Annotated in this window: 46 protein-coding genes and 3 tRNA genes (1 of these 49 running past the window's edge); 18 read left to right on the forward strand and 31 right to left on the reverse strand. The window is 38.5% G+C overall.

What is annotated here, in order from left to right; translation table 11 throughout:
- Positions 1-73 precede the first annotated feature (73 nt).
- Both HCG69_RS16730 and HCG69_RS16735 read right to left on the reverse strand, forming a co-directional pair.
- On the reverse strand, positions 74-526 hold the full coding sequence (locus HCG69_RS16730) for a hypothetical protein (RefSeq protein WP_221650988.1): 453 nt from the start codon (positions 524-526) through the stop codon (positions 74-76).
- A gap of 29 nt (positions 527-555) precedes the next feature.
- The gene (locus HCG69_RS16735; RefSeq protein WP_221650989.1) at positions 556-987 is read right to left on the reverse strand and encodes an N-acetyltransferase; all 432 of its coding nucleotides are present in this window, start codon (positions 985-987) and stop codon (positions 556-558) included.
- Positions 988-1101: 114 nt separating this feature from the next.
- Here HCG69_RS16735 and HCG69_RS16740 point away from each other — a divergent pair, with 114 nt between their 5' ends.
- Positions 1102-1488 (forward strand): VOC family protein, encoded by a 387-nt coding sequence (locus HCG69_RS16740; RefSeq protein ID WP_221650990.1) that lies wholly within the window; start codon positions 1102-1104, stop codon positions 1486-1488.
- Positions 1489-1961: 473 nt separating this feature from the next.
- Here HCG69_RS16740 and HCG69_RS16745 read toward each other — a convergent pair whose 3' ends face one another.
- Entirely contained in the window at positions 1962-3596 is a 1635-nt protein-coding gene (locus tag HCG69_RS16745) for a DUF4153 domain-containing protein (protein WP_221650991.1), read from the reverse strand.
- A gap of 100 nt (positions 3597-3696) precedes the next feature.
- On the opposite strand from HCG69_RS16745, the gene HCG69_RS16750 reads away from it, so the two are divergent.
- The 5 genes from HCG69_RS16750 to HCG69_RS16770 all read left to right on the forward strand — a co-directional run bounded on the left by HCG69_RS16750 (position 3697) and on the right by HCG69_RS16770 (position 11504).
- The gene (locus HCG69_RS16750) at positions 3697-4791 is read left to right on the forward strand and encodes a Nif3-like dinuclear metal center hexameric protein (protein WP_221650992.1); all 1095 of its coding nucleotides are present in this window, start codon (positions 3697-3699) and stop codon (positions 4789-4791) included.
- A gap of 5 nt (positions 4792-4796) precedes the next feature.
- The gene (locus HCG69_RS16755) at positions 4797-5627 is read left to right on the forward strand and encodes a zinc ribbon domain-containing protein (RefSeq protein WP_007485657.1); all 831 of its coding nucleotides are present in this window, start codon (positions 4797-4799) and stop codon (positions 5625-5627) included.
- A gap of 183 nt (positions 5628-5810) precedes the next feature.
- Complete coding sequence (locus tag HCG69_RS16760; protein WP_221650993.1) at positions 5811-7205, forward strand: efflux transporter outer membrane subunit; 1395 nt, start codon at positions 5811-5813, stop codon at positions 7203-7205.
- Positions 7206-7227: 22 nt separating this feature from the next.
- Positions 7228-8349: an efflux RND transporter periplasmic adaptor subunit gene (locus tag HCG69_RS16765; RefSeq protein WP_221650994.1), complete on the forward strand. Its 1122-nt coding sequence runs from the start codon at positions 7228-7230 to the stop codon at positions 8347-8349.
- A gap of 53 nt (positions 8350-8402) precedes the next feature.
- Positions 8403-11504 carry an efflux RND transporter permease subunit gene (locus tag HCG69_RS16770; protein WP_221650995.1) on the forward strand — a complete coding sequence of 1034 codons (3102 nt, stop codon included), beginning with the start codon at positions 8403-8405 and terminating at the stop codon, positions 11502-11504.
- Between the two features lie 85 nt (positions 11505-11589).
- Here HCG69_RS16770 and HCG69_RS16775 read toward each other — a convergent pair whose 3' ends face one another.
- Positions 11590-12045: a type I restriction enzyme HsdR N-terminal domain-containing protein gene (locus HCG69_RS16775; RefSeq protein ID WP_002560185.1), complete on the reverse strand. Its 456-nt coding sequence runs from the start codon at positions 12043-12045 to the stop codon at positions 11590-11592.
- A gap of 62 nt (positions 12046-12107) precedes the next feature.
- On the opposite strand from HCG69_RS16775, the gene HCG69_RS16780 reads away from it, so the two are divergent.
- The 5 genes from HCG69_RS16780 to HCG69_RS16800 all read left to right on the forward strand — a co-directional run bounded on the left by HCG69_RS16780 (position 12108) and on the right by HCG69_RS16800 (position 17508).
- Entirely contained in the window at positions 12108-12884 is a 777-nt protein-coding gene (locus HCG69_RS16780; RefSeq protein WP_044166459.1) for an AMP nucleosidase, read from the forward strand.
- A gap of 12 nt (positions 12885-12896) precedes the next feature.
- Positions 12897-13916: a DNA polymerase III subunit delta gene (gene holA / locus HCG69_RS16785; RefSeq protein WP_221650996.1), complete on the forward strand. Its 1020-nt coding sequence runs from the start codon at positions 12897-12899 to the stop codon at positions 13914-13916.
- A 1381-nt stretch (positions 13917-15297) separates the two neighbouring features.
- Positions 15298-15762: a helix-turn-helix domain-containing protein gene (locus tag HCG69_RS16790; RefSeq protein WP_007485663.1), complete on the forward strand. Its 465-nt coding sequence runs from the start codon at positions 15298-15300 to the stop codon at positions 15760-15762.
- Between the two features lie 70 nt (positions 15763-15832).
- Positions 15833-16609: a dihydroorotate dehydrogenase electron transfer subunit gene (locus HCG69_RS16795; protein WP_195659937.1), complete on the forward strand. Its 777-nt coding sequence runs from the start codon at positions 15833-15835 to the stop codon at positions 16607-16609.
- The gene (locus tag HCG69_RS16800; RefSeq protein WP_221650997.1) at positions 16597-17508 is read left to right on the forward strand and encodes a dihydroorotate dehydrogenase; all 912 of its coding nucleotides are present in this window, start codon (positions 16597-16599) and stop codon (positions 17506-17508) included. The genes HCG69_RS16795 and HCG69_RS16800 overlap by 13 nt, the downstream gene beginning before the upstream one ends.
- Before the next feature lie 219 nt (positions 17509-17727).
- On the opposite strand, the gene trmD is transcribed toward HCG69_RS16800, so the two are convergent.
- Complete coding sequence (gene trmD, locus HCG69_RS16805) at positions 17728-18405, reverse strand: tRNA (guanosine(37)-N1)-methyltransferase TrmD (protein ID WP_221650998.1); 678 nt, start codon at positions 18403-18405, stop codon at positions 17728-17730.
- 75 nt (positions 18406-18480) lie between these two features.
- Here trmD and ligA point away from each other — a divergent pair, with 75 nt between their 5' ends.
- Both ligA and dapA read left to right on the forward strand, forming a co-directional pair.
- On the forward strand, positions 18481-20481 hold the full coding sequence (ligA, locus tag HCG69_RS16810) for an NAD-dependent DNA ligase LigA (protein WP_221650999.1): 2001 nt from the start codon (positions 18481-18483) through the stop codon (positions 20479-20481).
- A 103-nt stretch (positions 20482-20584) separates the two neighbouring features.
- Complete coding sequence (dapA, locus tag HCG69_RS16815) at positions 20585-21478, forward strand: 4-hydroxy-tetrahydrodipicolinate synthase (RefSeq protein WP_221651000.1); 894 nt, start codon at positions 20585-20587, stop codon at positions 21476-21478.
- A gap of 92 nt (positions 21479-21570) precedes the next feature.
- Here the strand turns inward: dapA and HCG69_RS16820 are convergent, their stop codons facing one another.
- The 7 genes from HCG69_RS16820 to HCG69_RS16850 form a co-directional block, all read right to left on the reverse strand.
- Entirely contained in the window at positions 21571-21984 is a 414-nt protein-coding gene (locus tag HCG69_RS16820) for a hypothetical protein (RefSeq protein WP_221651001.1), read from the reverse strand.
- Between the two features lie 93 nt (positions 21985-22077).
- A tRNA-Arg gene (locus tag HCG69_RS16825) sits at positions 22078-22151 on the reverse strand.
- Positions 22152-22178: 27 nt separating this feature from the next.
- Positions 22179-22252 (reverse strand) — tRNA-Arg (locus tag HCG69_RS16830).
- A gap of 19 nt (positions 22253-22271) precedes the next feature.
- Positions 22272-22345, reverse strand: a tRNA-Arg gene (locus tag HCG69_RS16835).
- Between the two features lie 80 nt (positions 22346-22425).
- Positions 22426-24723: a patatin-like phospholipase family protein gene (locus tag HCG69_RS16840; protein ID WP_255586190.1), complete on the reverse strand. Its 2298-nt coding sequence runs from the start codon at positions 24721-24723 to the stop codon at positions 22426-22428.
- 166 nt (positions 24724-24889) lie between these two features.
- Positions 24890-26935 (reverse strand): molecular chaperone HtpG, encoded by a 2046-nt coding sequence (htpG, locus tag HCG69_RS16845; RefSeq protein WP_221651002.1) that lies wholly within the window; start codon positions 26933-26935, stop codon positions 24890-24892.
- A 105-nt stretch (positions 26936-27040) separates the two neighbouring features.
- On the reverse strand, positions 27041-29578 hold the full coding sequence (locus tag HCG69_RS16850) for an ATP-dependent Clp protease ATP-binding subunit (protein ID WP_221651003.1): 2538 nt from the start codon (positions 29576-29578) through the stop codon (positions 27041-27043).
- A gap of 571 nt (positions 29579-30149) precedes the next feature.
- On the opposite strand from HCG69_RS16850, the gene gyrA reads away from it, so the two are divergent.
- Both gyrA and HCG69_RS16860 read left to right on the forward strand, forming a co-directional pair.
- Positions 30150-32723, forward strand: a complete 2574-nt coding sequence (gene gyrA, locus HCG69_RS16855; RefSeq protein WP_221651004.1) for a DNA gyrase subunit A — start codon at positions 30150-30152, stop codon at positions 32721-32723.
- A gap of 32 nt (positions 32724-32755) precedes the next feature.
- Positions 32756-33973, forward strand: a complete 1218-nt coding sequence (locus tag HCG69_RS16860) for a M48 family metallopeptidase (RefSeq protein ID WP_221651005.1) — start codon at positions 32756-32758, stop codon at positions 33971-33973.
- A gap of 213 nt (positions 33974-34186) precedes the next feature.
- On the opposite strand, the gene HCG69_RS16865 is transcribed toward HCG69_RS16860, so the two are convergent.
- The 19 genes from HCG69_RS16865 to tsaD all read right to left on the reverse strand — a co-directional run bounded on the left by HCG69_RS16865 (position 34187) and on the right by tsaD (position 52035).
- Complete coding sequence (locus tag HCG69_RS16865) at positions 34187-35323, reverse strand: universal stress protein (protein WP_221651006.1); 1137 nt, start codon at positions 35321-35323, stop codon at positions 34187-34189.
- An 84-nt stretch (positions 35324-35407) separates the two neighbouring features.
- Positions 35408-35698, reverse strand: a complete 291-nt coding sequence (locus HCG69_RS16870) for a DNA-binding protein (RefSeq protein ID WP_221651007.1) — start codon at positions 35696-35698, stop codon at positions 35408-35410.
- 199 nt (positions 35699-35897) lie between these two features.
- Entirely contained in the window at positions 35898-36731 is an 834-nt protein-coding gene (locus HCG69_RS16875) for a tetratricopeptide repeat protein (protein WP_221651008.1), read from the reverse strand.
- A gap of 19 nt (positions 36732-36750) precedes the next feature.
- Positions 36751-38592: a BatD family protein gene (locus tag HCG69_RS16880; RefSeq protein ID WP_221651009.1), complete on the reverse strand. Its 1842-nt coding sequence runs from the start codon at positions 38590-38592 to the stop codon at positions 36751-36753.
- Positions 38593-38625: 33 nt separating this feature from the next.
- Positions 38626-39342 (reverse strand): tetratricopeptide repeat protein, encoded by a 717-nt coding sequence (locus HCG69_RS16885; RefSeq protein ID WP_221651010.1) that lies wholly within the window; start codon positions 39340-39342, stop codon positions 38626-38628.
- A gap of 8 nt (positions 39343-39350) precedes the next feature.
- Positions 39351-40379: a VWA domain-containing protein gene (locus HCG69_RS16890; protein WP_221651011.1), complete on the reverse strand. Its 1029-nt coding sequence runs from the start codon at positions 40377-40379 to the stop codon at positions 39351-39353.
- 52 nt (positions 40380-40431) lie between these two features.
- On the reverse strand, positions 40432-41415 hold the full coding sequence (locus tag HCG69_RS16895) for a VWA domain-containing protein (RefSeq protein WP_221651012.1): 984 nt from the start codon (positions 41413-41415) through the stop codon (positions 40432-40434).
- A 48-nt stretch (positions 41416-41463) separates the two neighbouring features.
- Positions 41464-42537 carry a BatD family protein gene (locus HCG69_RS16900; RefSeq protein ID WP_221651013.1) on the reverse strand — a complete coding sequence of 358 codons (1074 nt, stop codon included), beginning with the start codon at positions 42535-42537 and terminating at the stop codon, positions 41464-41466.
- 10 nt (positions 42538-42547) lie between these two features.
- Positions 42548-43417, reverse strand: a complete 870-nt coding sequence (locus HCG69_RS16905; RefSeq protein WP_007485679.1) for a DUF58 domain-containing protein — start codon at positions 43415-43417, stop codon at positions 42548-42550.
- Between the two features lie 57 nt (positions 43418-43474).
- A complete protein-coding gene (locus tag HCG69_RS16910; protein WP_221651014.1) occupies positions 43475-44470 on the reverse strand; it encodes a MoxR family ATPase in 996 nt (331 codons plus the stop codon).
- 261 nt (positions 44471-44731) lie between these two features.
- Positions 44732-46078 (reverse strand): HU family DNA-binding protein, encoded by a 1347-nt coding sequence (locus tag HCG69_RS16915; RefSeq protein WP_221651015.1) that lies wholly within the window; start codon positions 46076-46078, stop codon positions 44732-44734.
- A gap of 12 nt (positions 46079-46090) precedes the next feature.
- On the reverse strand, positions 46091-46363 hold the full coding sequence (locus tag HCG69_RS16920) for an HU family DNA-binding protein (protein ID WP_002560159.1): 273 nt from the start codon (positions 46361-46363) through the stop codon (positions 46091-46093).
- 74 nt (positions 46364-46437) lie between these two features.
- Positions 46438-47736: a 30S ribosomal protein S12 methylthiotransferase RimO gene (gene rimO / locus HCG69_RS16925; protein ID WP_221651016.1), complete on the reverse strand. Its 1299-nt coding sequence runs from the start codon at positions 47734-47736 to the stop codon at positions 46438-46440.
- The gene (gene ftsY / locus HCG69_RS16930) at positions 47733-48692 is read right to left on the reverse strand and encodes a signal recognition particle-docking protein FtsY (RefSeq protein WP_221651017.1); all 960 of its coding nucleotides are present in this window, start codon (positions 48690-48692) and stop codon (positions 47733-47735) included. The genes rimO and ftsY overlap by 4 nt, the downstream gene beginning before the upstream one ends.
- Positions 48693-48954: 262 nt before the next feature.
- Entirely contained in the window at positions 48955-49113 is a 159-nt protein-coding gene (locus HCG69_RS16935) for a DUF4295 domain-containing protein (protein ID WP_002560156.1), read from the reverse strand.
- A gap of 20 nt (positions 49114-49133) precedes the next feature.
- Positions 49134-49322, reverse strand: coding sequence for a 50S ribosomal protein L33 (gene rpmG, locus HCG69_RS16940; protein ID WP_002560155.1), 189 nt, complete (start codon positions 49320-49322; stop codon positions 49134-49136).
- A gap of 21 nt (positions 49323-49343) precedes the next feature.
- Positions 49344-49604 (reverse strand): 50S ribosomal protein L28, encoded by a 261-nt coding sequence (rpmB, locus tag HCG69_RS16945; protein ID WP_002560154.1) that lies wholly within the window; start codon positions 49602-49604, stop codon positions 49344-49346.
- A gap of 120 nt (positions 49605-49724) precedes the next feature.
- Positions 49725-50957, reverse strand: coding sequence for a competence/damage-inducible protein A (locus HCG69_RS16950; protein WP_221651018.1), 1233 nt, complete (start codon positions 50955-50957; stop codon positions 49725-49727).
- A gap of 58 nt (positions 50958-51015) precedes the next feature.
- Positions 51016-52035, reverse strand: a complete 1020-nt coding sequence (gene tsaD, locus HCG69_RS16955; RefSeq protein ID WP_221651019.1) for a tRNA (adenosine(37)-N6)-threonylcarbamoyltransferase complex transferase subunit TsaD — start codon at positions 52033-52035, stop codon at positions 51016-51018.
- A gap of 236 nt (positions 52036-52271) precedes the next feature.
- On the opposite strand from tsaD, the gene HCG69_RS16960 reads away from it, so the two are divergent.
- The 3 genes from HCG69_RS16960 to HCG69_RS16970 all read left to right on the forward strand — a co-directional run.
- A complete protein-coding gene (locus tag HCG69_RS16960; protein ID WP_221651026.1) occupies positions 52272-56678 on the forward strand; it encodes a translocation/assembly module TamB in 4407 nt (1468 codons plus the stop codon).
- 78 nt (positions 56679-56756) lie between these two features.
- Complete coding sequence (locus HCG69_RS16965; protein WP_221651020.1) at positions 56757-57515, forward strand: helix-turn-helix domain-containing protein; 759 nt, start codon at positions 56757-56759, stop codon at positions 57513-57515.
- Positions 57516-57582: 67 nt separating this feature from the next.
- Positions 57583-57671: the start of a VOC family protein gene (locus tag HCG69_RS16970; RefSeq protein ID WP_255586191.1), read on the forward strand. Its footprint extends 271 nt past the window's final position; only the first 89 of its 360 coding nucleotides appear in the window; its start codon is at positions 57583-57585; the stop codon falls past the right edge of the window.

Here is a 57671-nt window from a genome sequence, read left to right on the forward strand (position 1 = left end):
CAACGAGGAAATACTTTACTTGCCATATGAATTTTTATAATGTTAAAACGGTGTAAAGTAAATCTGTATTAAGTCACCAATGCATTACTATCTTAAACTGACATTCTCCAGGATTATTTTCTGTTAGAAAGTCACTATAAGTCACATAGAAAGCAAACGAACCTACGGAATAATCATAGGAGAACGTTTCTGCCCAATTCTTATTTCCCTCAGCATAATACATTACATAAGGAAGAGGAGTCTGGACCGGCGTATTACCATCATATTGAATCAGATATACCATGACACTTCCTTTATCAAAGATATACTGATCTAAATACTTATCTTCAACGATACAACGAAAATAAGAATTATTTTCATTCACACCTCCTATACGCTCCCAGTTTTTAACAGTAATTGTATACGAATCCCAATTCTGAGCTTCATCTGAACCTCCACCCGGCCGATTATTCCAATTTGAATCAGTATCACTCTCACAAGCTCCAAGAGTAATAGCCAGTAACAATAAAAACAAAATCTTCTTCATCTTCTTTATATTAAATATATTAGTAACACTTATCCGTTCCACTTCATTACAAGTTCTTGCTCACTTGTCTCTTCTTCTACATGCTTCTCTACAAACCTGAACCCCTGCTTCTCATAAAAAGCCACTGATGATTCATTTTTAGCATATACCCTTAATGTTATTGCAGGGTGTATCTTTTTTACGTATTCTATCAATGCCTTTCCAATACCTGTACCCTGTGCTTCAGGTATTACAAATATAGCAGCCAAATAGTTGTCTACCATCGAAATAAAACCTTGCACAGACTTTGTTTTTTCATCTTCAAATACATATGTATCACTTCCCGGAAGATAAATATTCCGCATATCTTCTTGTTTTCCAATCCAATACATGGCAGGAATAAAATGATGTGCCAGAATAGAGGCTTCTAACCAAATGCGTATCACTCTGTCTGTATCTTGAATATTATAGCTTCTTATCATATTTTGATTCAAATCAAATGGTTCGTATTCAACTTTATTTATCTTTGCAAAGATACTTGATTTACATTATTATACACTCATAAAAGAAGAGAAATAACCATTTATAAAATAACCATGTATATTCATCACATTGCACTTTGGACCACTCAATTAGAAGAGTTAAGACAGTTTTACATTACTTATTTCAATGGAACAAGTAATGAAAAGTACATAAATCCTGCAAAAGGTTTCGAATCCTACCTTATCAGCTTTGATGGAGGAGGCGCTTTAATCGAAATGATGCGTAAAACGGATGTTACTTCTCCGGCAGACAAGATTCCGCACATTGGTTTGGCACACTTCTCTGTTTCAGCAGGTAGTAAAGAAGCTGTTCTCGAACTTACAGAACGTTTGCGCCACAATGGGTTTGTAGTAGCCAGTGAACCCCGTACCACAGGCGATGGATTCTTTGAAAGCGCTATCCTCGATCCGGATGGAAACCTGGTAGAGATTACTATTTAGCATATAGTTCACCACAGAGCCACACAGAGTTTCACCGAGTTTTAATTGTTATAAATCAGATAAATAGTACTCTGTGTAACTTCAGTGAAACTCTGCAGTAAAACTTTAATACAATAAGAACAGGTCGATTGCTCTTGATTAATAAGTCTTGTAAAACATCAGAAACACTCCATGCGTTGCTCTACGAGAATCGACCCGTTCCTCGTAGAGTTTCACCTCGATCTCCGTAGAGTTTCGACCCGTTTCTCGTAGAGAAAAAAACGTCCATATATATTGCTAATAATCAAGTACTTACAAATATTAAAATTGTAATATTTTTCTACCATGTAACACCAGCTCTTTTTCTGTTGCGTGCAGCCCACGCGTCTCTGAATTAATTACAACACTAAGTACTTCCCCATGCGGGAAGCACTCAAAACGGAGAAGAAATAAACAAAATCCCACTAAACATGGTTTTCAACTACTGATTCGCATTATTTAATAAAGATAGCATCAACCAATACATTGGTGCAATGAAGAGTAACTCCGCTTTCATAACTTATATTACTAAGTACAAGCATACAGGAATCATTACAGGTGATAAATAACTCCGAACTTACCGAATCGGATACTTCATTCTGCATCCACGCACGGTGAGAATTCATATATGCATTTATATCACGGCTTATTATCACCTTGTCATCAGCTACACGCCGAATCTTAATGACTCCATCTTCCACCTTACCAACATATTCTTTCCTATCATAAATATTCATTGGATAATAACGAGTATATCCTTCTGTATTGATTCCTGACGGAAAAACAGGACTCATGTAATGCCAGTTACGCTTAGTTGAAATGTCGCATTCCCCATATTCCTTTTTCATATAATCAGAACCTGTTTCATCCTCTAAATAAGAATAACATGCTTCCAGTTCCCGGGCATCTTTCCATCTCAAAGAATCAGTTTCATTAAATACGACTCCTTGTTTTAACTTATGAGTAACAGAATCCAGCATATCAAGCCTGGAAATATATCTTTCTAACCTCTGTTTCTGTGAATGAATGCCTATACTTCGGGCACTAATGCCAGGGATAAAAGTCAAAATCACAATACAGATACTACTCACTACAGCCATCAACTGATAATTTCCTATCTTCCGGGAAAACAAGAAAAAGATATAGAGTGTCATCAAAATACCGGATATGAAGAGGTAAACTCTTGATGCCGTAAAGCTATAAGTCGTTATGCGCTCAATAGTTCCCACCCAGAAAAGAATAAGTGGCGGTATCGCAATCCAACTAAAATGGTTGTAAAACCACCCATAAATATTTTTGGAAACAAGAAGCTGAAACATATGTCCTGCCATTGCAAAAATAGCCAACGCAAGTACCATATATCCAATCCCTCCCTTAGGCAACTCCCAATGAATGGCAATCGTTATGAAATAGATGTAAAGTATTGCCGTATAAACAATCACTGCCGGTGAAAGAATATAGTTTATAATAATTTCCATAAACCGGGGAGTCGTATTCTCTTCACTCTCTTTCTCCTGCAAATGGCAATAAAGCAACGGAATCACAACAAACAGGCAGAACATATAAATATATTCAGGGAAATCATACCTCTCTATATTAAAGATGTATACCACAGAAGAATAAAGCCCCCATACAGCAAGAGCCAAGAGATGTCCGATAAAGAAAGCAAAAATCAGACTTACAAACGTTTGCATACAATTTCGGGCAAAGGAAAGATTCTCCCACTTACATTTACATGCCAGCAGAATGAAAAATGCCAATATCAGTGTAAATGTATAAGAAATAGTAAATACAAAGTGACTCAAATCAGCCCAAAGAAAGGGGAGAGGCAGTAATACCGACAAATAATACAATATTCTGCCCTTAGTAGGATACAAAAGCTGATGCAAGCTGTACACCAGTACCATAAAGGCCGGAAAGAGGGACATTACATCCCGTATATGCTTAATCAGCTCCGAAGAGGATTCCCAACTTAACTGATCTTCAATACAAAAGAATACAAAAAATAGCAAGCCCAATAATGCTTCCATCGGATACTTTTTCAAAGCTAAAATGATATCCGCACCAACCTTTGATAGATTTATTTTCATAAGTACTCCTCCAAATTTCCCCAAATGTACTAAAAAACGATAAAAGGCATACTTATTCCCTGCTTTTTTCTTATATTTGCAACCAAATTTTCTACAAAGAATGAAAATTAAAGAGATTGTAAGCGCCCTTGAACGGTTCGCGCCTCTGCCATTGCAAGACGGATTTGATAATGCCGGCCTGCAAATCGGATTGACAGATGCGGAAGCAACAGGGGCTTTGTTGTGTCTGGACGTTACCGAAGCCGTTCTCGATGAAGCCATCGCAATGGGGTATAACCTTGTTATATCACATCATCCCCTTATTTTTAAAGGCTACAAGTCTATCACGGGGAAAGACTACGTGGAACGTTGCATACTGAAAGCTATCAAAAATGATATTGTCATTTATTCAGCTCATACCAACCTGGATAACGCTCCCGGAGGAGTGAACTTTAAGATAGCCGAGAAGATAGGACTTAAGAACGTACGCGTACTTGATCCGAAAGAGAATAGCCTGGTTAAGCTTGTTACATTTGTACCATTCGCACAGGCGGATGAAGTACGTAACGCCTTGTTTTCCGCAGGATGTGGATATATAGGTAATTATGACTCATGCAGTTATAATCTTGAAGGAGAAGGAACATTCCGTGCACAGGAAGGAAGCAGTCCTTTCTGTGGAAATATCGGAGAGCTTCATCATGAAAGAGAAACGAGAATTGAAACCATTCTTCCTATATATAAGAAAGGAGAAGCGATTCGTGCTTTGCTTACTGCACATCCGTATGAAGAGCCGGCATTCGACATTTATCCACTCCAGAATTCCTGGCAACAGGCAGGAGCAGGGATAATAGGAGAGTTGGAGACTCCGGAAACTGAACTGAAATTCCTGAAACGTATCAAGAAAACGTTTGAAGTAGGTTGCCTGAAGCACAATAAACTATCCGGACGTGAAATACAAACCGTAGCACTTTGTGGTGGAGCTGGGGCTTTCTTGCTGCCATTGGCTATTCGAAACAGAGCAGATGTATTTATTACCGGTGAAATTAAATATCATGATTATTTCGGGCATGAAGCAGAAATTCTAATGGCCGAAATAGGACATTATGAAAGTGAACAGTATACAAAAGAAATTTTTTATTCCATAATCCGGGATTTATTTCCTAATGTTACACTCCAATTTAGTAAAGTGAACACAAATCCCATAAAATATTTATAAGTAAAATGGCTAAAGAAGCAAAAAAAGATCCGAATGAGTTGACCGTGGAACAGAAGCTGAAAACACTGTTCCAACTACAAACTATGCTGTCTGAGATTGACAAGATTAAAACTTTGAGAGGTGAACTTCCATTGGAAGTACAGGATCTTGAAGACGAAATTGCCGGTTTGAGTACACGTATTGATAAAATCAAAGCGGAAGTAAGCGAACTTAAAGCAGCAATCGCAGGCAAAAGAGTAGAGATTGAAGCGGCAAAGGCTTCTGTAGAGAAATATAAATCACAGCAAGACAACGTACGCAACAATCGCGAATACGACTTCTTAACGAAAGAAATCGAATTCCAGACACTCGAAATAGAGCTCTGTGAGAAGAGAATCAAAGAATTTACTGCCGAAGAACAGGAGAAATCTGAAGAAGTAGCTAAAAGTACAGCTGCTCTGGAAGAAAGACAAAAAGACCTGGATCAGAAAAAGAGCGAACTGGACGAAATCATTTCTGAAACAAAACAGGAAGAAGAAAAGTTGAGAGATAAAGCAAAAGATCTGGAGACCAAAATAGAGCCACGTCTGTTGCAGTCATTCAAACGTATCCGTAAAAACTCTCGTAATGGTTTAGGCGTTGTATACGTTCAACGTGATGCTTGTGGTGGTTGTTTTAACAAAATCCCGCCTCAGAGACAACTTGATATCCGTTCACGTAAAAAAGTAATTGTTTGTGAATACTGCGGACGTATTATGATTGACCCGGAACTGGCAGGTGTAGAGATTAGCCACAAGGTAGAAGAAGCTCCGGCACCAACAGCAAAAAGAGCTATCAGAAGAAAAACTGCTGAATAAAAAACAACTCTCGATAGTTAATATCCTATTAAAAGGTGGATGGATTGTATAATTACAATTTATCCACCTTTTTCTTTTATCCCATCCTACATACTTCTCTGTATGTGAGGAACAATCTTCCCGGCATTCTAAACAAACTGAAACTTTAGTTGTTTTCTTTTCATTTCTTAAAAACCTGAACTTATGAATATGCGAGCGTGGAGCATATCGCTCCTTTTGTTTCTTTCGTCCGTAGCCTCGGCGCAGACTGCGAACCATTATCTGGATACTCCCTTGCCACAAACCTGGGAAGAGGGAGGAAAAGTATTTCAACAGATATTACCTGTAGACGATCAGTGGTGGAAATCTTTCGGAGATCAGACTCTTGACTCATTGATAACCATTGCTGTAGACCGTAACTATTCGGTGTTGACTGCGATAGACCGTATGAATGCAGCAAAGGCAAACCTACGTATGGAGCGTAGCAGTTTCTTTCCAAGCCTTGGAATAAATGCCGGATGGACACGTCAGCAAACCAGTGGCAACACCAGTGAGATACCACAGACAACCCAGCATTATTATGATGCTTCTATCAATATGAGCTGGGAATTAGATATATTCGGAAGTATCCGACAACGGGTAAAAGCACAGAAAGAGACTTTTGCCGCCAGTAAAGAAGAATATACAGCAGTAATGGTTTCTTTATCAGCACAAGTAGCCTCAGCATATATCAATTTGAGGGAACTACAACAAGAGTTACGAGTGGTAGAGAAAAATTGTACTTCACAAGCTGCCGTACTGAAAATCACTGAAGTAAGATATAATACAGGGTTGGTATCCAAACTTGATGTAGCTCAGGCTAAATCAGTATACTACAGTACCAAAGCTTCCATACCACAATTAGAATCGGGTATCAATCAATATATTACCACATTGTCCGTATTGCTCGGAACCTATCCGCAGGAAGTACGTCCCGTATTGGACCGGGTAGGGGAATTGCCGGATTATATGGAACCCATCGGAGTTGGTCTACCTGCCGATTTACTAATGAGAAGGCCGGATATCCGCAGTGCTGAACGTCAGGTAAACGCGCAAGCCGCTTTGTTGGGTGCCTCTAAATCAGACTGGTTACCACAAGTATTTCTGAAAGGTTCCGTTGGTTTTGCATCTAAAGACCTCAGAGACTTTGGCAATCATAAAAGTTTCACCTACGAAATAGCCCCTGCTCTAAGCTGGACTATCTTCAACGGTGGCAAACTGATAAATACCACCAAACTGGCCCGTGCACAATTGGACGAATCAATAAATCAGTTCAACCAGACTGTATTGACAGCCATACAGGAAACAGATAATGCCATGAACGCTTACCGCAATTCTATCAAACAAATAGTGGCCTTGCGGGAAGTACGTAACCAGGGACAAGAAACATTGACCCTCTCTCTCGACTTATATAAACAAGGACTCACTCCCTTTCAGAATGTACTGGACGCACAGCGTTCTCTGTTGACTTACGAAAATCAGTTAGTACAGGCACGAGGCAATTCGCTACTACAACTGATTGCCCTCTACCAGGCATTAGGAGGGGGCTGGAATAACTAAAATTACTAAAACCTATATAACAATGAAAAGATTACTGTATATCCTTCTCGCCCTACCATTATTAATAGGATGTCAGGGGAAGAAAAAAGCCACCGGAGATGCTATGCCTGTACCCGAAGTCAGCGTAGCCCATCCGCTTGTGAAAGATATTACGCTTACCAAAGATTACCCGGGCTATTTAACCACCGAACAGACGGTAAACCTCGTAGCACGAGTCAACGGCACTTTACAATCAGCTTCCTATACACCAGGAAGCCGGGTCAAAAAGGGACAATTACTATTCGTCATAGAACCCACTATTTATAAAGACAATGTGACGAAAGCCGAAGCTGCCCTTAAAACAGCTCAAGCACAGCTGACATACGCCCGCAATAATTATTCCCGTATGCGTGAAGCACTGAAAAGCGATGCAGTAAGCCGGATACAAGTATTACAGGCAGAATCTTCCGTAGCCGAAGAAACAGCTGCTGTCAGTAATGCCGAAGCTGCACTGAATACAGCACGCACCAATCTGGGATACTGCTATATTCATGCACCATTTGATGGAACCGTCAGTCGAAGTACAGTAGATGTAAGTAGCTATATCAGTGGTGCCGTACAACCTACCACATTGGCTACTCTCTACAAGGACAATCGCATGTACACCTACTTTAACGTAGCCGATAACCAATGGCTTTCAATGCTGATGAGTGCCCCTTCTAAAGACGGTAAAGAAATACCGGAACTTCCTCGCGAGGTTATTGTAAAATTAGGGGAAGATGGTAAACAGACTTATCCTGCCACTCTTGATTATCTGTCTCCAAACGTGGATTTAAGTACTGGAACACTCACAGTCCGAGCCAATCTGGACAATCCGAAAGGCCTGCTGAAAAGCGGATTATATGTCAGTATTACACTGCCATACGGAGAACAGAAAGAAGCTGTTCTAATCAATTCAGCTTCTATCGGTACAGATCAGCTTGGTAAATATGTGTACATTGTAAATGATTCAAATATAGTACGTTATCGTCATATCAGTGTAGGGCAACTAATAGGAGACAGCCTGCGCCAGGTTACAACTGGACTCTCTCCACAGGAACGTTATGTCACCAAAGCCCTGATGAAAGTAAGGGATGGAATGAAAGTAAAGGCAGTTGGCAATTGACAGTTGACAGTTTATCATTAATCATTCATCATTAACCATTAATCATTAACATCATGTTTTCAAAATTCTTCATCAACCGCCCCATATTCGCCACCGTTCTGGCGCTTATCATTGTGGTGGCAGGATTGGTGACACTCAATATATTGCCCGTGGCGCAATTCCCGGACATTACACCGCCTACGGTACAAGTTTCCGCCGTATATCCCGGAGCTAATGCCGAAACAGTAGCGCAAACTGTAGGTATCCCTATCGAACAGCAAGTGAACGGGGTAGATGGCATGCTCTATATGTCGTCTACTTCCTCTTCATCAGGAGCCTATTCGTTAACTATCACTTTTGCTGTGGGTACGGATGTGGATATGGCTACCGTACAAGTGCAAAACAGGGTAAGTGTAGCACAATCATCACTACCGGAACCTGTTGTTGTACAAGGTGTAACCGTACAAAAGCAATCATCAAACATCGTCATGTTCCTCACCATGAGTGCCAAAGACTCAGTATATGATGGACTTTATCTGACCAATTACGCCAAGCTGAACCTCGTAGATCAACTCACACGTGTTCCGGGCGTAGGGGCTGTCAATGTAATGGGAGCAGGGGACTACTCCATGCGCGTCTGGCTCGATCCGGAGGCTATGCGCATCCGTAGTATCTCTCCGGCAGAGATCTATCAGGCTATTCAGTCACAGAATATGGAAGTAAGTGCCGGGACGGTCGGTCAACCTATTGGAAAAGATAATGCCAATGCTTTCCAATACAGTTTGACGGTGAAAGGGCGCCTCTCATCACCGGACGAGTTCGGTAATATTGTTCTTCGCAGTGATGCAGGGGGTAAGATGCTCCGCCTGAAAGATGTGGCACGTATCGATCTGGGATCCGCTTCCTATAATGTTGTTTCTCAGTTACGCGGAAAACCGACAGCTGCCATTGCTATTTATCAACAACCCGGATCTAACTCCCTCGACGTATCCAAGGGAGTGAAAGCCAAAATGCAGGAACTGGCTCAGACCTTTCCTTCAGGGGTAGAGTATAACGTGACATTGGATACAACAGACGTAATCAATGAATCTATCGACGAAGTACTCGTTACCTTCCTCGAAACCACTCTATTGGTAGTACTTGTTATTTTCCTTTTCCTTCAGAACTGGAGAGCGGTTATCATTCCATGTATTACCATCCCGGTATCTCTTATTGGTACGCTGGCAGTGATGGCTGCACTTGGATTCTCTATCAATACGCTAACGCTGTTTGGATTAATATTGGCTGTTGCCATTGTAGTAGATGATGCCATAGTGGTGGTAGAGAATTCTTCGCGACTTCTTGAAACAGGACAATACTCTCCACGTGAAGCCGTCACAAAAGCAATGGGAGAGATTACTGGTCCCATTGTCGGTGTAGTACTTGTATTGCTGGCTGTATTTATACCGACAACACTCATCAGTGGTATCTCCGGACAATTATACAAACAGTTCGCTCTTACCATTGCTGCATCTACTGTATTAAGTGGTTTTAACTCCCTGACATTGACTCCGGCACTTTGTGCTCTCTTTTTGGAGAAGAGCAAGCCTTCTACCTTCTTTATCTATAAAGGATTCAATAAAGCGTATGACAAAACCCAGGGAGCCTATGACCGCATTGTTAAATGGCTGCTCGAACGTCCCGGAACAGCATTGATCTCTTATGGTATTTTCACCGCTATCGCCATACTGTTATTTGTGAAATGGCCGTCTACATTTGTTCCTGACGAAGATGACGGATATTTTATCGCTGTAGTACAACTCCCTCCTGCAGCTAGCCTGGAACGTACACAATCTGTTGGAAAACAGATAAATGACATACTCAATACATATCCCGAAGTGAAAGATTATATTGGTATTTCCGGTTTCTCTATAATGGGAGGAGAGCAAAGTAATGGCGGTACGTATTTCGTCGTTCTAAAACCATGGAGCGAACGGAAAGGTAAAGAACATACCGCTGCTGCCGTAGTAGAGCGTTTCAACGAAATGGCATACAGTATACAGGAAGGACAGATATTTGCCATGGTTCCACCTGCTATTCCTGGTCTTGGAGCTACTGGGGGATTGCAGCTACAATTGGAAGACACCCGTAATCTAGGACCGACAGAAATGCAACAGGCCATTGCAACTTTAATGGCAAACTACCGTAGCAAACCGGCCCTGGCTTCCGTCAGTAGCCAATACCAAGCCAATGTTCCGCAATATTTTCTGAATATCGACCGCGATAAAGTACAATTTATGGGTGTTCAGCTTAATCAGGTATTCGCTACATTGGGTTATTATATGGGTGCTGCTTACGTGAACGACTATGTACAATTCGGGCACATCTATCAAGTGAAAATAGAAGCTAATGATCAAGCTCAGAAGGTGATTGACAATGTGTTACAGCTAAGTGTACCAAATGGGAAAGGGGAGATGGTGCCTTTTTCTTCCTTCACCAAAGTAGAAGAGCAATTGGGACAAGATCAGATAAACCGCTACAATATGTATCAAACGGCGGCTATAACTTGTAATGTAGCTCCCGGCTTTTCTTCCGGCGAAGGCATTCAACAGATGGAGGCACTTATCAGCGAACAGTTAGGAGGGGAATATGGTTACGAATGGACCTCTGTTGCCTATCAGGAAACGCAGGCAGGAAATACTACTACAATTGTTTTTCTCATGGCGTTGCTAGTGGCCTTCCTCGTACTTGCCGCACAATATGAAAGCTGGACAAGCCCCGTAGCAGCTATTATGGGATTGCCTGTAGCACTCCTTGGAGCGATGATTGGCTGCTTTGTCATGGGTACACCGGTAAGTATCTATACCCAGATTGGTATTATCCTGCTTATTGCACTCTCAGCCAAAAATGGTATTCTAATTGTAGAATTCGCCCGCGACTTCCGGGCAGAAGGAAACTCCATCAGAGATGCTGCCTATGAAGCTGGTCACGTCCGTCTAAGACCAATTCTCATGACGTCATTTGCATTTGTATTAGGGGTTATGCCATTGCTGTTTGCTTCCGGTGCAGGAGCTGAAAGTCGCATCGCCTTGGGAGCTGCAGTAGTATTTGGTATGGCAATGAATACTTTACTTGCTACCGTCTATATACCAAACTTCTATGAACTGATGCAAAAATTGCAGGAACGATTTAAATAATGTGCCAATGTAATAATATGCCAATGTGCCAATTGCTGCGCTATATTAACACCACGCAGCTAATTGGCACATTGGCATATTTATATTACATTGGCATATTATTATAATCCGGAATATCCTTAAGAAACACATAACATTGCTTCTCATAATCCATCTTGCAACAATAATGCTGCATTCCATTACTCACTATCAGATAATCGACTTTTAACACCATGTTATAACGTGTAATCTGGTCAAATACAGCTTGCGTAATTTCTATGTGCGGTGCTTTATACTCTACAATCATTCGCGCTGTAAGATCTCTCCGATATAGTACAGTATCGCACCTTTTCTTCGTTCCATTCAGGTTAAGAAGCACCTCATTAGCCATCAATGCCATCGGATATCCTTTATGTGCAATAAGAAAGTGAACGAAGTGCTGCCGTACCCATTCTTCGGGTGTAAGGGCAACATATCGTTTACGAATTACGTCAAAAATAACATTTTTTCCATTTCGTGACGCAATTTTAGTATCAAATACTGGCAAGTTTAACGATAACATTTCGTATTTTTGTAAGTTAAATAATGGCTCTCTGTAAAGAGAGCACAAATTTAATGAATCTTATGAAAACAAAGGAAGAAATCGTAGCTAATTGGCTACCCCGTTACACAAAACGTAACCTGGAAGATTTTGGAGAGTATATTCTGTTGACCAACTTCAACAAGTACGTAGAAATATTTGCAGAGAAATTCAATGTTCCCATTCTGGGACGTGATGCCAACATGATATCTGCAAGTGCAGAGGGCATCACTATCATTAACTTCGGTATGGGAAGTCCCAATGCCGCCATCATCATGGATCTTTTAAGTGCTATTCAGCCTAAAGCCTGCCTTTTTTTAGGTAAGTGTGGAGGGATCGATAAAAAAAATAAAATAGGTGATCTTATTCTCCCTATCGCTGCCATCCGTGGTGAAGGAACCTCCAATGACTATTTTCCACCCGAAGTACCTGCGCTGCCGGCATTTATGCTGCAACGCGCCGTATCTTCCTCTATCCGCGACTATGCCCGTGATTACTGGACTGGTACTGTCTATACCACCAACCGCCGTATTTGGGAACATGATGAAGAATTCAAGAAATACCTGACTAAAACCCGTGCTATGGCAGTAGATATGGAAACTGCCACTCTTTTCAGTTGTGGTTTTGCCAATCATATCCCAACAGGAGCTTTACTATTGGTTTCTGACCAACCCATGATTCCGGAAGGTGTAAAAACTGATAAAAGTGACAACATTGTTACCCAAAACTATGTCGAGGAACATGTGAAGATAGGTATTGCCTCATTACGCATGATTATTGATGAGAAAAAGACCGTAAAACACTTGAAATTCGACTGGTAAGGCTTTTGATATATGGCAAAACAAGAACTTAGTTGCGATGACATCCTCAAGGAATTGAGGGCTAAGCAATACCGCCCGATCTATTACTTGATGGGAGAAGAATCATATTATATCGATCTCATAGCCGATTATATAACAGACAATGTATTGAGCGAAACCGAGAAGGAATTCAATCTGACTGTAGTATATGGTGCTGATGTAGATATAGCAACAGTTATTAATGCTGCTAAACGATATCCTATGATGTCCGAATATCAGGTAGTAATTGTAAAGGAAGCACAAGCAATCCGTAATATGGAAGAGCTTTCTTTTTATCTTCAGAAACCATTGAACTCTACCATCCTTGTAATATGCCACAAACATGGCACATTGGATAAACGAAAGAAACTGGCGGCAGAAGTAGAAAAGGTCGGCATTCTATTTGAATCCAAAAAGATCAAAGACTCACAACTTCCTGCATTTATAAACTCATACATGAAACGTAAAGGCATCGACATGGAGCCTAAAGCGTCGGCTATGCTTGCGGATTTTGTAGGTACAGATCTAAGCCGCCTCACAGGAGAACTGGAGAAGTTAATCATCACCTTACCCGCAGGCCAGAAGAGAGTGACGCCTGAACAAATAGAGAAGAATATAGGTATCAGCAAAGATTATAATAACTTTGAATTACGTAGTGCATTAGTAGAGAAGGATATTCTTAAAGCAAATAAAATAATAAAATACTTTGAGGAAAATCCGAAAACTAATCCGATACAAATGACTCTTTCATTGCTATTCAATTTTTATTCAAATCTAATGTTATCCTACTATTCTCCCGAAAAAACAGAACAGGGGATCGCCTCTTGGTTAGGTCTGAAATCGCCTTGGGCCGCCCGCGATTATCTAACTGCCATGCGTCGTTACAACGGTGTAAAGACCATGCAAATCATTGGAGAAATACGATATGCAGATGCAAAATCCAAAGGAATAAGCAATGCATCTATGAGCGATGGCGATATTCTTCGTGAATTGGTGTTTAAAATTCTTCATTGAAAATATAACAGAAGAAAAACTCTATTTAGATAGATTCAACCGCTTCTTGAAATTTAAAATATAAAATACCTTTCATATCTTATTTTTGAGATATCAAAAGGATAAAAAATAGATATACAGTATAATGAGAGATAATGTTTCTATACATTATCTCTCATTATTTTAAGTCCGGGAACCTGCATTTATCATCATTTTCACCGTATTTTTCCACTCTTTCTTTACTTATACTTCTGCCATTTATTAGCCTGCAAAACGCTTTATATTAATAGTAAGTTCTTTGTTTATTCAACTAATTATCTTTACTTCTTTAGCTTTACTCTCTACCTTTTTAATCCTATTTCATGATGTAGACTGTGAACCCCATACATGTTAATTATCCGATTAACAGGAAAAGCATGTGCCTAAATCACAAACCAGACCAAAGAAACCTATATAACAGGCTAATATCTATATATTTGATGATTTAATATACTGAGCAAATACAGAAAAAAGACTTTATCTCACCTCCATCTTCCCATATTTCCGGTATTTTATCTATCTTGAAGAATCTAAATCTTGCGTATTGACTTTTTGATCATAAATATCCCTGTTTCTATTATTTTATGCTCTATTTTCTATTTAAGAATATATTAGAAGAAGAGAAATAAGACATAAAACATTATTATACAGTATATTATATCTAAAATAGTCCTTGTAGAATTGAAAAAAACAATTTAATCAGGCATTTATACGGAAATATTGCAAAGATTTGCCATTAGGAGGTAGTATAAAAATTACGTAAGAAAATATTATTATAAAAAAGAGAAGTTAGAAAGAGAATATATCACATTTCTCATACTATTTGTTTACTTCTGTAAAATGTTTGGTTTACATTCTTAATAATAACACTTGTAATACGATACCATATGTAAATAACAAACACAAATCATTATTGTAATATTGTAATATCACACAAATAAACAAGAAATAACGTTTGTAATAGGAGAGTAGTTAACATTTCATTCAATTCATTATAAAATACAGTATTCCAACTAAATAATATACTTTTCTTAATTACTACTCTAAATGATAGTCAGAATAGGGTTGAACATTCGTAAATAGAAAAGAAATAGCACACAACATACAATTATATATCGCTAATAATCAATACTATATACAGTATAAACAAAGTATCACTTTAATATTCAATATGCTTATAATATACACATTTACAAACATAAATCACAAAAGTAAATACAATATTCATTTTCGTAATAATTCATTGATTTCATTTGTAATTTGCTTATGTTATTTTATTTATTTACTTTTGTAAACCACAAAAATGGAGTATACATTTGTAAATAGAGTCAATAAATACACAGTTGTAAATATAAAAAACGTCATGGATATCAAGGATAGAATTAAAATGATTATGGATCATGAGCAAATGACCGCTGCGGCATTTGCCGAAAGTATCGGTGTAGCCCAGGCTACCATTTCTCATACACTGGGCGATCGAAATAAATATCCGAGTACTGACTTCATCATGCGTCTACATGAAAAGTACAATCACATTAGTTTAGATTGGCTGCTTACCGGAAAAGGTAATATGATGGAAGGAGAAGAAAATATAATTAAAGAAGAGCAAAACTACCCTCTATTTGCTTCTGAGAATCCAAAAAATCCGGCCAATGGAACGAGTGCTCCAGAAAATCGCAAGGAAATCGCATTAGAAAGTACTCAATACACCCCTAAAGAAGTTGTAAGACAGGAGATTATATACAAAGAAAGACCTCCACGCAAAATCACTGAAATAAGAATTTTCTTTGATGACAATACTTATGAAACATTCCGACCGGAAAAATAAGAGGTAAAAACGGTGTTTTGCACAAATTCCTGTATCTTTGTACTCTGAAATACGAATTTAGTTTCAATACATGAAAAAATTTATTTTAGACCTGACAGTAACTGAGAACCTCAAACTACACATAAACTATGTGCTGTTAAAGTTAACATCTCAGTCACCACTTCCCGAAATGCTACCGGGACAATTTGCTGAAATACGGGTAGATGGTTCGCCAAGTACTTTTCTTCGCCGCCCCATTTCTATTAATTATGTAGACAGATCACGAAACGAAGTATGGTTCCTGATACAGCTTGTAGGTGACGGAACACGTCGCCTGGCAGAAGCTACGAAGGGAGATATCATTAATATTGTACTTCCGTTAGGTAACGGCTTTACAATGCCGCAAATACCTTCTGATAAGCTCTTATTAGTAGGCGGAGGTGTAGGAACAGCCCCAATGCTTTATCTGGGTGAACAATTGGCTAAAAACGGTAGTAAACCTACTTTCCTTTTAGGTGCTCGTACGGACAAAGATCTTTTGCAGTTAGATGATTTTGCATCTTACGGCGAAGTATACACAACTACTGAAGATGGAAGCTATGGCGAAAAAGGATATGTCACTCAACACTCTATATTAAATAAGGTAAAGTTTGAGCAAATTTATACTTGCGGTCCAAAGCCTATGATGATGGCAGTAGCAAAATATGCCAAAAGTAATAATATCAATTGTGAAGTCTCATTAGAAAACATGATGGCATGTGGTGTAGGTGCTTGCCTTTGTTGTGTAGAAAATACTGATGAAGGCCACTTATGTGTTTGTAAAGAAGGTCCTGTATTTAATATAAATAAACTACTATGGCAGATTTAAGTGTAAACATTGGTGAATTACAAATGAAAAATCCGGTAATGACTGCTTCCGGTACATTCGGATACGGTGAAGAGTTTGCCGATTTTATGGATATTACGCGAATAGGTGGTATTATTGTAAAAGGAACCACTCTTCACAAACGTGAAGGGAATCCATATCCGCGTATGGCAGAGACACCCTCAGGCATGTTAAATGCTGTGGGACTGCAAAATAAGGGTGTGCATTACTTTGTTGAACACATATATCCACGTATTAAAGACATTCAAACCAATATGATTGTGAATGTTTCGGGTTCAGCAATTGAAGACTATGTAAAAACAGCAGAAATCATTAATGAACTTGACAAAATTCCTGCCATAGAATTAAATATTTCATGCCCTAATGTAAAGCAAGGAGGTATGGCTTTTGGTGTCACCGCCAAAGGAGCAGCAGAAGTTGTGAAAGCCGTGCGTTCAGCTTACAAAAAGACACTTATCGTTAAGCTTTCCCCAAACGTTACCGACATAACAGAAATTGCCCGTGCAGCAGAAGAAAGCGGCGCAGACAGTGTATCATTAATTAATACATTGCTTGGTATGGCTGTTGATGCGGAACGTAGGCGACCGATATTATCCACAGTAACAGGAGGTATGTCCGGTGCAGCTGTAAAACCGATAGCATTACGTATGGTATGGCAAGTAGCTAAATCGGTAAATATTCCTGTCATCGGATTAGGTGGTATTATGGATTGGAAAGATGCAGTCGAATTCATGCTTGCAGGTGCATCGGCCATACAAATAGGTACGGCAAACTTTATAGATCCCACTGTTACAGTGAAAGTATCCGATGGTATAAATAATTACTTAGATAGACACGGATACAAGTCTGTTACTGACATTATTGGTGCGCTTGAGATATAATTCAAATCATACAATAACCCTTCGCATCATTTAATATAGAAAAAAGTCATAATGATATTCAGAAAAAGAGGAAGCTACATAACTAAGTAAGAGAGAAAACATGTAATATCTCTATACATTCTAAAACAACTGAATACCGACAAGAAAATCATAAAACAAAAAAGCGAAGGCATCGTATGACAGATACGATGCCTTCGCTTTTTTTTAACAAGTTAATTACTACTCATCCAATAGATCAGGACGCAAACGTCGAGTACGTTCCACAGACTGTTGCAACTCCCACTCCTTGATTTTCGCTTCATGTCCGGACAAAAGAATATCAGGTACCTTCCAACCATTATATTCTGCAGGACGAGTATATACCGGAGCGGCCAATAAATTATCCTGGAATGAATCAGAAAGTGCAGACTGTTCATCAGAAATTACGCCGGGAATAATTCGCACAATAGCATCCGCCATCACCGCAGCTGCCAACTCTCCACCAGTCAACACGTAATCTCCAATACTAATTTCTTTCGTTATGAAATGCTCACGAATTCGATAATCAATCCCTTTGAAATGCCCACAAAGAATAATAAGATTTCCGGCAAGCGAAAGAGCGTTTGCCATCTTTTGATCAAATTGTTCCCCATCAGGAGTAGTAAATATCACTTCATCATAATCCCGTTCCGCCTTCAAAGCATTTATGCAACGTTCAATCGGCTCAATCTTCATCACCATCCCGGCAAAACCACCAAAAGGATAATCATCCACACGTCGGTACTTATCCTCGGTGTAATCACGAAGATTATGAATATGAATTTCAGCAAGCCCCTTATTCTGAGCACGTTTCATTATTGAACAATTGAAGAAACCTTCAATCATCTCGGGAAGAACGGTTATTATATCAATACGCATAGTCTTTTAATTTTTTGCAAAATTACAAATATTCAAAGATAAACCCGTATTTTTGTCTCAAACAATCCAAGAAATATGACTGTAAAGGAAAAAATAGAAGAACTGCGTGCCGAACTTCACCGGCACAATTATAACTATTACGTATTGAATACCCCTGAAATATCAGATAAGGAATTCGACGACAAGATGCGTGAGTTACAAGACCTGGAACAGGCACACCCTGAGTACAAGGATGATAACTCTCCGACAATGCGTGTAGGAAGTGACCTCAATAAGAATTTTACGCAAGTAGCACATAAATACCCAATGTTATCTTTGGGAAACACATACTCGGAAACTGAAGTAGCAGACTTCTACGAACGAGTAAAAAAAGCCCTGAATGATGATTTTGAGATATGTTGTGAAATGAAATATGATGGAACTTCAATTTCATTAACATACGAAGACGGGAAGCTGATACGAGCTGTAACTCGCGGTGACGGAGAAAAAGGAGATGATGTAACGGATAATGTAAAAACAATCCGTAGCATTCCGCTTGTACTCCATGGCGACAATTATCCCCAGTCTTTTGAGATACGTGGAGAAATTCTTATGCCATGGGATGTATTCGAAGAGTTAAACCGTGAAAGAGAAGCACGTGAAGAACCTCTATTCGCTAATCCGAGAAATGCAGCTTCGGGAACACTAAAATCGCAAAACTCCTCAGTCGTAGCTTCCCGCAAACTAGACGCCTATTTATACTATCTGCTTGGAGAAAATCTGCCTTGTGGCGGACATTATGAAAATCTGCAAGAAGCAGCCAAATGGGGCTTCAAAATTTCGAATGCCATGCAAAAGTGTCACACCTTAGAGGAAATTTTTGATTATATCAAACATTGGGATACAGAACGGAAAAATCTGACAGTTGCCACAGATGGTATTGTGCTGAAAGTAAACAGCTTGAAACAACAAAAAAACTTAGGATTTACGGCCAAATCTCCTCGCTGGGCTATTGCATACAAATTTCAGGCAGAACGTGCACTTACCCGGTTAAACATGGTAACATATCAGGTAGGAAGAACGGGGACCGTCACTCCGGTAGCCAATTTGGACCCCGTACAGCTGTCCGGCACCATTGTAAAACGCGCTTCTTTGCATAATGCGGATATCATTGAAGGACTTGATCTCCACATTGGCGATATGGTATACGTGGAGAAGGGTGGAGAAATTATTCCTAAAATTACAGGGGTAGATACTTCTGCACGTTCATTCATGATAGGTGAAAAAGTGAACTTTATCACAAATTGTCCCGAATGCGGAAGTAAATTAATACGTTATGAAGGCGAAGCAGCTCATTATTGCCCCAACGAAACGGCTTGTCCACCACAGATCAAAGGCAAGATTGAACACTTTATCAGTCGGCGGGCTATGAACATCGACGGACTTGGTCCTGAGACAGTAGACATGTTTTATCGCCTGGGACTAATTCAGAATACAGCTGATTTGTACAAACTGACTGCAGAAGACATCAAAGGATTGGACCGGATGGGGGAAAAGTCTGCCGAAAATATTATCAATGGAATTGCCCAAAGCAAAGAAATTCCTTTTGAACGTGTCATCTTCGCATTAGGTATTCGTTTTGTAGGTGAAACTGTAGCAAAGAAAATAGCCAAAGCCTTCAAAAATATAGAAGAATTGGAAGATGCGGATCTCGAAACCCTGGTAAGCATTGATGAAATCGGTGAAAAAATTGCGCAAAGCATTTTAAACTATTTCGCAAACGAATCAAACCGCGAACTTGTGAATCGCCTGAAGGAAGTTGGTCTTCAGCTCTATCGTACAGCAGAAGATCTGAGCGGACACACCGACAAACTGGCAGGTCAGTCTATTGTTATCAGTGGTGTTTTCACCCACTATTCGCGAGATGAATACAAAGATCTTATAGAAAAACATGGCGGTAAGAATGTAGGAAGTATTTCAGCTAAGACCAGCTTTATTCTGGCAGGTGAAAATATGGGACCTGCCAAACTTGAAAAAGCAAGTAAACTGGGCATCAGGATAATGAACGAAGAGGAATTTTTAGAGCTCATATCGTAACATTTTTCTGTCAGAATCTTATTTTATATATTATTTTTGCCGGTAAAATAGAAAATATTAGTACTTTTGCGTCCAAATTATTTAGAGATTATTATTAATACTCATGATACAAACGAAATTGAAAGGAATGGGGGTAGCACTGATTACTCCTTTCAAAGAAGATGAGAGCGTTGATTACGATGCATTAATGCGAATGGTAGATTATCTATTGCAGAATAATGCAGATTTTCTATGTGTGCTGGGTACCACAGCCGAAACTCCGACACTAACCGAAGAGGAGAAAAAGAAAATCAAAAAAAGGGTTATCGACCGCGTCAATGGAAGAATCCCTATTCTGCTTGGAGTAGGTGGAAATAATACCCGCGCTATAGTCGAAACGTTGAAAAACGACGATTTCACCGGCGTAGATGCCATCTTATCTGTAGTTCCTTATTACAATAAACCATCACAAGAAGGTATTTATCAGCATTATAAAGCAATTGCCGAAGCAACGGAATTGCCCATTGTATTATATAACGTCCCGGGGCGCACAGGAGTCAACATGACTGCTGCAACAACATTGCGTATTGCCCGTGATTTTAAAAATGTAATAGCTATCAAAGAAGCATCTGGTAACATCACCCAAATGGATGATATTATCAAAAATAAACCGGCCAATTTTGACGTTATTTCGGGAGATGATGGTATTACCTTCCCACTGATCACTTTAGGAGCCGTTGGCGTTATATCAGTCATAGGAAACGCATTTCCACGCGAATTTAGTCGCATGACCCGTCTGGCTCTACAGGGAGATTTTGCAAATGCCCTCACCATTCACCATAAATTCACTGAATTATTTGATCTTTTGTTTGTAGATGGAAATCCAGCAGGAGTGAAATCAATGCTGAATGCAATGGGAATGATTGAAAATAAATTGCGCTTACCACTTGTTCCAACAAGAATAACCACATTTGAAGCAATCCGTAAGGTATTGAATGAACTAAACATCAAATGCTAAGACAAACCCGTCCTGATTTGATTCCCCAAATATAAATTCCGCAAATCATACGAATAAAAATATAAATTCGTAAGGTTTGCGGAATTTACGTATTATTTATCGGCACTTGAAACTTGTTCTTCTACTAAATGCTGGAAACGATCCCATTCTTTTATGTTTATTATTATATAAAATCCCTTCTTCCCATCAGGCTTTTCATAATCTATACGAAAACCTTTATGGACAGAAGAAATATTAGTAATTGAATCCCAGGGAACTATATTCGTTTGCCATGTATACTGATAAAACTCTCCCTTCTTTATTATCAAAGCATCGTCTGTGAAAATATATTTCTCACAACAACCAAGGTAAACAATAATCATAACAGGTACCCAACCTATCAGAAATACATAGTTGGCTTTCTCTGAAAAAATCCACAGAAGAATCGAAGCAAATAATATAATAGCATATAAAACCAAGACTCTTACTTTTACTGCGTTGGAAGTTTTAAAAACAATATCTCCCATAATTATTAATTTTGTGTTTCAGTTTCGTAATATAGTAAAGTTTGGGGTTATATACAAAAAAAATCTCCCCAATTTCTTGAGAAGATATTCTTGTGATCGCGACAGGATTCAAACCTGTAACCGGCTGATCCGTAGTCAGCTACTCTATTCAGTTGAGCTACGCGACCCTTTGTTTCGAATTATGAATATATTTGTGACCGCGACAGGATTCAAACCTGTAACCGGCTGATCCGTAGTCAGCTACTCTATTCAGTTGAGCTACGCGGCCATTCTATTAAACTTAAAAGTGATCGCGACAGGATTCAAACCTGTAACCGGCTGATCCGTAGTCAGCTACTCTATTCAGTTGAGCTACGCGACCCTTTGTTTTTGTTTAACGGGTGCAAAGATACGGACTTTTTTGAAAGTAGCAAGCGTTTACTACTATTTTTTCCTGAAATATTATTCAAAGAAACGATAATTGAAGAGCTGCCAACCCAGCGTTAATCCGACATTCCACTCTTTTTTCGGTGAGCTATAATGATTTACATAAGCAGAGATAGCACCAAATGAAAATTGACATACAATTGATATTTCTCCTAAATATTCAAAACGAGAAAAGGCTTTTCCATAATATGCCTTGTTTATCGAATTTCTCTCTATTGGAAAAATCGGCATAAAACCATAGAATTCACCTCGCACATGAAACATTTGATTCAAGCGATACACAGGACGTACACCAGCTCCCACAAATTGATTGGCACGAAAAGCTTCATTATACATCAATTGCCCATGTGCTGTAGGCGCAAACTCTCCGGCCTGCATCATAGTAGCCGTATAGTTCTCGGAGAAATTTCTTGAAGAGTATAATGCTTTTAGATACCACCCAAGCGTCCAATGCTCTGCCATTCTATGGTATTTCTCCTTCATATATGACAGTTGCAGCCAGGAATGTCGCTCCTCACTTGTCCTCTTTGTATCCGAGCTTTCTCCCGGATAGAATCGTTCTTTCCCGGTAAATATCTGGGCCACAAGTTCCTCACGACTACCTTGTGTAGAAAATTGTCTGGCATTCAAGGTACTCCCATTAAAACTGATTGAACCACCCAACAAGCTATATTCGCTTTTATCATATTTATCTTTATCAAAATCAATCACATTCTTTTGAAAGTAACGATCCTGTATCTTCGCAAGCCCCACTCCAAACTCGGCTCTTTTACTGGAAAGGAAAGGAAGCCCTACTTTCAGTTTCACAAAACGCTCATCTTTTTGGTTGAATGCCGGCTTATCATTCCGCGAAAAAAGTTTCTCTTTCTTGAAATAATCAAATGTGCTGATAGAAGCTATCAACCGATATGATGTAGGAATATTGGTAGCAAAATCAATCCTCCCCATCAACTGTACATTATTATAAATTTTACCCAATTGTCCGTCAAATGTCAGTTCCTTTGCATTATAATTCAAGTTTTGATAGCTAAGCCCCAGATAAATCTGATTGGAACTTGTGGTAGAAACATTACCCCCGATACGGACAGAGAAATTATCCTCCAACTTGACTTTCAAATGCAAATCATATGTATCATCTTCCGGATTAAAAACAGCATGCGGGATGATCTCAGATATCATATTACCTGAAAGCAAACGGAAATAACCACGCTTCACATCTTCAAACGTAAACTCTTTATCATCCGAAGCATGAAATTCTTTCTTGATATAAGCCTGCTGTTGAGCATTGGCACCATCAATCAATATATTTTTGAAGCGAAGTTCCGGATAATTACTTCGGTACACTAGCCTTCTAAGACGGATATTATCAAGATTTACCCTCCTATGAATACGACTTTTGATAGAATCCATCATACTCATCGTACGATTATATCCAATGTCATGCAGTTCATCAATTCGTTGAAAATCCATCAGATTGACATCATCGTATTTAAAAGTCATCACAATGCCTTCAGATTCCGGAACTGAATAATCAGTTTTCTGCATTACCATGTTCTCAATCTGACTCATTAAATCATTTTCCTTCGGCTTTGTGGGATTAGTGGCTACAACACTACCAATAATAACATCAGGATGAAAATCATCACGCATCACATCCGCAGGAAAATTATTATAAATTCCACCATCATAAGCCAGAACACTGTCTATTTCAATCGGCTTAAACATGAATGGGAAGCTCATAGAAGCACGCACAGCATCTCCCAGATCACCTCTGTTCATAATCAGTTGTTTCTTATTATACACGTCAGAGGCTACACAACGAAAAGGCACAAAAAGTTTATTAAAATCTCCACCACAAGCTGCCGTAGCCCGAGCGTACAGATCAAGAAAAACAAGATTCATCTGTATTGGATTGACAACACTGGAAGGTAAAAACTGCGGTTTTATATTCAACGAATCACGAAAAGAAAGCCGGATATTTAAAAATTCAGGCGTCGGCTGGTTCTTTTTGAAGTAATACATATACTCTTCTTCCACCTCTCCGGAATACCAACGTTTAAACTCTTCCGACTTCAGCAATACTTCCATATCATCCGGAGAATACCCCATAGCGTATAATGAACCGACAATAGCTCCCATAGAAGTACCTGTAATATAGTCGATAGGAATATTATTCTCTTCAAGGGCACGAATAATACCGATGTGCGTCAGCCCTTTAGCTCCACCACCACTCAATACAAGCCCCACTTTCTGAGCCTGCACCAATATAGGCAACAACAGCAAAAAAGTAATAAGCACTAAAGCTTTTTTCATAATCCCGAATAAAACAATTGATTTTTCATTAATTAATGCTCAAATATATGCAATAGTTTCCAATTAACGGGCAATTCAAAAGGATTTATAATCAAAAAAAGAGCATTGCTTCGCTTTCAGCGGACAATGCTCTTCGGGAATTTATTTAAGAATTAAAAGGGGCTATTTAAATAAGTTCAATGCTTCTTTTTACAAAGTTGTTCAACGCTTCACCCTTCAGCATGTTATTCTGCAATAAAGCAAGATCCACTAACTGGCGCACCACTTTGTTCTTTTCAGCATATCCGGTAAAGATAGCGTCCTTCTTACCTTTCAGTTCATCCAGTTTCTTATCCAAATCTTTCAATTCATCCTTTTCTGAGGTAGGAATATCTTCGTCCTTCTTGCCTTCCTGCTTCTTTTTCAATGCATCACGTTGTTTGGTAGTGTCATCAATAGAAAGCTGCAGAGGAACAATATCAGCTGCACAAGCTACTTCTTCATCACTCAACACTTGCTTAATAAGTTTGTGATCAGAATTCAAGACCAGATTGAACATATCCGGCATTTCTCCGTAAAAACTCATACCTGCCTGTATATTGGCCATTTCCTTCATACGACGCATGTATTCACTCTGCGTAATCAGTACAGGAGCCGAATTTTCACCCAATGCCTGTGTCATCACATTAAATTCAACCTTCTCAACTTTAGGTAACTGACTCTTGAATACGACAGACAAGGCTTCTTGTTTGTTAGCATCCAACATATCACCCTTCTTGTCGTCTTTCACAATAATATTGTCTATCACATCACTATCGACACGGGTAAAACGCGACTTCTCAAACTTCTGTTCAAGCATACTAACCATAGCAACATCCAACTGTCCATCCATAAGCAATACATTGTATCCCTTATTTTTAGCAGCTTCAATATAGCTAAACTGTTCGTCTTTATTATTTGTATACAGATAAATCAGATTCCCTTCCTTATCTGTCTGATTATCTTTAATCAGCGTCTGATACTCTTCATAGGTATAATGCTTACCATCTGTATCGGTGAAAAGGGCAAATTTTGAAGCTTTCTCATAAAAATCTTCCTGCGTCAACATTCCATAGTTGATAAATATTTTCAGGTCATTCCACTTTTCTTCAAACTGGGGACGATCATTCTTGAAAATAGATTGCAGACGGTCGGAAACCTTCTTAGTGATATATGTTGAGATCTTCTTCACGTTTGAATCACTCTGCAAATAAGAACGCGATACGTTCAACGGAATATCCGGTGAATCAATTACACCATGCAATAGTGTCAGGAAGTCGGGCACAATGCCTTCTACAGAATCTGTCACATACACCTGATTACTATACAACTGAATCTTATTTCTATTCAGTTCAATATTGCTCTTTACTTTCGGGAAATAAAGGATACCAGTCAGATGGAAGGGATAATCCACATTCAAATGAATCCAAAACAAAGGCTCATCAGACATCGGATACAATTCTCTATAGAACTTTGTATAGTCCTCGTCTGAAAGTTCACTCGGTTTACGTGTCCACAATGGAGTAGTGTCATTGATGATATTATCTTCCGCAGTTTCTACCTGTTTGCCATCTTTCCACTCTTTCTTCTTACCGAATGCAATTGGAACAGGCAGGAATTTACAATATTTTGTCAACAGACCGGATATACGTGTTTCTTCAAGGAACTCTTTACAGTCATCATCAATATAAAGTATGATATCTGTACCACGATCAGCCTTGTCAACATCTTCCAAAGTAAACTCAGGACTACCATCACAAGTCCATTTCACAGCCTGAGCACCTTCCTTATAAGATTTTGTGATGATTTCAACTTTCTTTGCTACCATAAAGGCAGAGTAAAAGCCAAGTCCGAAATGACCAATAATGGCATTCGCATCATTCTTGTATTTTTCCAGGAAGTCATTGGCGCCGGAGAAAGCTATCTGATTGATGTATTTATCAATTTCTTCGGCAGTAAGACCAATACCGCGATCGGAAATGGTAATTGTATCCTTATCGAGTGATACATGAATGGTCAAATCACCTAATTCTCCTTTAAACTCACTAATAGATGCCAGTGTATTCAGTTTTTGAGTAGCATCAACAGCATTAGAAACCAGCTCACGGAGAAAAATCTCATGATCACTGTACAAGAACTTTTTGATGATAGGGAAAATGTTCTCTGTTGTAACCCCAATATTACCTTTCTGCATAATAATGTATATTTTTAATTTATCAGATTAATGTTTTCGTGGAATATAAAAACAAAAAAAATGCCAGACCTTCCGGTCTGACATTTTGACGTATTACAAGGAAATTTATTCCACAACACTGGCCTCTTTCTTCATCTCCAATTCTCCTTTCTCTTCATTCAGAGACACCCTTATACTATCCCCTTCAACCAGAGTAGAAGAAATGATTAGTTCTGACAATCCGTCTTCCAAGTATGTCTGTATGGCACGTTTCAACGGACGAGCCCCAAACTGTACATCATACCCTTTTCCAGCTATAAATTGTTTAGCCTTATCTTCGATAACCAAATTATAACCAATAGACTTAATCCTGTCATACAGACCTTTAAGTTCTATATCAATAATTTGAGTTATCGCTTCCAAAGACAACTGATCAAAAGTAATAATCTCGTCAACGCGATTTATAAACTCCGGAGCAAAGGATTTATTCAACGCCTTCTGTATCACACCACGAGAAAATTCTTTATCATCAATACGGCTCTGGGTAGCAAAGCCCACTCCGCGGCCAAAGTCCTTCAACTGACGCGTACCTATGTTAGACGTCATGATAATGACGGTATTTTTAAAATCTACCATTCTGCCATAACTGTCAGTCAACCGACCTTCGTCCATTACCTGCAGCAACAGATTAAATACATCGGGGTGCGCTTTCTCTATTTCATCAAGCAAAATAATAGAATAAGGTTTACGACGCACCTTTTCCGTCAACTGTCCACCTTCTTCGTATCCCACATATCCCGGAGGTGCTCCTACAAGACGGGAGACGGTGAATTTCTCCATATATTCACTCATGTCAATACGAATTAAAGCATCCGAAGAACCAAACATGTACTTGGCCAACTCTTTAGCTAAATGCGTTTTACCAACACCAGTAGGGCCCAGGAACATAAAAGTTCCAATCGGCTTATTCGGATCTTTCAATCCGACACGACTACGCAGAATGGCTTTCACCAACTTTTCAATAGCCGGATCCTGAGCAATAACCTTAGCCTGAAGAGACTCTTTCATTCCAGCCAGTTTAATGCCTTCGGCCTGTGCCATACGCTGCACCGGAATACCGGACATCATAGAAACAACATTTGCAATTTCCTCTGCATCAACAGTCTGACGATTGTCTTTCAATCGTTCTTCCCATTCTTGTTTCATCCGGTCAAGCTCAGTAGTGAGTTCTTTTTCTTTATCCCGAAAGCTGGCAGCAAGTTCAAAATTTTGCGATTTCACCGCATCATTCTTCTTACTTTTAGCTTCTTCAATCAATCTTTCCTGTTCTTCTATTTCTTTCGGAACATTAATATTGGTAAGATGCACGCGTGAACCAGCTTCATCAAGAGCATCAATTGCTTTATCCGGAAAATTACGGTCCGTTATATAGCGATCTGTCAACTTGACACAAGCTTCCAAAGCTTCATCAGTATAGATCACGTTGTGATGGTCTTCATACTTACTCTTGATATTCCGAAGAATCTGAAGAGTTTCTTCAGCCGTAGTAGGTTCTACCATAACTTTTTGGAACCGACGTTCCAATGCACCATCTTTTTCTATATTCTTACGATACTCGTCAAGAGTAGTGGCACCAATACACTGTATTTCACCACGTGCAAGAGCCGGCTTCAACATATTGGCAGCATCCATAGAACCAGCAGCAGAACCTGCACCAACAATGGTATGTATCTCGTCAATAAACAAGATGACATTCGGATTCTTCTGTAACTCATTGAGAATGGAGCGAATACGTTCTTCAAATTGTCCGCGATACTTAGTTCCGGCAACAACTGATGTCATATCCAATGCCACTACACGTTTATCAAATAAAATACGCGATACTTTTTTCTGAATAATACGAAGTGCCAGACCTTCAACAATAGCTGACTTTCCAACACCCGGTTCACCAATCAATATCGGATTGTTCTTTTTACGGCGACTCAAAATCTGCGCCAAACGTTCTATTTCACGTTCACGGCCTACAACAGGATCCAAGCGTCCTTCTTCTGCCGCTCTTGTCATATCCGTACCAAAATTATCGAGTACAGGAGTATCATTCGCCGGCTTTTTAGAAGCCGTTTGTGCCTGTTGCTGACGCTCTTCCGAGCCACGATCACCAGAACGGGAAGTCCCCATTTCCTCTTCGTCATCGTCATCTTCGCTAAAACCCATTCCGGCATTAATATCCGGTTGCAATGACAACTGCTCAAACACTTTTTTGTAATCTACCTGGTTTGCTTCAAGTACAGAAGCAGCCACATTATTACGATCTTTCAAGATAGCCAACAGAACATGCTCTGTGTCAGCTACATTACTCTTCATTAAACGAGCTTCAAGAATACACATCTTGAGTATCTTAGCCGCCCCATTAGACAATGGAACTTCTGCATCAGGCAGCAGTAAATCATCTGCATCTGCCTTCAATATTGCTTCAATCTGCTTTTTAATGTCGGTCAGATTTGTTTTGAGTTTAGACAATATCTCGATAGCTTTCCCTTCACCGTTCCTAAGCATTCCCAGTAACAAATGTTCAGGGCCTATATACCTACTTCTCAAACGGTTCGCTTCTTCCTTACTGAAAACGATAATGTCGGAAACTCTTTGTGAGAATTGATTATTCATACTTTATTCCTTCCTTCTTAAGGTGTTATTCACTGGCAAAGATACGCATAACATTGATTTACGCGTAATATTTGCTTTATTTATTATAATAACAAATGCCGTGCCAAAAAAGATGCATGCATATATACCTTATTATATATAATAATAAAAAACTTCTCATATTAGTCAGTTAAGGCTATTTCTCATTCTCATGAGAAGTGAGAACTAATAATAAAACATCCCCTTGTTTGAACTTCAGTTCTTTATCAAAACACCCGGATGTTTTCTATCATAACATCCCCATGTTTTATATTAAAACATCCGGATGTCATGGTATCATTGTACCTATACAATATTGATTTTCAAATACTAACAGAGCATTCCTTAGATACCTGTATTTTAAATCTAAAACACTGCACTTTTATTCCATATATCAATCCCTAAAACAGAAATGTATATTTCTAACTCTTATAATTAAGGATATACCAACACTCAAAAAGTTTATGCAAGAAAACTTTTGTATATCGTGAAAAAGTAGTACTTTAGCGTGGTTTTTCGTAAGCCATGAATGTATAATTAATAATCTTTTTAAATGCTTGAACAAGACAGAATTATAAAGATTAACATCGAGGAGGAAATGAAGTCATCTTACATTGACTACTCCATGTCGGTCATTGTTTCGCGTGCCCTTCCGGATGTTAGAGATGGATTTAAACCTGTTCACCGCAGAATACTCTACGGTATGATGGAATTGGGTAATACGTCAGATAAACCTTATAAAAAATCAGCCAGAATTGTGGGTGAGGTACTCGGTAAGTACCATCCGCACGGAGATTCTTCCGTATATTTAGCAATGGTACGTATGGCACAAGAGTGGGCTATGCGCTATCCGTTGGTAGATGGTCAGGGTAACTTTGGTTCTGTGGACGGTGACAGTCCCGCAGCTATGCGTTATACCGAAGCCCGATTGAACAAACTCGGCGAGGCAATGATGGAGGATCTTTATAAAGAGACCGTCGACTTTGAACCGAACTTCGACAACACGTTGACAGAACCAACTGTAATGCCAACGCGTATCCCTAATCTTCTGGTGAATGGTGCTTCCGGTATTGCTGTAGGTATGGCTACAAATATGCCGCCTCATAACCTTTCCGAGGTTATTGATGCGTGTGATGCATATCTCGATAATCCCGAGATTACTGTAGAAGAGTTGATGAACTATGTCAAAGCACCTGACTTTCCGACAGGAGGGTATATATATGGTGTAACAGGTGTACGTGAAGCCTATTTAACGGGGCGTGGTCGTGTAGTAATGCGTGCAAAAGCCGAAATTGAAACAGGACAGACACATGACAAGATCGTAGTTACTGAAATACCATACAATGTAAACAAAGCTGAGTTAATTAAATACATAGCTGATCTTGTAAATGATAAGAAGATAGAAGGCATTTCCAATGCAAATGACGAATCCGACCGTGATGGTATGCGTATCGTTATTGATATCAAACGAGATGCAAATGCCAGCGTTGTTCTTAACAAACTCTATAAAATGACAGCTTTGCAGACGTCATTTGGTGTCAACAATGTAGCATTGGTACATGGACGTCCCAAAACGCTGAATCTAAGAGATTTGATTAAGTACTTCGTAGAACACAGACGTGATGTAGTTATTCGTCGTACACAATATGATCTGCGCAAAGCTAAAGAACGTGCTCACATTCTTGAAGGTTTGATTATAGCTTCAGATAATATTGATGAAGTTATCCGTATTATCCGTGCGGCAAAAACTCCGAACGATGCTATTACCGGATTAATCAACCGCTTTGAACTGACAGAAATACAGGCACGTGCAATCGTAGAAATGCGTCTGCGTCAATTGACCGGACTAATGCAGGATCAGTTACATGCCGAATATGAAGAAGTAATGAATCTTATTGCTTATTTGGAAAGTATTCTTGCAGACGATGAGGTATGCCGTAAAGTTGTAAAAGATGAATTAATCGAAGTAAAAGCTAAATATGCTGACGAACGCCGGTCGGAAATTGTTTATTCATCTGAAGAGTTCAACCCAGAAGACTTCTATGCCGATGATGAAATGATTATCACCATCTCACATATGGGATACATTAAACGTACACCACTTACTGAATTCCGTGCACAAAATCGCGGTGGGGTAGGTTCGAAGGGTACAGAAACACGGGACGAAGACTTCATTGAACATATCTATCCGGCAACAATGCATAACACGATGATGTTCTTTACCCAAAAAGGTAAATGTTATTGGTTGAAAGTATACGAAATCCCTGAAGGAACGAAAAACTCTAAGGGACGTGCTATCCAAAACCTGCTGAACATAGACTCTGACGACGCTGTAAATGCATATTTACGTGTGAAGAGCCTTGATGACCAAGAATATATCAACAGTCACTATGTGTTGTTCTGTACAAAAAACGGTGTAATTAAGAAAACGTTGCTTGAACAATATTCTCGTCCACGTCAGAATGGTGTAAATGCAATTACGATCCGTGAAGACGACCGCGTTATTGAAGTTCGTATGACAAATGGTAATAATGAAATTATTATTGCAAACCGCAACGGACGTGCAATTCGCTTCCACGAAGCAGCAGTTCGCGTTATGGGACGTACGGCAACAGGTGTACGTGGTATCACACTTGACAACGATGGACAGGACGAGGTAGTAGGAATGATTTGTATTAAAGACCTTGAAACAGAATCTGTTATGGTGGTTTCTGAGCAGGGATACGGCAAACGTTCTGAAATAGAAGACTATCGTAAAACAAATCGCGGTGGTAAAGGTGTAAAAACGATGAACGTTACCGATAAAACAGGTAAAGTGGTAACAATCAAATCAGTAACAGATGAAAATGATTTGATGATTATCAATAAATCCGGTATTACTATTCGTTTGAAAATTGCAGATGTACGCATTATGGGACGCGCTACACAAGGTGTTCGCTTGATCAATCTGGAAAAACGCAATGACCAGATCGGGTCTGTATGTAAGGTTACAACAGAAAGTCTTGAAGATGAAATCCCTGCAGAAGAGATAGAAGGACAAATTCCAGTTGATCCTACTGCAGAAACATTTGAAGATACAGACGCACCGGATGTTTCAGAGAATAATGGAGATGAAAACAAAGAATAGACGTAATATTAATAATTAATCAAACAACAATCATGAAAAGAGTATTATTTTCAATGGTTCTACTGATGGCTGTCAGTTTCGCGTTTGCTCAACAGAAGAGCGTAAAAGAAGCTAAAGGCATTGCCAGCGATGTAAAACCTGACTTCAAGAAAGCTGAACAGCTGATTAACGGAGCATTGACTAATCCTGAAACAAAGGATGATGCAGCTACATGGGATGTAGCAGGCTTGATCCAAAAGAAAATCAACGAAAAGGAGATGGAAAATGCTTATCTGAGAAAACCCTATGATACATTGAAAGCGTACAACAGCATCCTGAAAATGTATGAGTACTTCTTGAAATGTGACGAATTGGCAGAAATACCTAACGAAAAAGGTAAGGTTAAAAATAAATATAGAAAAGCCAATGCTGCTTCAATGATGGCAGAACGTCCTAACCTGATCAATGGAGGAATTCAGTATTTCAATCTCAACAAAAGTGCAGAAGCTTTGAAGTTCTTCGGAACATACGTAGAATCAGCCTCTTATCCGATGTTGGAGAAAGAAAATCTGGCTGTATCTGACACGTTGTTACCTCAGATTGCATATTACGCCACATTAGCTGCCAATGGAGTAGAGGATAAAGATGCTATCCTGAAATATGCTCCTATAGCAATTAAAGATAAAGATAATGGCTCAATTGCCATGCAATTATGGGCAGATGCCTTAAAAGCAAAAGGTGATACTGCCAAATGGGTAGAATCTTTAAAAGAAGGTATCCTCAAATTCCCAGAAAATCAATACTTCTTTGCAAATCTTGTTGACTATTATAGCAGTTCTAACCAACCGGAAAAAGCAATGGAATTTGCTGATGGTATGTTAGCTAAAGATCCTAATAACAAATTGTATCTGTATGTGAAGGCATATCTTTATCACAATATGAAAGACTATGATAAAGCACTTGATTTCTACAAAAAAACAATTGAAGTTGATCCTCAATATGCAGAAGCTTATTCAAACTTAGGTTTAGTGTTGTTGATGAAAGCTCAGGATTTTGCAGATCAGTCTACTACGGATGTTAATGACCCTAAGTATGCACAAGCTCAAGCTACTATCAAGAAATTCTATGAAGAAGCAAAACCTTATTATGAAAAGGCAAGAGAACTGAAACCCGATCAGAAAGATTTGTGGGCACCAGGTCTTTATAGAGTTTACTATAACTTAAACATGGGCACTGAATTTGACGAAATTGAAAAGTTGATGAATAACTAATCTATTTCCTAAAAATAGCAGAACGGCTGGAATAATTAAAATATTCCAGCCGTTTCTTTTTGCACGTTATTATATAATAGGAGCGTAATTGATAAGTAGCAACTTCCGATCATATAAAAAGGCAACTTACTCTTTACGAATAAATTGCCTTTTTATATTAAACATAATACTGATTATTCCATTATTTTAAATATCTTATTTTTTTGCTTCTGATCATCCGTTAATAACAAGTAATGGTGTATCTGAATGGAAAATCATTTTCCGGGCAATACTTGGATTAAACAAACGAGCAAATATATTTCTTTTATAAGAAGTCAACGTGATAATATCGATTTTATTGGCTTTAATATACCCGTCAAAACTTTTAAGGAAATCATCATTCATCACCACATCATAATGAATTTCAAGTTCCGGATATTGTTTTTGGAAATATTCTTTAATACCAGCCAACTTTATTTCATTCCAAGTATCTTTTGCTTCTTTAACATCAGCAAGATAAATCAAAGATACGACGAAATTAAAAGGTTTCCAAGCATTTATAAAGGAATCAAAAGCTATTAAATCCCTTTGATCAAAATTGGTCATAAAAGCAACCCGCTTCACAGCACCGAATTCTCTGAATGGCGTGTTTTCAGGAATAGCCAATACTGCAGTCCGACTGCGTTCAATCACTTCAGCAGTAACACTACCAATCAAATCAAGATCTTTCTGACTCTTACCACGAGTACCCATTATTATAATACGCGGATGTTGCTCCTTGGAATAGCGTAAAATCTCCTCTTCTGGTATTCCTTCACGCAATACACAAGTATATTTTACATCTGGGAACTCTCCAGAAGCTATTTTCTCTTTTATTTTATCAGCTAATGCATTTAAATCCGAATGAACTTTTTGTAAAATCGTTTTAACCGTCTCCTCATCACTTATCTGGTAATTAAACACATCACCATAAGGCAACGAAGATGCATATATAGGTGTAAAATATACGTGCAATAGTAATACTTCAGCTCCATAGGCTTTGGCTAAGTTAAAACCGAATTCGCATGCTTTAATCGAATAATTAGAGAAGTCTACTGGAATAAGTATCTTCCTACTCTCATTATCATCCTCAACATTAGGAGCCTTCTCTCCCACTATACTTTCGGCCAACCAAACAGAACTCTCTGTAATCTTGAGTGCCCTTGGTAAATCACTTTCTTTTATGCGTAATCGGACACCTGATGAAACAACTGGTTGAATCTGATTCACATTATGAATATACGTCTCAACACCCTCATTTTCAAGGACATTTTTCAATATCTGAGCTTTTGTATAAGTCAGAATAGCTAAAGTAACTAATTTGTCTTCCATAATCCATTAATATATATGAATTTAACAAATAAGAAATCCCAATTGTTTTTGATTCAATTGGGATTCTGCAAGTATATCTTTTCATTAAGCCTGCATAGGTTCGGTAGCTTCTTCTCTTTGCATACTCATATTTAGTTCATCAAGAATGCGAAGAGCCCGGTCAAGTACGGTAGTATCGTCAATCATCACTAACCCACCGTCCGGACCGGGCTCTAAATGTATTCCGACACTTTTACCCTCTTTAAAATTATGTCCGCCGAAGAAATTGCGCACTGTATCTACGTGTAGACCAAGTTCATCAGCTATTCTATGCATGCTACCGCTAGGCAATGAATCTTTAATTTTACGAAGTTCATTGAATGTTATTGTCCTCATGTCACATAAATTTAATGGTTAATACTAATGTGAATCATTATCACGCTATAAACTTAATGAAAAAAAAAGATAAAACAAACTATTTACCCTTTTTTTTTACTATATTAGATAAAATACAATTTTAGATAGATATTATATAGCAAAATCCCCGTGTAGACATATCTACACGGGGATTTTACTCTTATTTTAATTATTATTTCTATATTATTTCGATTGCAGAAGCGGGTATCCATCCCACTTTACCATCTTCTAAACGTATTTCTTTCCAGTCTTTCATGGAATTATCTTTTACATCTACTTTATGTCCTTCATGAAGAATAAACAAACTTGTTCCACTATCACTAGGAGTACTACGAACTGTAACACTCGGATTTACCACGATAGCGTTATTACGGTTCAATAATTCGTCTTTCTGTTGTCCGGCAAATATATTCGCTAAAACAACTACAATCAGAAAAATGATCCCACATATAAAGCCCGCTTTCTTCAATACAATCTGCTTTGAGAAAATAAAGAAATAAAGGGATATAATCAATAGTATAAAACAAGCAACACCCCACACAGCCCACGCATCTACGCTCATACTATTAACTAAAGAATTTATCCAGGAAACAAAAAAGATTTCTGGAACTGCTTCTACTTTATCAATCGTTTTGGAACGTGCTATCTCTAAATTGGCACGAACATCACTATTACCTGGTTGAAGCAATAAAGCACGTTCGTAATTCAATATTGCTCTGGCAATATCACCGGCTTTATAATAACTATTCCCAAGGTTATAGTAAACATCTGCAGCTTCCCCCTTACCCAACAGCGCCTCGTAAATCTGAATAGCAGAAATATAATCGTTTCTCATATATGCACTGTCCCCTTCAGCTTTTGTAACATCTTCCAATTTAGAAGAGAACTGTTGCATACCAGCACCTATTGAGTCTGTTTCTACAGCCTGCAAAGAGTCTGTCTTCAACGAGTTCTGTCCAATAGAAGCTATTGAAACCAATAAACTAAATGTAAAAAACAATATCTTTTTCATGATGTTAATCTCTTCTAATTTAGTGTTTTATTGAATTCTCCATCTTACTCATCACAGCCAGAGATGACGAATAGACTTTATCCATAGCCTGGCTTTCATCTCCCGGAGCAAAACGTGCAAATTCACATTCATTTAAAGCATCCAAAAACTCTTTAATCAATTCATCACTTACTCCATGATTTCTCAACTTCTCTTCCACATTATCCTTTGATAAGCGAGATACCGGGATATTCAGTTTATCACTTATATATCCCCACAAAGCTTTCAATACTTCATCATAGAATGCTTCTTTCTTATTTTCAGCAAGCAGTTTACCTGCCAGTTTCATACGCTTTGTAGCTACCTTATTTGCCTTCTTCGTACGCATTTTGGCCACATTAGCATTCTCGGCTGCCTGCTTACGATAAATAATAAAGAATATAATGAAAGCAATGGCAGGAATTATGTAGAACAACCAGTAAGTGAATGAACCATAGAAGAAACTTCCCTTAGGCTGAAGCGCTACATCTTTCAACTTAATATAACGAATATCTTCACCCAAAACTTTCAGGTCTTCTTTATTTGTGAAGTTCGCAATCACTTGATCCGCATTACCAGCACCTTTCTCTACTTTTATTTCATAGTCTTCTGTTTTCAACGTCTTATAAGACTTGGATTTAATATCGAAATAAGAGAATGTTACAGCCGGTATCTTATAATTACCTGGATGACGCGGAATTGCTAAATATTCAATCACACGATTACCAGACAACCCGCTCGATGTCAAACGGACCTGGCTATCTACTTTTGGGTCATACACTTCGAAATCTTCCGGAAATTTCACCTCCGGATTTGAAAGTAATTTTAAATTTCCTGTACCAGAAATTACCAACTTAATCGTGATTGCATCATTTGTTTTTACATCCTTACTATTTATTGAAGAACTAATAGTAAACTCTCCTACTCCACCTGAGAAATCAGCAGGTTTACCCGCAGGAAGAGCATTCACATTGATTGTAATAGCCGGAGTTGTAAGTACTTTCTTCACTTCAACAACGTTACTGCCTCCATTAAAGAATGCATCAAATGGATCAGCGCTCCGTACTGCTTTTGCAACAGAGGCATCAAACCGTGCCGGCTCAATCGTGAGCTTTCCGGACTGCTGTGGAAATAACACGAACTGTCGAAAAACAGTAGTATAATAGTTTCTTCCTTTATAATGCTCTTGCGACCATTTTGCATTAGATGGACGTTCTATTTCCTGCGAATGGAAACCTTTAAAATCCGGTAATTTCACATTATCAAATTGCAACTGGCTTTCACGTGTATAAATTTTATAAGTCAGTAGAAAAGCCTCTTGCTCATAAACAGTTGTTTTTGTAGCTGTTGCTGTTACAAACAAGTCTTGACTGGAAACACTTGCAGAAGAAGTTCTGCCAGAAGAACTATTCCCCTGCGTAGCCGCACCACTTGAAGTCGCAGCTGCACTCTGATCGGGTGGAAGCACTTTTATTTTTACAGAGTTAGAAACCATTTGATCTCCATCTGCCGTAATTGTTGCACCAGAAATAGAATAATCACCTTCAGTTGTTGCCATCAGAATATAGGTAAATGTAATTCCTTTTTCTGAAGACATCGCACCATTAATTATTTGCGTATTACTAAACGTACTTCGAGTAGGTCCCATCAATACATCAAACCCTTTGATAGATGGTGCACGAAAGTCTCTCACCTTCTGCGTAGTCACTGTATAGGATAACCTGAATTGGTCTCCCACCACTACTACATCAGGTGCTGATGCAGTAAACGATACTTTGCCATCGGCAAAGACATTAATGCTTGCTGCTACAAATATTATCAATAAGAAAATCAGTTTTCTCATTTCTTTTGAAGTTTTTATCATCTTACTTTGTTATTACCAATCTTTTTCGAGACGACCTCCCTGAATTACCTGTTGCTGTTTTTTAACTTTATCCTGGGTATCCTTTTCGTCTTGCATCACAGAATTAAGGAGTTGTTCAGCATTTTCCTTTGACATCTCATTATCTTTCTTCTCTGGCTTGGGCGGTTGCTGCTGCTGATCATCTTTCTTTTGATCATTTTGCTTATTCTGATCTTTTTGCTGATCCTGCTTCTTTTCCTGCTCATCCTTATTCTGATCTTGGTTTTGATCCTGGTTTTGCTGATTCTGTTGCTGATCCTTCAACATCTTCTGTGCCAATGCCAGATTATAACGAGTTTCATCATCTTTAGGATTATTACGCAACGACATTTTATAAGCCTCTACAGCCTGACCATAATCTTTCCCTGCCTGAAATAAAACGCCCATATTATGATAAATATGTGCCAGTTTCATTTTATCTTTCTCAATCTTACCAGCAGCTACATATTGCTCCATAGCATCTTTAAATTTCTGCTGCTGAGACAGTGTATTACCAAGATTATACATAGAAACCGTTGATTTAGGGTTGACTTCCAATGCCTTTCGATAATTCACTTCAGCATCTACGAATACACTATCGTTAAACAAACGATTTCCTTTACGGATATAGTCTCTCTCTATCTTTTGTGCTGAAGCTCCAGCTGCCAGCATCACAAACAGAATGAACAGAATATATTTATTTTTTGACATAAGCATAATTACTTCTTATTAGAGAACAGATGAATGTTCTTAAACAACGGATTCTTACGTTCCAATATCAACATCTCGGCTAATAATAAAAGCAAAATAATCCATGCAATGGCCTGGAACTGCTCGTTGAATTCTGTATATACTTTGGATTCAACATCTGATTTTGCCATTTTATTAATTTCCTGGTTAATAGCTTTTTGAGCAGAATTTGAATTATCAACACGTACATATATACCCTTACCATCTTTAGCGATTTCCTGACACATAGCTTCATTAAGTCGAGTTACCACTACATTTCCATCCTGATCACGACGAAAATCGTTTGTACCTTCAACGGGAATCGGAGCCCCATCAGGAAGTCCTATTCCTAATACACTCACCTGGATTCCTTTTTCAGCCGCAGCCTTAGCAGCTTCCACAGCTCCTCCTTCATGATTCTCACCATCAGTAATGACAATAATAGCACGTCCTACCCCTTCTTGGGGAGTGAAACTACGTGTTGCAAGATTAATAGCAGCTCCGATGGCAGTTCCCTGTTTAGAGATCAGTGAAGGATTAATAGACTCCAAAAACATTTTAGCAGAAATATAATCACTTGTGATCGGAAGTTGAGTAAAAGCATCACCTGCAAACACAATCATACCTACCTTGTCATTTTCCATTTCATCTACCAATCTAGATATAAGACGTTTAGCTCTTTCCAAACGGTTAGGTTGAACATCCTGCGCCAACATAGAGTTAGATATATCAAGTGCAATTATTACCTCTACTCCTTTACGTTTCACTGTTTCCAGTTTTGAACCAAACTGCGGACGTGCCAACAATACGGCAAACAATCCGATTGCAGCAAAAATCAACCAAAACTTCACATCCGGACGATATTTGGAAACGTCAGGCATAAGTTGTGCCATCAATACCGGATCACCAAAACGACGAATAGCTTTTCGCTTTCTGTAATTAGAATACAGATAGAAAACAGCTAATAACGGTAATAGCAACAACAGATATAAATATGCAGGTTCTTCAAATCGAAACATCTTTCTATTTAAATTTTACGATTTACAATTTACGATTGAAATCACATTTATACTATGGAATCTTCTTAAGAATTGAGTTACGCAACAGTACCTCTAGTAATATACAAAGAAAAGCTACCAAGGCAAACCAGCGATATTCTTCCTGACGTTTGCTATATTCCTTAACACTCAACTTTGTTTTTTCCAGTTTATCAATTTCTTCATAAACCTCTTTCAGCTTTGAATTACTGGTAGCCCGGAAATAATTTCCGTCTGTTGTACCTGCAATCTCAGTCAACGTCTTTTCGTCAATTTCAACAGGTATATTTACATACTGCACAGAATTTCCTATCGGATACGGATAAGGAGCCATGCCATTTGTACCGACACCAATTGTATATACGCGAATACCAAAACTCTTAGCTATCTCAGCAGCAGTTAAAGGAGAAATATCTCCTTTATTATTCGTACCGTCAGTTAACAAAATAATAACCTTTGATTTAGCTTTACTATCTTTCAAACGCGTTACTGCATTAGCAATACCCATACCTATTGCTGTCCCGTCTGTCACAATACCACATTTAATGCTTTGAAACAAGTTGAGCAACACTGCATGATCCACTGTTAAAGGACACTGCGTGAAACTTTCACCAGCAAATAAAGTCAAACCAATATTGTCATTCGGACGTCCATTAATAAATTCAGCTGCTACATCTTTAGCGGCTTCCAATCTATTAGGCTTTAAATCCTCAGCAAGCATACTGGTAGATACGTCAATAGCAAGCATAATATCAATACCCTCTATTTCGCTATTTTGCCAGTTATCCGTAGTTTGAGGTCGGGCAAGTACCAGAATAATCAATATCAATGCTATGATTCGAAGTCCAAATGGTACATGCAACAAATAGTTCTTATAACTTTTTGGTGTATGTGCATATACCCGGGCATCCGAAATTTGAAGCGTTGCCTGGCTTTTCTTCCACTTTAAAACATACCATACAATATAAGGTATGAGCAACAGCAGCAAAAATAAATATTCAATATTGGCAAAAACCATTCTATTTACGATTTTACAATTTACTATTCACGATTGAGAAATACTCCCTTAAGCAAAGAGATTATAAAGTTGCATTCCAATATATACAAAAGTTGCTACAAGAGCTACTGATAATAAAACAATGCCACAAATAAGCAATATCTTAGCACGCAATGAACGTTTTTTTATAATCGTAATCTCCGTTGGTTGCGGCTTCTGGTTCTCCTCTTCAGGCTGCTTAGTTTCATTAATAAAATCAATAGCATTAATCAGATTGGCATCATTCTCATTCATTTGCGGATCATGCTTAGCAAACTTTACTAAATCCGCTGTTTGGAAGAGCTCCTTCAAATCTGCAATAGCTTCTTTATCATTCATTTCCATCAGATTATCAATGATTTCCGAAGAAGTCATCTCTAACGCATTGAAACCAAAACGATCTTTTATATAAGTACGAAGAGTATCTGTAAGTTCCGTGTAATATTCCTTCGGAAGTCCTTTTTGCCATACCTTCTCATTCTTAATACGTTCGATCTCTTTCATTGCAGCCTGATGCGGAGGCAATTTGGGTTCTACTTTCACCTTACGTATAATTGGCTTATTATCACGAATACGTATGATAAAATAAATAAGCAAAGCAAGCAACGGTAATGCAAGGAATGAACATCCGATTAGTCCATACCAATCTTCCCAAACAAAAGGAGCTTTCATTACGGCTTTCTGCCCAAAGAATTGATCCGGATGCAAGGTATCTACTGGCATCGAGTATACTTTCAATGCTAATGCCTTCGACTTATACTCTTTATTATCAACCGTCACCACCATCGGAGGCAGATAATAAAGAGCAGAATCAAAAGATGTTACAGTATATTCTTGTGTAATCAGCAATCGCTGACGGTCATTCAAAAATTGTGTATCCGGTTTAGCAGTTTCCACAATTTCCACTCCGCGTACTATTGTATCAGTATAAGCAGGCAAAACAGCTCGCTGCTTTGCATCCATCGCCACCTGTAATTGTATCTTTGCCTGTTCTCCAATGAGAATCTGCAAAGAATCTATTTTAGCTTCAACAGTAACAGACTGTGCAACAGCCCTACCAGATAACAAAAACAACAGTATTATTAGAAAACCATTTCTATTCATTGTCTTTCCGTTAATTTCGTTTGGCAAACAAGTTCAACAACGCCTTTACATAGTCCTGATCTGTACGTACCGATACTGAATCTACATTACTTTTAGTAAAGATGTCACTCAGTTCATCCTGTTTACTCACCCACCAATTATGATGTGCCTGACGAACTGCTTTCGACGAAGTATCAATCCATTGTTCATGTCCGGTTTCGGCATCTTTAATTTTCATCAATCCTATTGGTGGAAGTTCAGCCACACGCCTATCGTAAACCTGAACGGCTACTACATCATGCTTCCGGTTGGCAATCGTCATGGCATTCTTGAAATTTTCCTGATCAATAAAATCAGATAAAATAAAAGCAGTACAACGCCTTTTCATTACATTCGTCAAGTACTCCAGTGCTAACCGAATATTTGTACGACGACTTTCAGGTTTAAAATCAATTAATTCACGAATTATATAAAGAATATGTTTACGTCCTTTCTTAGGAGGAATGAACTTCTCTATTCGATCAGAGAAAAAGATTACACCAATTTTATCATTGTTCTGAATAGCCGAAAATGCCAATGTTGCAGCAATCTCAGTTATCATATCTTTCTTCATCTGCTTAACAGTACCAAATTCCAAACTACCGGAAACATCAACCATCAACATCACTGTCAGCTCACGTTCTTCTTCAAACACCTTAATGTAGGGTTTATTAAAACGCGCAGTCACATTCCAGTCGATATCACGAATATCGTCACCAAACTGATATTCACGCACCTCTGAAAACGCCATACCTCTACCTTTGAAAGCCGAATGATACTGACCTGCAAAAATATTGTTAGACAATCCACGCGTCTTTATTTCAATCTGACGGACCTTTTTTAATATTTCACTTGTTTCCATCTGTTTAATTGAGAATTGAGATTTGAAAATCGAGAATTATTCATCACTCAATCAAAGTTAAGGCACTTCAACTTTATTCAATATCTTACTGATAATTTCATCTGAAGTTATATTGCTGGCTTCTGCCTCATACGTCAAACCAATACGATGACGAAGTACGTCATGAGCTACAGCACGCACATCTTCCGGTATTACATATCCACGTCGTTTAATGAATGCATATGTACGTGCAGCCAATGCAAGATTAATAGACGCGCGGGGAGAACCGCCAAATCCAATCATATCTTTCAACTCCTTCAAATCATATTTATCAGGATAACGTGTCGCAAATACAATATCTACAATATAACGTTCTATTTTCTCATCCAGATAAACCTGGCGAACGACTTTACGAGCCTCAAGAATTTCATCTGCCTTGAGGATAGGCTTTACATTAAATTTCTCACCATTAATATTCTGACGAATAATCAATTTTTCTTCTTCCAACTTCGGATAATCAATGACTACCTTCAACATGAAACGGTCCACCTGTGCTTCCGGCAACGGATAAGTACCTTCCTGCTCAATCGGATTTTGAGTAGCTAATACTAAGAAAGGTTCAGGCAAAAGAAAAGTTTGTTTACCAATAGTAACCTGACGTTCCTGCATCGCTTCAAGCAAGGCACTCTGTACTTTAGCCGGTGCACGGTTTATTTCATCAGCCAATACAAAATTAGCAAAAACAGGACCTTTTTTTACCTGAAATGATTCGTCCTTCTGACTGTAAACCATTGTACCAATAACGTCAGCAGGCAATAAGTCGGGGGTGAATTGTACACGACTATATTGTGCATCAATCAATGATGCCAACGTTTTGATTGCTAATGTCTTTGCCAAACCAGGCACACCTTCCAACAGTACATGCCCGTCAGAAAGAAGTCCAATAAGCAGCGACTCTACCAAATGTTTCTGACCAACAATAATCTGGTCCATGCCTGTTGTAAGATTGGTAACGAAAGCACTTTGTCTTTCAATCCGCTCATTCAATTCGCGGATATCAATTGATTCAGCCATAAATACTTAATATTTTATTGTTTAATTACCACAAATAATATATAAGCCTCTTGTTTGTGTAAGGCTTTTTAATTCGATTCCAAAAGTACGCCATAAAATTAACCATTGCAACTAATTTTTATTAAAAAACAATGCGAAACCTTTAGATTAAGGTACTTTTATATGGTTTAGCAGTTCCATAACATTTCGCACCTATACAAAAAACTCCGCCTGAATGAAACAAGCATGTATACATTCAGGCGAAGTAAAAAGTTCGAGCTATTATTTCCTAACTAATTCAGGGATCTTAATCGTAGTTCCATACGGTACATTATCGGGATTTTTGATAACTCCCGGATTGTGTTTTACGATGTATGGCCACAAAGCTTTAGTTCCATAAAAGCGTAAAGCAACTCTTGTCAATGTTTCCCCTTCTTTGATAGTATATGTAGTTTTAGTTCCCGTTATAATATAACTAACAGAATCCGGTTTGAAAGGAACAGACTTAGCTGTTGTCGATTTACCAGCGTCTTTCTTCACTGTTTCCGGTTCTTTTTTAGATACAGGAACAGCCACCGGAGTTTCTTCTTTCACTTCAGCAACCGTATCTTCTCTGATTATTGTATCTTGGAGAATAACCGGTTCTGAAGTAGGCTGAACAACCTTTTCCATTTCCTTCACTTTTTCAATTCTGTCTGCAGAATCAAAGAGATCAGGATAATAGATGAAAAGCAAGGCCCCTCCACAAAGCAATAATACAATAACGATTATTGCAATAAGATAAGGTACCGGAGACTTTTCAGATTTCACCTGCTTGGGTTTACTTTTTCTTTTAACCGGAGCTTCATCCGCCACTGTTGAAACAGCCAATTCCCGGGCTATTATTTCTTCTGCAGACAACTTTGGAGCTACTGACCGAGAATTCTCTGGATCTGCTGTTTTTTCCTTATCCAATTGAGAGGGTTGATTTACAGAAGGAGTAGCTTCTTTCTTCATAATAATATCGTCAGAAACTCCTTTTTCACCAACTATTATTTCATTTTTCACCTCTTCTACTTTCGGTACTACAACTTCAGTAACCGCATCTTGCCCTTCTGCCGCTACTGAAGCATTTTCCACAGCAGAAACTTCTTTCTCCTTTTCTTCTATCGAAGACTTTTCTTCTTCAACTATTTCCTCAGCACTCTCTACTTCTTTGATACTTTCTTCAGGATTCACTCTCCCCACACTCTGTGATACAGGTTCCTCTTCTGTCAACTCCCCATCATCATCCGAATCCACCACCGGAGTATCTTCCAAAACAGTCTTTTCATTCAACACCACTGTTTCAAAATGAGAAAATGGCTTATTAATAATATCACGTAATGAACCATCCGGAATAAAGGAAACCTTTGTATAACCCTGTATCTGGAATCGTTCTCCCGTATTAACCTTCACACTCTCCCTACTCTCAACATCCACCAGTTTGAAAGTGCCAAAGCCTTTAATTTTCACAGACCTGTCCTGTTCAAGAGCTTCCTCTATCAAAAGAAAGAACTCTTTAACAAATTTATCGGCATCTTTTTTATCCATGCCGTATTTCTCAGATAATAAGTCTATAAAATTCTGCAGATATAACCTTTCATTCATGAGAGTGAACCTTTATTTAAACTTATCTTTTAGTTGAGCACTCGGTCTATACGTCAAAACCAATTTAGGAGGAACAAGCATGCGTTGCTTCGTTGTTGGATTAACTGTAATACGTTCTGCTTTCTTCTTTACTTCAAAGGTCCCAAAACCTTGTATTGTAACAACATTTCCCTCTTGTAATTCCTGGGTCATACCCGACAATAAAGAGGATGCCAATTCGGATGTATCCTTAATTGTATATCCTAACCTACGCGATAACTCTGAAATAAAATCTTTATTATTCAAATCCAAAAATTTTAAAAGTACGACGCTATATTAGTCATTATTAAGCAAATAAACAAATTCCATGGAAAAATACTTTAAATAATCTTTCCAAAAAGATCAAAATCATCAGAATCAATCACCTCTATCTGATAAAAGTTACCAATCAGAAGCGTTTGGTCCGCACGATTAATCAAAACCTCTGGATCCACTTCCGGAGAATCGAACTCCGTACGTCCAATATAATAATCTCCCTCAATACGGTCAATAATTACTTTTAGTTGCTTACCCACTTTTGCAGCACTTAACTCAGATGATATCCCTTGCTGAATATCCATCAATTCATCCAAACGAGCCTGCTTTACTTCTGCAGAAACAGAATCTTCATAATGCTCGGCAGCATAAGTCCCCTCCTCTTCTGAATATGCAAAAGCTCCCATTCTGTCAAAACGCACCTTACGAACGAATTCTTTCAATTCTTCAAAATCAGCCTCTGTTTCTCCCGGATGCCCTACCATCAGGGTAGTACGCAAATGAATACCGGGAACTTCTTCACGAAACTGCTCTATTAACCGATAAGTATCCTCCTTTGTTACATGCCGACGCATATGCTCCAACATATTGTCACTAATATGCTGCAAAGCAATATCCATATATTTACATACATTATCACGCTCACGCATTACACGAAAAAGATCTGTAGGAAAATGAGCTGGATAAGCATAATGCAGACGAATCCATTCTACCCCAGGAATATCAGAAATGCGTTCTATCAATTCTGGAAGCATTTGTTTCTTATACAAGTCAATTCCGTAATAAGTAAGCTCTTGTGCTATAACCTGAAACTCTTTCACACCCTGAGACACAAGATATCTCACCTCATCCAGTATTTCTTCAATCGGCCGTGACACATGGTATCCTGTTATTATAGGAATAGCACAATATGAACATTTCCGATCACACCCTTCTGAGATTTTCAGATAAGCATAATGACCAGGAGTAGTTAATGTTCGTTCAATGTACAATTCATCATGATAAGCTTTACCCAGATCTTTTAGAAGTTCTTTCCAATTAAACTTTCCATAAAATTTATCTACCTGGGGAATTTCGATTGCCAGTTCTTTTAAGTACCGTTCTGACAAACATCCCATTACGAATAATTTTTCCAGATTCCCTTCTTCTTTCTCCTGAGCAAATTCAAGAATCATATTAATAGACTCCTCTTTTGCATCACCAATAAAACCACAGGTATTTATTACCGCAATCTCTCCTTTAGGTTTCTCTGAGTCATGAGTAACGTTATATCCGGCTTCGTTTAGTTGACGCATCAACTGTTCTGAATCTACTAAATTTTTAGAACACCCTAAGGTTATAATATCTATAGTCTTTCTCTTCATGCATTCTCTCCAAACAAGGAATCTACAAATTCTTTTTTACGGAAAACCTGTAAGTCTTCCATACCTTCACCCAAACCGATATACTTTACAGGAATTTTAAACTGATCAGAAATACCAATCACGACTCCCCCTTTAGCCGTACCATCCAATTTGGTAATAGCCATAGCTGTAACCTCTGTAGCCAATGTAAATTGTTTCGCTTGTTCAAAAGCATTTTGCCCAGTAGAACCATCAAGCACCAACAAAACCTCATTAGGAGCATCTGGCACTACTTTTTTCATAACGTTCTTGATCTTTGTCAGTTCATTCATCAATCCGACCTTATTATGCAAGCGACCTGCAGTATCAATAATAACCACATCAGCATTATTGGAAACAGCCGAACTTAGTGTATCATATGCTACAGAAGCAGGATCAGAACCCATTTTTTGCTTAATAACAGGTACTCCTACTCTTTCACCCCAGATAACCAATTGCTCTACCGCAGCAGCGCGGAATGTATCCGCAGCACCCAGGTATACTGATTTTCCGGCTTTCTTAAACTGATATGCCAATTTTCCAATAGTAGTAGTCTTACCTACTCCATTAACACCCACTACCATAATCACATATGGCTTCTTATCTATTGGCACATCAAAATCAGCGACATCATCAGAGTTATTCTCCGTCAGCAATGCAGCTATTTCATCACGAAGAATAGTATTAAGTTCTTGCGTGTTTACATATTTGTCATTTGAAGCACGTTTTTCAATACGCTTAATGATGTTTAGCGTAGTCTCTACACCTACATCAGAAGTAATGAGCACCTCTTCCAAATTATCTAACACTTCGTCGTCCACTTTTGACTTACCGGCTACTGCGCGGGCTATCTTACTGAACACACTTTCCTTGGTTTTAGATAATCCTTTATCTAAAGTTTCCTTCTTTTCCTTTGAAAAAAAACTAAAAAATCCCATGATACTTACTATTTGTATAATACATTATGCTACAAAGATATAATAAAGTAATGAAAAACTAAAAAGTGAGGAAAGAAAATTGAAACTCCACGACGTTTTAGCAAACTTCAAACAACAACAAGAAAGCATCTCAAACTGTTCAGGAGAGCTCTTTTTTTATTTATAGAATTACAAATAAAGATTCACAAATCTATAACTACAAAAAAAATCCCCCCAATAATAACATGAGAGGATTTTTTAATTGCAGAATAACTGCAATCTATTATTTCTTGAAAAAGTCTTGTACCTTTTCGTTAGGAACCATCTGTTCATCAAAAATGTAAGCACCAGTTTTCGGAGACTTAACCATTTTGATAACCTTAGTATAAGAACGACCTTCTTTAGATCCTTCGTGCAAACTTGCTACTGTTTTCTTTGCCATGGGTTATTCTCTATCTTTTATTATTTAATTTCCTTGTGAACTGTTACTCTCTTCAGAATAGGGTTGTATTTCTTCAACTCAAGTCTTTCTGTAGTATTTTTTCTATTTTTTGTTGTGATATAACGAGATGTTCCCGGCATACCGCTATCTTTATGTTCTGTACATTCCAGAATCACCTGTACTCTATTACCTTTTGCTTTCTTTGCCATAATCAGTTTTCTCCTCTACGTTTAGCCAATCACTTTAATGGTTTTCCAATCACAATACCCTTTAGCAACTGCATCGTTCAGTGCAGCATCCAATCCTTTTTTGTTAATAATGCGCAAACCAGCAGCACAAAGGCTAAGGCTGATCCAGCAGTCCTGTTCTACATAATAGAACTTCTTGTTAAACAAGTTCAAATCAAAGGTTCTCTTTGTTCTTCTCTTTGAGTGTGAAACATTGTTGCCAATCATGGCTTTCTTTCCGGTAATTTGACAAATCTTCGACATTTCTATCTTATTTTTATAGTTTTTATCTATACTTATTTCAAACAGAGCGCAAAGTAAGCACTTTTATAGATATAAAACAAGTAATTCTTAAAATAATTCGTTATACAGTACACTTTTTCTTTATTTTAGAAGGCCCAGAAGTAACAAAAAGGCATTATTTCCAGCTCTCTCGACATTCATCTCTCTCCCACGGTCTGTATCTTGCTTCATTGTTCGAATTTCATTTTTATAGGCAGCTGCAATCCAAACAGTACCCACCGGTTTCTCTTTTGTCCCTCCACCAGGACCAGCTATTCCGGAAGTTGAAACAGCACAATCAGTTTTCAACGCTTTCATCGCACCTTTTACCATTTCGATCACAGTTTCTTCACTGACAGCCCCCTGTTTTTTGAGCGTTTCAGACGACACCCCCAACAACGATTCCTTAATTTCATTAGAATAAGCAACAATCCCTCCTTTAAAGTAATCCGAACTGCCAGGCACAGAAGTTAATTTAGCAGCAATGCTTCCTCCCGTACAACTCTCTGCGGTGGATACGGTCAAATTCTTCTCTCTTAGCAAATTTCCAATAAGTATTTCAAGTGGAGTATCTTCTTCATCAAAAATAGCATCCCCTAAAATATCTTTCAGTTTACACCCTTCAACAGAAATCTGAGATTGCACAGCTTCCTTATCCCTTCCACGCCCTGTAAGCCGGAGCCGAATAATACCGGGTTTAGGCAAATAGGCCAATTTTATAGATTCAGGCAAAGCTTCTTCCCATGATTCAAGTTTTTCTGCCAAAACAGATTCAGGGTAATTCTTTACAGTAAAAGTCTTATGTATAATTACATCTGTATCAAATTTCTTACGCAAACGAGGAATCACTTCTTCACTCATCACGGTAATCATCTCCTGAGGTACACCCGGCATAGATACCAATACCTTACCATTTTTTTCAAACCAACTAACAGGCGCACTACCTACCCGGTTATTTATCACAAGGCAATCTTTTGGAACCATTGCCTGGCTCTTATTTAACGCATTCATCGGTATCTTACTTGCCAGTACACGCTTGATATTTTCAAATACCTCTTCACAGAACACTAACTCCGTATCAAAATAAGCACATAACGTCTGTTTGGTTATATCATCTTTCGTAGGCCCCAATCCACCAGTCATTAATACAATATCGGCCCTATTCATCGCATCGTCTACAGCCTCAGTTATTTCATCCGCACGATCACGGACAGAAACAACGCGAATCACTTCAATGCCAACTTTATTCAACTCACGCCCCATCCAGGCCGAATTTGTATCGGTGACCTGCCCTATCAGTAGTTCATCGCCTATTGTAATAATCTCTGCAAACATATTATACCAATCAGATAATTGTAATTAGCAACCTCTTTCAATACAACTCTCTTTTATATCACAAAGTAACACGCGAATAAGCCGGAAGTTCTATCGAACAGAAGTCCCGATCCAGATACTTGAAGTAACCTGTAATAGCAATCATTGCAGCATTATCTGTAGTATAACTGAATTTCGGAATAAATATTTTCCAGCCATATTTTTCGGCATGTTCACGGAAAGAGTTACGCAATCCGTTATTAGCAGATACTCCACCGGCTACAGCTACCTCATTTATTTTATATTGTTTGGCAGCTTTTCGAAGTTTATCCATAAGAATATCTACAATTGTCGCTTCCAGTGAAGCTGCAAGATCTACCTTATGATGTTCAATGAAATCAGGATCATCCTTCATCCAATCACGAAGTGAATAAAGGAAAGAAGTCTTCAATCCACTAAAACTATAATCCAGTCCCGGTATATGCGGTTTACTGAAAGTAAATGCTTTCGGATTTCCCTGACGTGCTAATTTATCAATAATCGGCCCCCCCGGATATCCGAGCCCCATCACCTTTGAGCATTTATCAATCGCTTCTCCGGCAGCATCATCAATAGTCTGCCCTAGAATTTCCATATCATTATATGCCTTCACCAATACAATCTGCGAATTACCACCCGACACAAGTAAACAAAGAAAAGGATAATTAGGTTGTTGATTCTCTTCACCTTCTGCTTTAATAAAATGAGCTAACACATGTCCAGTCAAGTGATTAACATCAATCATTGGTATATTTAAAGAACGAGCAAAACCTTTTGCGAACGAAACTCCTACAAGTAATGACCCCATCAGTCCCGGACCACGCGTAAAAGCTACAGCACTCAATTCCTCCTTGGTCACTCCTGCACGTTTCAATGCTTCATGTACCACCGGAACTATATTTTGCTGATGTGCACGCGAAGCAAGCTCGGGCACTACACCACCATACGCCTCATGAACAGCCTGGCTGGATACCACATTCGACAGCAAATAACCATCCTTGATAACGGCTGCCGACGTATCATCACAAGAGGACTCAATTCCTAATATTATTGTACTCATAGTTTTTTTGATGTTTAAACGGTACAAAAGTAATGATAAAAGTACGATTCATAACGAACTATTTTATATTTTTGTTCGCAAAATAAAAGTAACCGCTTATCAGAACGCTGAAAAAGACTGTACGCTGGGTACTCGGTATCGTACTGGGAGTATATATCGGGGTCATTCTTTTGTTGAACATACCTTTTGTTCAGCAGAAGTTTGCTGTATTCGTAGCCAAAGAACTCTCCCGTGTAATGGGTACCGAATTAACTATTGGAAGAATAGATATGGGACTGTTGAACCGTATCATTATCGATGATGTATTACTTGACGACCAGTCAGGGAAGGAAATGTTGAAGGTTACCCGCCTCTCTGCCAAATTTGAGATACTTCCTCTTTTCAAAGGAAAAATAACCATTAGTAGTGTGCAGTTGTTTGGTTTCAACATCAATCTAAACAAAAAAACTCCGGATTCACCACCTAACTTCAAATTTGTCCTTGACGCATTTGCGTCCAAAGATACTATTAAGAAGGAGCAAAATATCGACCTGCGTATCAATTCCATATTAATTCGTCGTGGAAAACTGGCATATGATGTACTTTCTGAAGAAGAAACTCCAGGTAAGTTCAATGCCAAACATGTGCGTTTACAGAACATTATAGCCAATATCTCGTTGAAAGCGCTGCAAAATGACTCTGTAAACGCCTCAATCAAGCGACTAAGCGTAGACGAACAATCCGGATTTGAGCTTAAAAAACTAAGTCTGAAGCTAGTAGCTAACGATAAAGAAATGTCCATTGATAATTTTGTTATTGATTTGCCTAATACTTCTCTGAAGATGGATACTATTCATCTGAATTACGATAGTCTGGGAGCATTTAAACAATTTGCCAATAACGTACGATTCTCTTTCCACACATTACCTTCACATATCACATTAAAGGATATTTCTCCATTTGTTCCGGCATTATCCAACTTCAAAGAACAGATCGAACTCGATATGGATGTCAATGGTACAATAGACCAACTGAATTGCTCTAAGCTTGAAATAAAGGCTGGTAAGCAGTTCCATCTGTTAGGAGATGTTTCTTTGCAAGACCTGTCACACCCACAAGACGCTTTCGTTTTTGGCAAAATGTCTAATCTTTCGGCCAATAGTGACGGCATTGGTTTTCTGGTACGCAATTTAAGTAAAAATTATAATGGAGTTCCTCCTATACTTGAGCGCCTGGGAGATGTATCTTTTCATGGAGAGGTTTCCGGATACTTCACGGATCTCGTCACATACGGTCTGTTCCATACAGACATAGGTTCTGTAAAAACCGACTTAAAACTCAGTTCAAACAAAGCAAAGGGTCTGTTTGCCTATTCCGGATCCGTTAAAACAAAAGATTTTGAACTGGGGAAATTATTGAATAATGAAAAGTTAGGAGAAATCACCTTTAATCTCGACGTACAAGGTAATCATTATGAAAAGCAGCGCCCTTCCATCGTATTGAAAGGCCTAGTAGCTGCCATTGAATATAGTAGTTATAAATATGAAAATATCACTCTCGATGGTGAATACAAACGTGGTGGATTCAATGGTAAAGTAGCATTAAATGACGAAAACGGTACTATTGCTATTAATGGTAACATTAACCTGACTGAGAAAGTACCAACTTTTGACTTTTCAGCCTCAGTAAGTAATTTCCGTCCACACGAATTAAACCTGACACCCAAATATAAAGATGCAATATTCTCCATAAAAGTAAACGCGAATTTCAAGGGAGGCTCTATTGATCAGATGATTGGTGATATAGATATAGATAGTTTGCAGTTCACAGCTCCCGAGAAAAATTTCTTCATGAAGAACATGCATCTGTCCGCCACACAACAGACAGGTATTAACCAATTAACCTTAAACTCTGAGTTTCTGACTGCCAATGTAAAGGGACGTTTCATGTACCACACACTGCCCGCCAGTATAATGGGTATTTTGCGTAGTTATGTACCCTCACTCATCCTTCCTCCTAAAAAGCCAATAAAGACTGACAACAATTTCAGTTTTGACATTAATATATATAATACAGATATTCTATCCACTATCTTTGATATTCCATTAAAGGTATATACCCATTCCACCATTAACGGATATGTCAATGACCGAATGCAACGCCTGCGTGTAGAAGGATATTTCCCACGTTTACAATACAAAAACAATTTCATAGAATCAGGATTATTACTTTGTGAAAACCCTGTTGACCAGTTCAGAGCCAGAGTTCGCTTTACCAATCAAAAAAAGAACGGAGCTGTGAACCTTTCTCTTGAAGCACAGGCTAAAGATGACCTTGTAAACACTACTATTAATTGGGGAAATAATGCTGCTGTCACATATAGCGGACAATTGGCTGCTGCTGCACAATTTTTACGTACAGAAGGAGACAAACCCTTACTCAAAGCAATTGTAGACATAAAGCCTACGGATGTTATCTTAAATGATACTATTTGGGAAGTACATCCTTCGCAAGTAGTGGTGGATTCTGGTAAAATTGATGTTAACGATTTCTATTTTAGTCATCAGGACCGTTATATCCGAATCAACGGACGCGTATCCGACAATCCAGCGGATACAGTAAAAGTTAATCTGAAAGACATCAATATCGGTTATGTTTTTGACATTGCACGCATTTCAGACGATGTTAATTTTGAGGGAGATGCCACAGGTATGGCTTATGCCAGTGGAATACTAAAGAAACCGGTACTCAACACACGCTTGTCTATACGTAATTTCACACTGAACAAAGGGTTATTAGGTGATTTAGATATCTATGGCGCATGGGACAATGAGAAAAAAGGCATTTATCTGGATGCACATATACAAGAAAAAAACATTTCCAAAGTTCACGTAGACGGGTTCATCTACCCTATCAAACCTACAAGCGGACTCGATCTAAACATTGATGCTGAAAACCTGAACATTAAGTTTCTGGAACATTATATGCGGTCCATTGCTCGGGATATTAAAGGAAGAGCTACAGGAAAAGTGCACTTTTACGGTAAATTCAAAGGATTAAATCTCGATGGTGCCGTAATGACAGATGCCTCAATGAAATTTGATATACTTAATACCTCGTTTGCCATAAAAGACACGATACGTCTGGCACCGGAAGGAATCACATTCGATCACATCCATATTTCAGATATGGAAGGGCACCAGGGAAGAATGAATGGATATCTCCATTACGAACATTTCAAGAATATAAAGTATCAATTCGACATTCAGGTCAACAATATGCTGGTAATGAACACACAGGAATCTCCGGATCTCCCCTTCTATGGTACAGTATATGCCACTGGAAATGCTCTGCTCGCAGGTAATGCACAAGACGGACTCGATGCAAATATAGCAATGACTACTAACCGGAATACAAACTTTACATATAGTACAGGAACTGTTGCTTCGGCCACCAGTAATCAATTTATTAAGTTTGTAGACAAAACCCCACGACGTAGCATACAGGACTCGATACAGATCATTTCATTCTATGAACAAGTCCAACAGAAAGAAGAAGAGAAAAATTCACAGACAGACATCCGTCTCAACATATTAGTAGATGCTACACCGGATGCTACAATGAAAATTGTTATGGATCCTGTTGCCGGTGATTATATCAGTGGGCGGGGTTCAGGTAATATTCGTGTAGAGTTCTATAATAAAGGAGATGTGAAAATGTTCGGTAACTACCACATCCAACAGGGTATCTATAAATTCAGCCTTCAGGAAGTAATACGTAAGGACTTTATTATCAAAGACGGAAGTACTATTACATTCAATGGACCACCACTTGATGCTACATTGGATATACAAGCCTCTTACACTGTACCCTCAGCCTCATTAAATGATCTGATACCAGATGCATCTGTGGTTGTACAACAACCGAATGTTCGTGTAAACTGTATGATGAATCTTACTGGCATTCTGTTGCGTCCCTCTATTAAACTGGGTATTGAGCTTCCCAACGAACGTGATGAGGTACAGGCTTTGGTACGCAATTATATCAGCACAGATGAGCAAATGAATATGCAGATACTCTATCTGTTAGGTATTGGTAAGTTTTACATGGAAAATAATACAGGTAACCGACAGAGTTCCGACATGATGTCTTCTGTATTATCTTCTACTCTATCCGGACAGCTGAACAATGTACTCTCACAGATTATCGACAATAACAACTGGAATATCGGAACAAATCTCAGTACCGGTGAGAAGGGCTGGACAGATATGGAAGTGGAAGGAATCCTTTCGGGGCAGTTACTCAATAACCGGCTGATTATCAATGGGAACTTTGGATACCGAGATAATCCAATGGCAAATACTAACTTTGTGGGAGACTTTGAAGCAGAATGGTTACTGACCCGTTCGGGAGAAGTACGATTGAAAGCATATAATGAAACGAATGATCGCTATTATACTAAAACCAATCTGACCACTCAGGGAGTCGGTATTATGTATAAAAAAGATTTCAGTAAATGGAATGAACTTTTCTTCTGGAACAAGTGGAAGCTTCGTAATCTAAAGAGAAAAATGGAGAAAAAGCAGGAAGAAGTTCAAAAGAATGATTCTACAAAAACAGATAGTGCACAATCAAAAGCAAAAAGACAACGACCGGAAAAATAAATAAGCATTCCGGATAATGCGTTTATAATGTAGTTTCCGGATGTAATTATTATATTTGTAACCTGATTAATAAATCCAATGTATCAGGAATACCGTCCCAGTATTGTCCTATTGCCCTATATAGAAACTTATTGGACTTTTGATAGTTTCATTGAGGGAGAGCAAACCGTCAGGATTTTGCCGGATGGATGCGTAGACATCTTATTAAATTGTAACGACACTATATCCAATAACGGAATGTCTCCTTTTCATCCATACATTGTAGGTACAATGACTTCCTATTCTGACGTTTTATATACCCGATGTATGAAAATGGTAGGTGTACGCTTCAAACCAGGAGGTATCACAGCTTTTATCAATGTACCCATACACGAATTAACCAATCAGAGAATAGATATGTCTTTGTTAGAATCCATTTTTGACAATACATTATTTTGTGATAATATAGCCATCCGGAATGATGTAAGAGAAGTGGTAAACTATATAGACTCCTATCTGACTGGCAAACTAAATCGCATCACTATTCCTGATAAACAAATTATGGCAGCAGTAGATACCATAAAATGCCACAAAGGATGCTTACCAATCAAAGAAGTATTAGAAGAAGTATGTCTCTGTCAACGCCAGTTTGAACGTAAGTTTAAATCCGTCATCGGAATAACTCCAAAAGTATTCAGTTCTGTTGTGAGATTCCAGAATGCACAGGAAGTATTACAACAACACCCTGAACAAAGTGTTTTCCTTACAGCTATTGATTGCGGATATTATGATCATGCACATTTTATCCGTGAATTCAAACGATTCACAGGGGAATCTCCGAAAGATCAATCTGTATAATGTCGATTTTATACACAAGAAACAGGTTATAACCGTTCTATCTTTGCTTCCGTAATAAAAAGTAATTATGGAAATAAAGAACTATGACAACCTGTTCCTTCCGGTGAAGGATATGGAGAAGAGTAAAGAGTTTTATACCCAAATATTGGGACTTAA

It is taken from the genome of Bacteroides sp. K03 (assembly GCF_019734355.1).
Taxonomy (GTDB): Bacteria; Bacteroidota; Bacteroidia; order Bacteroidales; family Bacteroidaceae; genus Bacteroides; species Bacteroides nordii.

What these genes read in the sequence shown, in the direction of transcription:
- HCG69_RS16730 (WP_221650988.1), bottom strand. Translation starts at nt 526, where the DNA reads ATGAAGAAGATTTTGTTTTTATTGTTACTGGCTATTACTCTTGGAGCT.
- HCG69_RS16735 (WP_221650989.1), bottom strand. Translation starts at nt 987, where the DNA reads ATGATAAGAAGCTATAATATTCAAGATACAGACAGAGTGATACGCATT.
- HCG69_RS16740 (WP_221650990.1), top strand. Translation starts at nt 1,102, where the DNA reads ATGTATATTCATCACATTGCACTTTGGACCACTCAATTAGAAGAGTTA.
- HCG69_RS16745 (WP_221650991.1), bottom strand. Translation starts at nt 3,596, where the DNA reads ATGAAAATAAATCTATCAAAGGTTGGTGCGGATATCATTTTAGCTTTG.
- HCG69_RS16750 (WP_221650992.1), top strand. Translation starts at nt 3,697, where the DNA reads ATGAAAATTAAAGAGATTGTAAGCGCCCTTGAACGGTTCGCGCCTCTG.
- HCG69_RS16755 (WP_007485657.1), top strand. Translation starts at nt 4,797, where the DNA reads ATGGCTAAAGAAGCAAAAAAAGATCCGAATGAGTTGACCGTGGAACAG.
- HCG69_RS16760 (WP_221650993.1), top strand. Translation starts at nt 5,811, where the DNA reads ATGAATATGCGAGCGTGGAGCATATCGCTCCTTTTGTTTCTTTCGTCC.
- HCG69_RS16765 (WP_221650994.1), top strand. Translation starts at nt 7,228, where the DNA reads ATGAAAAGATTACTGTATATCCTTCTCGCCCTACCATTATTAATAGGA.
- HCG69_RS16770 (WP_221650995.1), top strand. Translation starts at nt 8,403, where the DNA reads ATGTTTTCAAAATTCTTCATCAACCGCCCCATATTCGCCACCGTTCTG.
- HCG69_RS16775 (WP_002560185.1), bottom strand. Translation starts at nt 12,045, where the DNA reads ATGTTATCGTTAAACTTGCCAGTATTTGATACTAAAATTGCGTCACGA.
- HCG69_RS16780 (WP_044166459.1), top strand. Translation starts at nt 12,108, where the DNA reads ATGAAAACAAAGGAAGAAATCGTAGCTAATTGGCTACCCCGTTACACA.
- holA (WP_221650996.1), top strand. Translation starts at nt 12,897, where the DNA reads ATGGCAAAACAAGAACTTAGTTGCGATGACATCCTCAAGGAATTGAGG.
- HCG69_RS16790 (WP_007485663.1), top strand. Translation starts at nt 15,298, where the DNA reads ATGGATATCAAGGATAGAATTAAAATGATTATGGATCATGAGCAAATG.
- HCG69_RS16795 (WP_195659937.1), top strand. Translation starts at nt 15,833, where the DNA reads ATGAAAAAATTTATTTTAGACCTGACAGTAACTGAGAACCTCAAACTA.
- HCG69_RS16800 (WP_221650997.1), top strand. Translation starts at nt 16,597, where the DNA reads ATGGCAGATTTAAGTGTAAACATTGGTGAATTACAAATGAAAAATCCG.
- trmD (WP_221650998.1), bottom strand. Translation starts at nt 18,405, where the DNA reads ATGCGTATTGATATAATAACCGTTCTTCCCGAGATGATTGAAGGTTTC.
- ligA (WP_221650999.1), top strand. Translation starts at nt 18,481, where the DNA reads ATGACTGTAAAGGAAAAAATAGAAGAACTGCGTGCCGAACTTCACCGG.
- dapA (WP_221651000.1), top strand. Translation starts at nt 20,585, where the DNA reads ATGATACAAACGAAATTGAAAGGAATGGGGGTAGCACTGATTACTCCT.
- HCG69_RS16820 (WP_221651001.1), bottom strand. Translation starts at nt 21,984, where the DNA reads ATGGGAGATATTGTTTTTAAAACTTCCAACGCAGTAAAAGTAAGAGTC.
- HCG69_RS16840 (WP_255586190.1), bottom strand. Translation starts at nt 24,723, where the DNA reads ATGAAAAAAGCTTTAGTGCTTATTACTTTTTTGCTGTTGTTGCCTATA.
- htpG (WP_221651002.1), bottom strand. Translation starts at nt 26,935, where the DNA reads ATGCAGAAAGGTAATATTGGGGTTACAACAGAGAACATTTTCCCTATC.
- HCG69_RS16850 (WP_221651003.1), bottom strand. Translation starts at nt 29,578, where the DNA reads ATGAATAATCAATTCTCACAAAGAGTTTCCGACATTATCGTTTTCAGT.
- gyrA (WP_221651004.1), top strand. Translation starts at nt 30,150, where the DNA reads ATGCTTGAACAAGACAGAATTATAAAGATTAACATCGAGGAGGAAATG.
- HCG69_RS16860 (WP_221651005.1), top strand. Translation starts at nt 32,756, where the DNA reads ATGAAAAGAGTATTATTTTCAATGGTTCTACTGATGGCTGTCAGTTTC.
- HCG69_RS16865 (WP_221651006.1), bottom strand. Translation starts at nt 35,323, where the DNA reads ATGGAAGACAAATTAGTTACTTTAGCTATTCTGACTTATACAAAAGCT.
- HCG69_RS16870 (WP_221651007.1), bottom strand. Translation starts at nt 35,698, where the DNA reads ATGAGGACAATAACATTCAATGAACTTCGTAAAATTAAAGATTCATTG.
- HCG69_RS16875 (WP_221651008.1), bottom strand. Translation starts at nt 36,731, where the DNA reads ATGAAAAAGATATTGTTTTTTACATTTAGTTTATTGGTTTCAATAGCT.
- HCG69_RS16880 (WP_221651009.1), bottom strand. Translation starts at nt 38,592, where the DNA reads ATGAGAAAACTGATTTTCTTATTGATAATATTTGTAGCAGCAAGCATT.
- HCG69_RS16885 (WP_221651010.1), bottom strand. Translation starts at nt 39,342, where the DNA reads ATGTCAAAAAATAAATATATTCTGTTCATTCTGTTTGTGATGCTGGCA.
- HCG69_RS16890 (WP_221651011.1), bottom strand. Translation starts at nt 40,379, where the DNA reads ATGTTTCGATTTGAAGAACCTGCATATTTATATCTGTTGTTGCTATTA.
- HCG69_RS16895 (WP_221651012.1), bottom strand. Translation starts at nt 41,415, where the DNA reads ATGGTTTTTGCCAATATTGAATATTTATTTTTGCTGCTGTTGCTCATA.
- HCG69_RS16900 (WP_221651013.1), bottom strand. Translation starts at nt 42,537, where the DNA reads ATGAATAGAAATGGTTTTCTAATAATACTGTTGTTTTTGTTATCTGGT.
- HCG69_RS16905 (WP_007485679.1), bottom strand. Translation starts at nt 43,417, where the DNA reads ATGGAAACAAGTGAAATATTAAAAAAGGTCCGTCAGATTGAAATAAAG.
- HCG69_RS16910 (WP_221651014.1), bottom strand. Translation starts at nt 44,470, where the DNA reads ATGGCTGAATCAATTGATATCCGCGAATTGAATGAGCGGATTGAAAGA.
- HCG69_RS16915 (WP_221651015.1), bottom strand. Translation starts at nt 46,078, where the DNA reads ATGAATGAAAGGTTATATCTGCAGAATTTTATAGACTTATTATCTGAG.
- rimO (WP_221651016.1), bottom strand. Translation starts at nt 47,736, where the DNA reads ATGAAGAGAAAGACTATAGATATTATAACCTTAGGGTGTTCTAAAAAT.
- ftsY (WP_221651017.1), bottom strand. Translation starts at nt 48,692, where the DNA reads ATGGGATTTTTTAGTTTTTTTTCAAAGGAAAAGAAGGAAACTTTAGAT.
- HCG69_RS16935 (WP_002560156.1), bottom strand. Translation starts at nt 49,113, where the DNA reads ATGGCAAAGAAAACAGTAGCAAGTTTGCACGAAGGATCTAAAGAAGGT.
- rpmG (WP_002560155.1), bottom strand. Translation starts at nt 49,322, where the DNA reads ATGGCAAAGAAAGCAAAAGGTAATAGAGTACAGGTGATTCTGGAATGT.
- rpmB (WP_002560154.1), bottom strand. Translation starts at nt 49,604, where the DNA reads ATGTCGAAGATTTGTCAAATTACCGGAAAGAAAGCCATGATTGGCAAC.
- HCG69_RS16950 (WP_221651018.1), bottom strand. Translation starts at nt 50,957, where the DNA reads ATGTTTGCAGAGATTATTACAATAGGCGATGAACTACTGATAGGGCAG.
- tsaD (WP_221651019.1), bottom strand. Translation starts at nt 52,035, where the DNA reads ATGAGTACAATAATATTAGGAATTGAGTCCTCTTGTGATGATACGTCG.
- HCG69_RS16960 (WP_221651026.1), top strand. Translation starts at nt 52,272, where the DNA reads ATGGGTACCGAATTAACTATTGGAAGAATAGATATGGGACTGTTGAAC.
- HCG69_RS16965 (WP_221651020.1), top strand. Translation starts at nt 56,757, where the DNA reads ATGTATCAGGAATACCGTCCCAGTATTGTCCTATTGCCCTATATAGAA.